Here is a 57671-nt window from a genome sequence, read left to right on the forward strand (position 1 = left end):
TCATCGCATACACGACTCGTTTGCTTAATTATTAATCACGCAAACGTTTTCCTGACTGCATTCCCGTGATATGATCACCTTAATTCAATTTCCCCATCTTAGGGTCATGTTTTTTTCACTACAGGAAAGCACCAAATGACTGCCCAAGTTTCTGCTCAATCTGCGGCAAAAATCGCCATTGTTATGGGTTCGAAAAGTGATTGGACGACAATGCAGCACGCTGCTGATGTATTAAATGAACTCCAAATTCCTTTTCATGTCGAAATCGTCTCTGCGCACCGTACCCCGGATAAATTATTTTCCTTTGCTGAAAATGCGAAAAAAAATGGGGTTGATGTGATTATTGCAGGCGCTGGTGGTGCCGCTCATCTACCGGGTATGTTAGCTGCAAAAACCTTAGTACCTGTCTTTGGTGTACCAGTACAAAGCGCTGCTCTCAGTGGTGTCGACAGCCTATACTCCATCGTTCAAATGCCTAAAGGTATCCCTGTCGGCACACTAGCAATCGGTAAAGCAGGTGCAGCAAACGCAGCACTGTTAGCCGCTCAGGTATTAGCAATAAGTGATACTGCTATTTTCAACCGCCTTGCCGCGTGGCGTGAAGCACAAACCAATGATGTGCTAAACAACCCAGACCCGAGGGAAGCATAATGAAACCCGTTTGTGTGCTTGGTAATGGCCAACTAGGTCGCATGCTGCGTCAAGCGGGTGAGCCATTAGGTATCGCCGTTTTTCCTGTTGGGCTTGATGCAGAGCCGGAAGCCGTTCCTTATCAGCAAAGCGTCATCACCGCTGAAATTGAACGCTGGCCAGAAACACCTTTGACAAAAGAATTAGCTCGCCATAATGCCTTTATTAACCGTGATATTTTTCCACGTTTAGCGGATAGGTTCCCACAAAAAAGTTTATTTGATAGTTTGCAACTTTCCACTGCACCTTGGGCATTATTAGAATCCCCTGAACAATGGCCTGAATTATTTGCAACTTTAGGCGATTTCCTCATTGTAAAACGCAGAACTGGCGGCTACGACGGGCGTGGTCAATGGCGTGTTCGCCCTGGTGATGAAAAAGACTTACCCGCTGAAATTTACGGTGAATGTATCGTTGAACAAGGCATCCCTTTTGACGCGGAAGTGTCTGTCATTGGGGCCCGAAATGCAGAGGGGAAATCCGTTTTTTACCCAATTACTCATAATTTGCACCAAGAAGGTATTTTGCGAACGAGTGTAGCCTTCCCTAAGTCAACTAACCCGCAACAGGAACAAGCTCAAGCCATGCTCAGCGCGGTCATGGATGAGTTAGGTTATATTGGTGTGATGGCAATGGAATGCTTTGTCGTGGGCAATAACCTACTGATTAACGAAATTGCGCCTCGAGTACATAATAGCGGCCATTGGACACAAAATGGCGCATCCATTAGCCAATTTGAGTTACATCTACGTGCCATTTTAAACCTGCCAATGCCATCACCTGAAGTGTATAGCCCTGCTGTTATGGTCAATTTAATTGGTACGGATGTAAATATAAACTGGTTAAATTTCCCCCTAGTTCACCTTCACTGGTATGAAAAAGAGGTGCGCCCTGCTCGGAAAGTGGGCCATTTAAACCTTTCTCATCGCGACTGCAATCAATTGTCTGCAACACTTGCTGCTTTAGTTCCACTTTTACCAAATGAGTACAAAAGTGGCATTGAGTGGGCAAATGCAAAATTAGACTGGTACTCTCACCAATAAATAGGGAAAATAGCCCTATTCGATGCCCGAACCTATTTTCGGGCATTATGCTATTTACGCCGTCATCCAGAAAACAAATATCCTGATTTAAGGTGTGCGGCATTACTGGAGTCAATATGTCCTCGCAGCCTTTTAGTCCGTTTTATCAGTGGTGCATTCTTGTTCTATTAGGGCTGGTTTATTTTTTAGCCACTGCAACCACCTTTACATCTCTTGGTGTGGTTTTGCCTGAGATGATAAGTGAGCTCAAATGGAGTTGGAGTGAGGCTGGATTTGGTTTTACGCTACTGGGCTTAACTTGCGGGCTTGCGAGTTTTCTCCCTTCTCTACTGATCCGTAAAGTCGGTGTACGGGCCACTTTATTGCTAGGTACTAGTGTCTTTGTTGCGGGTTTTTATAGCCTTTATTCCACGCAAGCCATCAGCACCTATTTTTTAGGCACCGCATTAATTGGTATTGGTTTCACTTTACTCGCCACAGTTCCTGGGACTTACGTACTTTCACGGCTATTTGAAAAGCAATCCCTTGCCTTTGGGTTATATTTCACCATCGGGGGTTTGGGAGGCGTTGCAGGCCCTTGGATTTACTTTTACGCCTCAAACCAGTTAGGCTCTTGGCGTATGCATTGGGTTCTATGCGCCGTTTATCTGAGCATTGTCACGTTAATCACTATTTTTATGCTGCGTGAAGGTAAACAAGAACAAGAACACGCAAAAAAAGTGATGCAAAAACAAGTGAGTGATGCGAGTAAACCCATTTATCGCACTCCAGAAGTATGGACAGTCGGCAGAGCACTACGTACATGGCAGTTTTACTTAATTGCTGCAACTTATACCTCATTTTTATGGTGTGGTATTACCGTTAATAGCTTTGCTGTTGCCCATATTGAAGAGCGTGGTTTTGGCTTGACCGTGGCGGTTTCATTGTTAAGCACAATGGCATTTGTTAATGCATTCTCAAGGCTTATTGGTGGAGCCGCTGGGGAATGGCTAGAACCAAAGAAACTATTAATTGGTAGCCTAATTACCATGGTATTAGGTGTTATCTTCCTCAGTATTGCCACCTCATGGCTATGGCTAATCTTGTTTGTGTTATGCGTTGGCATTGGCTACGGCATGACTTTTTTGGCATCAAGTGTTTTGCTTTCAAATTATTTTGGCCGAGGCCCATACCTAGAACTATTCTCTGTGGTGAATTTAATTTCAACCGTTGCTTGTTTAGCGCCTTTTATTGCTGGTGCAATAAAAGATTTCACAGGGAGTTTCACCCCTGCATTTTTGATTATTGCTGCGCCTGTTGTCGTGATTTTAGGTCTTACCTTGATGATGAAGCCCCCTGCACTCAATCACAAATAAAAAATCCCGAGTGCTTAGCTCGGGAAAAATTAAAACCAAAGGGAAAACAAGTTTAAGACCAGATATTGGATCAAAACATACCGCTTATTTGTGCCATCGGAAAAATCAAAATGTGGCGCAAAATCAATTACGGTTTTAACAGCTCAGGAGCTTTTAATAAGATAAATTCGTTATCATCCGCTTTATTTGGTTCACGACTGGATGAGAACGGGTAGTTATTATCATTGCCAACAATAATGTGTTCACTATCAACTACATCAACGTTCTCTATGGTAAAGAATGGGAAGGTAAACACCCCGTCATTTAAGGGTTTTCTTGCCATATTGTTCGGGTCTTTGATATTCATTAAATCAATATAAGCCTGCTTATTTACTGGTTTGCCTATATTGTTATCTGAAAATTCAATACGATAAACACGCTTGAATTTAGCTAAATTACTAAAACAATTTTCAGTATTACTGCTTCCCGCCGTGCAGGCTTTATCTGCTGTACCTTCACCATTATCACGCTCAATGATTAGGCCGTGAGTATCATCAATAAGATTAAAATCACCAATGGCGTTTTGGTTATCTTCAAAGACATATAACCAACTTCTGCCAGTCCAATCTTGTTTTTTTACATCAAATTCAAGAATACGTGCTGCATGTTTGCCATCAACATTTTCATAATCTTGTTTGTCATCAAGCCAAATCGCCCCTTCTAGCATTGGATAGAGCTTAGAACCGTCTGGCGATGATGCCATACCTTCAAAACCTTTCGAACGGTTGACTTGGAAAGTGACTTTATCTGTGGGTTTACCTGGTGTGGTGATTTGGTAGTGGTCAGGAGAAACGACTTTCTTTCCATCTACTTGCGTTTCAAATAAGGCTAATACCTTACCATCCAAATCCATTTTGATTAAGTAAGGACCAAACTCATCACCAACCCATAAAGCACCATCCGCAAATTGAAAGCTTTCAGGATCAAAATCACTGCCTGTTAAATAGCGTTCTTTAGTACTTTCATTCGTAATATGAAAAGGGATAATTTTATCGGGATCATGGAAGAAAACCGTTTTTAATGGTGTCGTATTACCCGTTTGAAAATCAATGTCATATTGAGTGACATACAACATAGAGTCAGGAGAGTTTACTTTGTTGCCAAATCCATTATCAGTTAAAACCCAGTAAGTACCATCCGCCATGCGTTTGATACCCGAGTGCCCTTGACGTGGTTGGCCTTTAATTGGAATGTGCATTCCCGTTGGGCGATCTGCAGATTTACCTTCCACTTTCCCTAAACTATCTACACGAGCGCCTGTGGTAAATTTACCACTCACTTGCATGTCTGAAGGTGCATTTTCAGGTGTAGCGACAGTGGAATTAACCGGAAGAATGGAGTGACCCGCTAATGTAGCTGGCACTTCTTGTTGAGCAAACCCAGTGATGCTAAATGAAATTAAACTAGCCAATAAAGATAACGAGCCCAGTTTACGTTTAATAGAATAGTTATTCTGCATTGTTATGTTTCCATTTTAAGGCTATCAATAATTGATGGCGGAATCATAACGTTGATGAATGAAGCTTTTATGAAGGATTGGAGACAGTTATTTTACTGAAAAACAGGTTGTTTTTAGAATATTCAATAAATAGGGGTATCAAGGTATTCCCCTAATACCACATACTCTAAATAATTCGAGTTGCAGCTAGGCGACAAGTGAAGATAGACCGATGAGCATACAAAAGTCTATGATCCGGCTATCTGAACGCAGTCAACACCCATACGGCTTGAAATATAACGAGTATATACTCTAAATAATTCGAGTTACAGCTAGGCGACAAGCGAAGATAGACCGATGTGCATACATAAGTCTATGATCCGTCTATCTGAACGCAGTCAACAACGCTGCAACTCGAAGTATGACGAGTATTTAACTATTAGGTAAACGACGGTGCTGATTACCCGTCCCTAATAAACGCAGTCCTAACCACCCACCGCAAATAGACAATAAAATTGCCGCGCACAAAGGCAATAATACCCACATACGCCATTCAGGTTGCCATGGGAAATCAAACACTTTACTTTGCAACAGCCACAATGCAATTTCTGCTCCAAAAGCTGCGGCAAGCCCAGCCATTAAGCCAAGTAATGCAAATTCGCTCCATAGCGTTCTACGCATTAATTTTTTGCTAGCGCCTAATGTTCGATATACCACAAGCTCCCGCTCTCGCTGGCTCATCCCCACTTGAATTTGAGCCAATAATAGCAATAACCCACAGAAAATAACCAGTACCACCATAACTTCAAGAGCTTGGCTAACTTGCTGAAGAATTTGCTGAATTTGGGTAATAATTGCGCCAGTATCGAGCACATTAATTGTCGGGTAATGACGGCTAAGTTGCGTCAATAGCTGCCCATCACCGTCATAGTGGAAGCTGCTCAGCCAGGTGGCCGGCATTTGAGAAAGACTTTCTTCAGAGAAAATAAAATAGAAGTTCGGTCGCAGGCTCTCCCAATCAACCGTACGAATACTACTGACTGTTGCACTAAAGACCTGAGCCCCTGCGTTAAATGTTAGTTTATCGCCTAATTTCAATCCGAGCTCTTTGACAACCGTTTGTTCGATCGAAACTTCTCCCGCTTTCGGTGGCCATGTCCCTTCGTCAACCACATTAGCTGGCGCTAAATCAGATTGCCAAGTTAAGCTCAATTCACGTCGCACCGTATTATTATTTGGATCACGTTGATCTGCCCATTCAATCGCTGACTGGTCATTAATATCGGTTAAGCGCGCTAACACCACAGGGTTGAACTCTGTTGGCTTGACATCAAACTCAGCCAATAACTTGGTAACAGGTTCAAGCTGTGACTGGTTCATATTAATTAAGAAATAGTTCGGGCTATCTGCGGGTAACTGTTGCTGCCAGCGATCAAGCAAATCACCACGTACTAAAATTAGCAGCGCCAATAACATAAATGATAGCGAAAATGCACTCATTTGTGTGATGGTTTGTAACGGCTGGCGCAATAGGCGACTAACGGATAAACGCAAACTTAATTGACGAAACTTAATATGACGTAGCCCCCATAAGCCTACCCAACCAATCAGCGCAAGTAGAATGGCCACCACGACAATACCCGCTAAAATTGACCATAACAGAGGGTTTACGCCAGCAAAAATAAATAACCCACCAACCACAATTAAAATAACAATTGGCAGATAATAATACAGCGGCCAAACGGGTGATTTGGCATCTTCACGTAATACCCTTGAAGGCTGGGTTGCCATCAGTTGGTAATAAGGGCGACTGCCAACAATAATAGCAATAATGAATAATGTACCGATTGCCCAAACCCAAGGCATTAAACTCGCAGGTGGCAATTCCTTCGGCAACATAGCCCCTAAGATTTGCATTAAAATGCCTTCAAAAGCCAAACCTAATAATGAGCCGAGTAAAGCCGCAGCGATTAAAATCACTAACCACTGCCCAATAATCCACTGACGTAATGCGCTACGCCCTGCTCCTAGAGTTTTTAATACTGCGATTAGTTGATGACGGCTGCGGCAATAATGCGTCATTGAAACCACGACCGCAGCAATGGCTAGCAACAGTGTTAATAACACTGATAGCAATAAAAATTGTTGAGCACGTTGAAACGTTTTCCCTACTGCGCCGTTATCTTCGCTTAATGTATACCAACGTTGATCATTTCGCAGATCTTGCTCATATTTTTGTTGAAATGCATCAATCAGCTGACGATCACCGGCAAACATGTCGCGATACGTTAATCGGCTGCCTACTTGAATAGCCCCCGTTAGTGGCGCATCTTCAATCGCTATTAATACTCTTGGAGCAATCTGGAACGGGTTAAATCCGCTGTCGGGCTCTTGGATTAATTTACCCGAGACTTTTAGCGTTGCATCTCCGATATCAATGTTATCCCCTACATTGAGGTTCAATAATTCTAATAGCCGCGGAGCGACTAATATTTCCCCTTTTGTCGGGCTTAACCCAGCGGGTTCAGTGATAAGCTCGCCATATAATGGATATGCCTTATCTGCAGCTTTCACTAACACCAATTGTGGCCGAGCGTCTTCATCTTCTGTCGCATAAGCCATGGTAGAAAATGATATTTGTTGGCTGAGCGCTAAGCCCTCTTTTTGGGCTTCTTGTAACCATATAGGGTCGCTTGGATGAGAAGAGCGTAAAACTAAATCCCCCGCTAACAACTCACGGCTTTGGTAGCTCATGCTATTTTCAATGCGATCGCTAATTCGCCCTAAAGCCAATACACAGGCAACTGCAAGAGTAAGCGCAAGCCAAACAATCAATAACGAGGGTGTTTTCCATTCACGCCAAAACCAACGCCAAATCATGCTTCTTCCCTCAACTGCCCATCAACCAAACGCAAACGACGTTGGCAACGCGCAGCTAGCTCGTTATCGTGAGTAACCAAAATCAAGGTTGTTCCATGCTCTTTGTTCATCGCAAATAATAAATCTGCAATTTTATCCCCTGTATGACGATCGAGGTTACCCGTTGGTTCATCAGCAAATAAAATCTGAGGGCGGCCATTAAAAGCTCGAGCAAGTGCAACGCGTTGTTGTTCCCCCCCTGACAACTGTGGTGGCATGTGTTTTAAGCGATCTTTTAAGCCTAAATCAGTCAGTAAACTCGCCGCGTGTTGATAACTTTCAGACTCAGATTCGCCACGTAGCAAAGAAGGAAGTTGCACATTTTCAATGGCATTTAAGGTTGGGATTAACATAAAAGATTGGAACACAAAACCGACACTTTGTGCCCGTAAACGTGCCCGTTGCTCTTCATCCATTTTAGTGAGGTCTTGGCCTAATAAATTAACCGTTCCACTGGAGCCGTCATCCAACCCCGCGATAATCCCTAACAAGGTTGATTTCCCCGAACCAGACTCCCCAATTAAAGCAATTGTTTGCCCGGACTCGACAATTAGCTCAACACCTTGCAATATAGTCAGTTCATGTTCACCTTGGCCAACACGTTTAATGAGATGATGAACTTCAAGAATATTATTCGCCGACATATATTGGTATTTCTCCTGTTACTGACTGCAAGTGGGCACGCACTTGCGTCAACTAAGCTATTAATCTTAGGTGATAGCCTAAGTGCAGGCTACCGTCTACCGGCTGAGCAGGCTTGGGCCTCTTTGCTTGCCGAACGTTGGCAGAAACTTTCCCCACCCGTTGCTATTATTAACGGTAGTATTAGTGGGAATACCTCTGCGCAGGGGTTAGAACGCCTTTCCATGTTACTCGAACAAAACAAACCTAACTGGGTATTGATTGAGTTAGGTGCAAATGACGGCTTACAAGGTCTCCCAGTAGAACAACTTGAAGCTAATTTACAACAGATTATTAAGCAAATCGTGCAATCCGGTGCGAAACCGCTCTTAATGCAAATTCGTATTCCACCTAACTATGGAAAACGTTATACGACAAGTTTCGAAAAAGTCTATCCGAAATTGGCGCAAAGTAATCAAATTCCATTACTGCCATTTTATATGGAAACCGTGATAACTAAGCCTGAATGGATACAACAAGACGGTATTCACCCGACGGTTGAAGCCCAGCCATCCATTGCTGATTTTATGGAAAAACAACTTTCTGAACATATTTTACCGTCTAGTCAATAAAACAGACGTTAAACAAGGGGATTAAAACGCTCTTTTATACCCGAAATAGATTCAGTTGCATGAAACCAAGGTAAAGTTATGCAAACATCAGCACGAAACAAAAAATCAGTCCTAGTCACAGGTGCTTCAAGCGGTATTGGCTTTTGTGCTGCACAAACACTTCGCCAGCGTGGCTACCATGTTATTGTTGCCTGCCGTAAAGAAAGTGATATTTTGCGCCTGAAAGAACAGGGTTATGACACCGTCTCCCTTGACCTCGATGATAAAGATAGCATAGAAACAGCGGCTCAAACGGTGCTAACACTCTGTAATCATCGCCTTTACGGGTTATTCAACAACGCCGGTTTTGGGGTGTATGGGCCATTAAATAGCGTCAGCCGCGAGCAACTCGAAGCACAATTTTCCACTAATTTTTTTGGTGTTCACCAGTTAACTTTTTTGCTATTACCCGCCATGAGCGCGCACCATGAAGGCCGAATTATCCAAACCAGTTCGGTAATGGGGGTGATTTCAACCCCCGGCCGTGGCGCTTATGCAGCCAGTAAATACGCACTGGAAGCATGGTCTGATGCCTTACGCCTAGAGTTGGCAGGAACGGGGGTAAAAGTAAGCTTAATTGAGCCCGGCCCTATTCATACAGCATTTACTCAAAATGTTGAACAAACTCAAAAAGATAAGCCTGTTAAAAACCCAGGTATTGCCTCACGTTTTACCTTAACACCGGAACATGTGGTAGAAAAATTGATCCATGCGTTAGAAAGCCCGCGCCCAAAAGTACGCTATTCTGTCACGTTATTAACTGTCGCTGTGCGTATCTTAAAGCGTATTTTACCTGACAAAATAATGGATAAAATACTGGCAAATCAGGGGGAAAAAGCTTGAAAAAAGCAAAATCAGCCCCATTTTATTACCATCGCCCAAAAATTCTATTGATAACAAATTCAAAAGAGACTTCTTATGTTTGCTAACGCTCAGATAATTGATATTAACGAAACCAACCTACACCAAGTCATTGAACAATCAATGAACTTACCTGTCATGTTTTACTTTTGGTCACCGCGTAGCCCTCATTGCCAAGATTTCGGTACTATGTTGGAAAAAATTGCCAACGACTACGCAGGGTCATTTATTTTAGCTAAAGTTAATTGTGATGAAGAACAAATGATCGCCAGTCAGTTTGGCTTAAAAGCGATCCCTACCCTGTATGTGTTGCAAAATGGTCGTCCTGTTGATGGCTTTGAAGGGCCACAACCCGAAGAGGTCGTACTGGAAATTTTATCTCGCGTGCTGCCAAGCCCAGAAGAAATGAAAGCAGCACAAGCCGCTGAATTAATAGCAGAAGGTAAAACACAAGAAGCGCTACCATTGTTAAAAGAAGCGCATCAGCTGAACCCAAAAAATAGCGAAATCACATTATTGTTGGCAGAAACCCAAATCGGTTTAAATCTTGTTGATGACGCACAAGCTACCTTAGAAGCAGTCCCATTACAGGATAAAGACAGCCGCTACCAAGGTTTAATCGCACAAATTGAATTATTAAAACAAGCTGCGGACACCCCTGAAATTCAGCAATTGCAAGATGAATTCAATCAAGATCCGCAAAATACAACGTTAGCTGTTCAATTAGCCCTAAAACTGCATGAAGTGAACCGCAACGAAGAAGCGCTGGAAATGTTATTCGGCTTTTTACGTACCGACTTGGGTGCAGGTGACGGCGCAGTGAGAAAAACTATGATGGACATTATGTCTGCCATGGGAACCGGTGATGCCATTGCCAGTAAATACCGTCGCCAAGTATATTCATTACTTTACTAATTAAGGGTTAAATATGGACTTGTTCGCCTTTGGTGCAATACCGATTATCATTTTTGTCGCTGTCGTTATTGTTTTTACCTGTGTTAAAACAGTACCGCAAGGCTTTCAATGGACAGTTGAGCGCTTCGGTCGCTATACCCGTACGTTACAACCAGGCTTGCATATTATTGTGCCATTTATGGACAAAATTGGCCGTCGTATCAATATGATGGAACAAGTCCTTGATATCCCATCCCAAGAAGTTATTTCTCGCGATAATGCCAACGTCACTATTGATGCGGTCTGCTTTATTCAAGTCGTTGACCCAGTACGTGCGGCCTATGAAGTCAGCAACCTTGAGCTTTCCGTACTAAATTTAACCATGACGAATATTCGTACCGTATTAGGTTCCATGGAACTAGACGAAATGTTGTCGCAACGTGATTCCATTAATAGCCGTTTATTACACGTGGTGGATGAGGCAACTAACCCTTGGGGTGTCAAAATTACCCGTATCGAAATTCGTGATGTGAAGCCACCAAAAGAATTAATTAGTGCGATGAATGCGCAGATGAAAGCTGAACGTACCAAACGGGCTGATATTCTTGAGGCTGAAGGTATCCGCCAAGCAGCAATTTTAAAAGCTGAAGGTGAAAAACAGTCACAAATTCTCAAAGCTGAAGGTGAACGCCAATCCGCATTTTTACAAGCCGAAGCACGCGAAAGAGCTGCGGAAGCGGAAGCAAAAGCAACACAAATGGTATCTGAAGCGATTGCCGCTGGTGATATGCAGGCGATTAACTACTTTGTGGCGCAAAAATACACCGATGCACTGACCAGTATTGGTTCTGCCGAAAACAGCAAAGTCATCATGATGCCATTAGAAGCCAGTAACTTAATGGGCGCAATTGGTGGAATTACTGAGCTAATCGGTGAAAGCAAGAAAACCGGTGCCATAAAAAAACAGGTAAAAGAATGATAGAGCTTATCAGTGCTCAACCCGCATGGTTTTGGCTGTGTCTTGGTGGGCTATTGCTGATTGGTGAACTTCTTGGTACCGCAGGCTATCTTTTATGGTCGGGTATTGCTGCGGTGCTTGTTGGGGTTATCGTTTGGGCTCTGCCATTCATCGGTTGGGAGTGGCAAGGGATCTTGTTTGCCATTTTTACCGTTGTCTCTGCTGTGTTATGGCGCAACTGGTTGAGGAACAAGCAAAAAAATAAGGCAGATAACGTCAATCAAATCAGTCATCAACTGATTGGTGTGAAAGGCCGTTTGTTGTCAGATACCGAAGAAGGCTTTAGCCGAGTACGCCTTGCAGATGGTAGTTGGCGCGTGTATAGCGACACGCCATTAAGCGCCAACACAGAAGTGGTGGTCATCGCAGTAGACGGTATCACCTTGCAGGTTAAACCTTCTCATGATGACAACACCCACGTGCCAAGTGGTCAATAATCGGGCAATCTGCGCCATCATCCCCAGGGCATACGTCCACGAGCTCTTGTAATGTATCTCGAATGGCAGACAATTTAACGATTGTCTGCTCTATTTCATTTATCTTAGCTATCGTTGTCGTCTTTACATCAGCACTATGTCGGGTTGGGTTGCGAAATAAACCTAATAGTTCGCCACATTCATCCAAGGTAAAACCCACATCTTTTGCCTGTTTTAGCAACACGAGTTCGTTTAGATGGCACTCCTGATAATAACGGTAGCTATTTTCCCCTCTTTCAGGTGGTGTAATTAGCCCTTTGTCTTCATAAAAACGAATAGCTTTTGCAGTTAGCCCCGTTTTTTTGGCAATTTCACTAATATTCATAATTCCTCTTGACCTTAACCTTGCTGGAAGGTGTAACCTTTGTTCATTGTCGAATTATAGACCTAATTGTAGATAAAGTTATAGACCCAATACATCAAACGGGTTTTGGAGGCTGCAAAATGAGTAACATGATTATTTTAAAATTACAGGGGCTAAGCTGCATGCACTGTGTCGGCTCAGTCACTAAAGCGCTCGAAGGGCGCGGTGATGTCACTAACTTAAAAGTCACTATCGATTATGCCGTAATGGAAAGTGATGCCAATGTGGCTGACTTAATTAAAACCATCGTTGACGCAGGTTATGAAGCTGAAGTGGCTACAACCCCTGATATCGAGTTACAGCTTTCTGGCCTCAATTGTATGAAATGTGCGGGTAAAACACAAAAAGCACTCGAAGAGGTTGATGGCGTTGCAGCTGCCGTTGTCGATACCACCAGCGCCAAAGTATACGGCTCTGCTGATGCACAAGCGTTAATCGCCGCTGTTCAACAAGCGGGTTACAACGCAGAACTAGCTCAAACAAAAGCGATCACTTTAGCCCTTTCGGGTCTAAGTTGCATGAAATGTGCCGCTAAAACACAGCAAGCGCTAGAAGCAGTTGATGGTGTTGAAAGTGCAACTGTCGATACCCAAACCGCTGTTGTCCAAGGTACGGCATCCGCAGAATCCCTAATTGCTGCGGTTCAAGCCGCTGGCTACCAAGCAACTGTGGGTGAATCTCACCCAAAAACTGAGCCGCTGAGTACCACAACTGAACAGCCGGAAGCTGATTCAGCGGCAATCTGTGAGATCCCGGCACAAGAGTCTGATTTAGGTGAACAACCTGAAATTAGCCCAATGGATGACAGTGTGCAGTTACTGCTTGATGGCATGACCTGTGCCAGTTGTGTCAACAAAGTCCAAAAAGCCTTAAATAGCGTACCAGGCGTTGAAAATGCACGTGTCAACTTAGCTGAGCGCAGTGCTTTAGTCACCGGAACTGCTGAGCCGAATGATTTAATCGCCGCGGTTGTTAAAGCAGGTTATGGCGCGGAAATCATTCAAGATGAAGCTAAACGCCGAGAGCGCCAACAGGAGGTCGCGCAAGCCAATATGCGCCGCTTCCGCTGGCAATCAGCATTAGCACTTGCCCTTGGTATCCCTGTGATGGTGTGGGGGATGATGGGCGATAACATGGTGCTGACTGAGCAAAACCATACCATTTGGCTCACCATTGGTGTATTAACCCTTGCGGTCATGGTATTTGCAGGTGGGCACTTTTATCGAAATGCATGGCAAAGCCTAAAAAATGGCAGTGCGACCATGGACACCTTAGTCGCGCTAGGAACAGGGGCGGCTTGGCTCTATTCTATTGTAGTCAATATTTGGCCTGAATGGTTCCCAGACCAAGCCAGACACCTTTATTATGAAGCCAGTGCCATGATCATCGGTCTTATTAACCTAGGTCATGCCTTAGAACAACGAGCTCGCCAACGCTCATCCAAAGCCCTTGAACGCTTGCTAGACCTGACGCCGCCAACGGCCCGTGTTGTCACAGAACAAGGTGAAGTGGATATGCCGCTGGAGCAAGTCAAAAAAGGAATGGTTTTACGCTTAGCAACGGGTGACCGTGTCCCTGTTGATGGTGAAATTATCGAAGGCGAGGTTTGGTTAGACGAAGCCATGCTAACGGGTGAACCGATCCCTCAGCAAAAAAGCAAAGGGGATCAAGTCCATGCGGGAACTGTTGTACAAGATGGTACCGTACTATTTCGTGCCGCTGCTGTCGGCAGCCAAACGACTTTAGCGCGCATTATTCACCTTGTTCGCCAAGCACAAAGTAGTAAACCACAAATTGGCCAGCTTGCTGACCGTATTTCTGCTGTGTTTGTACCGGTCGTTGTGGCTATTGCCTTAATTTCAGGTGCAATTTGGTTCTTTATTGGGCCTGCACCACAAATTACTTACGCACTCGTTATTACCACAACGGTATTAATCATTGCGTGTCCTTGTGCGCTAGGCCTTGCAACGCCAATGTCGATTATTTCTGGCGTGGGCCGAGCGGCTGAGTTTGGCGTATTAGTGCGTGATGCGGATGCATTACAGCAAGCAAGTGAGTTAGACACCATTGTCTTTGATAAAACAGGTACATTGACTGAAGGTATGCCACAAGTTACGGATATCCATGTATTTAATGGGTTCGAACAAGACACCGCCTTACAGTTTGCCGCTTCATTAGAAAATGGTTCTAATCACCCACTGGCTCGCGCTGTTTTAAATCGCGCAAAAGGCTTAACACTGCCCGCTAATCAGCAGTTTAGAACCTTAGCAGGGTTAGGTATTAGTGCAATAATTGATGGAAAAACTATTTTATTAGGTAACCAAAAACTGTTAGCACAAAATAATGTTGATACCCGTGATATTGAAGAAACACTACACCAACAAGCCACTCAAGGTGTCACTCCCGTCTTACTGGCTGTTGATGGTAAAGTTGCCGCGCTGTTATCTATCCGTGACCCATTACGTGAAGACAGCATAAGTGCGCTGGCGCGGTTGCACAAACAAGGTTTCAGTTTAGTCATGTTAACCGGGGATAACCCAGTAACAGCTAACGCGATAGCCAAAGAAGCGGGTATTGATGAAGTGATTGCAGGCGTTATGCCAGACGGTAAATCCGCCGCAATTGAAGCCTTGCAAGCCAAAGGGCACAAAGTTGCAATGGTGGGTGATGGCATCAATGATGCCCCTGCTCTAGCCCGAGCTGACGTTGGTATTGCGATGGGTGGCGGCAGTGATATCGCGATTGAAACTGCATCCATTACCCTAATGCGCCAAAGCTTACATGGTGTTGCCGATGCGGTGTCTATTTCAAAAGGAACACTGCGTAATATGAAGCAAAACCTATTTGGTGCCTTTATTTATAATACGTTAGGTATCCCGATTGCCGCTGGTATTTTGTACCCAATAACGGGAACATTACTAAACCCTGTCGTTGCAGGTGCAGCAATGGCATTATCATCGATTACAGTAGTCAGTAACGCAAACCGTTTACTACGCTTTAAACCTGAAAAATAATAGCTTAAAGTGGGAGGAACTGATGTTCTTCCCACTTTTTAATGATTGATATTGTTCATCTCTAAACCTTCTCTCTACAACACTTCATTTTCATACTAATACTAAGTAAAAATTGTATTATCTTATATGTCATTAATATCAAGCTAAGTCTATACTAGTAAATAGTTAGTTATTTCATATTTGGAGAGCAAAATGCTTAATATTGATCGTGAAAAACTTGCCAAACTTGCGGGTGAAGAGTTTAAAAAACAACGTACATTTTTGGTGATATTATCCATTTTATTATTAGCGGGCGGAATTTTTTGTATCATCAACCCAATGATATCGGGTATCGCTGTCAGTACCGTACTGGGTGTGCTCCTGATTATTGGTGGCGTTGGCGCGATTGTGAGCATTCTAAGTACCGTGATCTATACCGGTTGGTCCCGACTGTTTGGTTTTATCATTGGTCTTATTTATATTATTGTCGGCTACTCTTTCATTAAAGACCCGTTGCAGAGCCTAGTCGCGTTGGCTATTTTAGTGGCGGCTTTATTTATCATCGGTGGGGTTATTCGGTTATATGTCGGCTTCCAACAAATTAGCTCAGCCGGCGGCTGGTTACAAATCATCATCGGGCTGTTAGATTTCTTCATTGCTTATTTACTCATCGGTAATGGCCCAATTACATCAATTACTTTACTGACAACCCTAATTGGCATCGAAATGGTGTTTAGTTCCTTTAGTTTATTCACGTTGCTCAGTGTATTTAAAGGTATTAGTAAAAATAATTAATCCTATCATGCCCCTTAATAGGGGCATTTTTTTACATTATTTCACCTCCACGATGACACCAATCGGCTAAAAAATGCGTAATCGACGATGAGCATTCGCAAATTGCGGTAAGATTGTTTACCCTAAGAAAATGAGAAATAACGCAGGAACGAAATCGTGGGTAACTTGTTTGAAAATTTAAAGAATTGGCTTCATACAGAAACTGCTCCGGTTTACCCTTACCCTGCTGTTGATATTCGGCTATCAAAAAAACTGAAATTGCACATTGTGGGTAGCATTCACATGGGAACAGAAACGATGTTTCCTTTGTCTGCCACATTATTAGACAAACTTAATCTCGCAGATGCCTTGATTGTTGAGGCGGATATCACTGAAACCCACTCTCCATTTCCTAGCGATGATATCGCTGAGCTTCTTCCTGTTGAACAGCGGCTAACTCGCGATGAATATCACCTTTTTCAACAATATTGTATAGAGCTCCGCCAATCCCCCGAGCGTTTTGATACCTTACCCTCATGGCAAATTGCCCTGATTTTGCAAGCGACCCAAGCCCAAGAACTCGGGCTAAGAGGCCACTATGGCATTGACTACCAACTTATCCGTAATGCGCAATCACAACTCAAACCAATTATTGAACTAGAGGGCACTGCCTCTCAAGTTGAATTGCTGCTTTCTTTGCCTAATAATGGGTTAGCGTTATTACAAGACTCGCTGAACCACTGGCGTGCAAACGCGCGCTCGCTACAAACGATGATAGGCTGGTGGTTAGACTACCAACCCAATAATCGTACCGCTTTACCTAATACCTTTAGCGAAGACATTTATCAGGTATTGATGAAGCAACGAAATGCGAATTGGAACGAGCAGCTTAGATCACTCCCTGATGGTAACTATGTGGTCGCCGTTGGTGCGTTACACCTGTTTGGTGAAAATAGTCTGGTAGAATATTTGCGAAACTAAGTTATAAATAGAAGGCTCAAAATGACCCCAGCCGTAAAATTACTCGAAAAACAAAAAATTTCCTTCACATTACACCCCTACGATCACGACCCAAATGAAAGTAACTTTGGTGATGAAGCAGTACGAAAACTTGGGTTAGATGCCAAGCAAGTGTTTAAAACCTTATTAGTCGCACTCAATGGCGATCAAAAAACATTAGCCGTGGCCGTAACACCTGTTTCAGGGCAACTAGATTTAAAACTGGTTGCTAAAGTGTTTAAAGTCAAAAAAGTTGAAATGGCAGACCCACAAATCGCTCAAAAAACAACGGGGTATTTGCTTGGGGGCATTAGTCCATTAGGTCAAAAAAAGCGCTTACCAACAGTCATTGACGACCAAGCTCAGCAATATGCCAGTATGTTCGTTTCAGGTGGAAAACGTGGTTTAGATATTGAACTTGCTCCTAACGATCTCGCCAAAGTACTGAATGCAACCTTCGCTGAAATACGTAAATGATATTAAACCCGTAACAGTCGCAGCGACGATTAAATGGTTATCGTCTCAAGAAGGTGGTAGGCAACAGCCGCCAGCAATTGGGACTTATTATGCTGTTGCTCGTTTCAGCCTCAAACCCGATGAATCTTGGAGTGTGATATTCCAGCTAGCGTTTCATTTACGCAATAGCCATCATCAACAAATAAGCCGAGGAACTGTGCGCTTTCTTGTTGAACATACACCTCATGAATATTTATTAAATTATCATTCATTTGATATTTATGAAGGCCCTCATTTAGTCGCTCATGTTTTTTGCTCTAAATAATGACGATAAAAAGCCCCACCGCGAGCGGTGAGGCTTTCAAGGTAATAATGATTTAATTATTTATTATTATAAATAATCTCACCTTTTGGTTCATAATCTGCCGCTTTCAGCGGGGAATGTTTTTCAATATACCCTTTGAGCACTTCCGCATCGACAAAGCCGGTATTAACGTAGTTAGGATGGTTGTCAATTTTCGGGTAACCGTCACCACCAATCGCATTGAAATTCAACGTTGCCATACGATAAGTTTTGGCTGGGTCAACAGGCTTACCATCAATTTTGACATCACTAATCGTGCCATCTTTATTCAGCGTTAAGTTCACGTTGTAGAACTGGCCATACGCACCTGCATCCGGTTTCATATTCGCAACTGCGGTCAGGTATGGGATAACTTCATCCCCTTTGAAATCGACATAAACTAACTCATTAGCAAACGGCTGAACCTTGAGCACATCTTTATAAGTGATATCGCCACTTTCGATAGAGTCACGAACACCGCCGCCGCTCATAATCGCAAAATCAGCCCCTGCGCGTTCTTTTTGTGCGGCTAACAGAAGGTGCCCCATATTTGTTTGCACAAAACGCACTTTACTGCGATCACCTTCAAGTTTACCTTCAACTGAGCCCACTTTAACACTCAATTGCTTGTCACCTTTTTCTTGATAAGGTGTCAATAATTTCATCATGTCAGGGTTATGAGCAATTTCTTGCGTATAATAAACACGCTCGCTAGTCCCATCTTCTTTTGTCACTTTTTTCTTCAAGTTAATTGGGATTAACTGGTAGTGTTTCAGCGTAAACTTGCCATTTTTAAATTCAAAATCTGCACGACCAACATATTTACCCCATTCATGGGCTTGCACAATCCAAGTTCCATTTTGGTTATCTGGCGCACACGGTGTACCTGGTACATAATCCTCTTGTTTGTAGTTTTTCTTTTCTTGAGACATACAAACAGGGTCTTGTGAGTGACCACCCACTATCATATCTAAATAGCCAGCAGGTAAGCTGCGCGCCATTTCTACATCGCCCGGAGCATTTGAACCATGATTACCATCATCATAGTGCCCCATATGAGTTGCTGCGATGATAATGTCTGGTTTTTCTGTTGCGCGAAGCTCTTCAACCACTTTTTTGGCTTCGTCCGCAGGCACACGGAATTCGACATCAGGGAAATTGGCAGGGTTACCGATACGCACTGTGTCGTCGGTTGTCAGCCCCATAACAGCAATTTTCACACCTTGTTTATCAAAGATTTGGTAAGGTTTGAAAAGGCGTTTACCTGTGCTGCTTTGATAAATATTGGCAGATAAAAACGGAAAAGTTGCCCATTTTTCTTGCTGACGCAACGTCTCAAGTGGGTTATCAAACTCGTGGTTCCCTAATGCCATTGCATCGTAACCGACTAAGTTCATTCCTTTAAAATCGGGTTCTGCATCTTGTAAATCAGACTCTGGTACACCGGTATTAATATCACCACCAGAGAGCAGTAAAACACTGCCGCCTTGTTTAGCGACTTCGTCACGAATTTCATCAACTACCGTTTTTTGCGCCGCTAAACCATATTCACCATGGTCGTTATGCCAGAAGTGGCCGTGATGGTCATTGGTATGCAAAATGGTAATATTGTATGTTTTGTCTTTTTCCCACGCATTTGCCATAGTTGCGGGTATTAACGCTAACGATACCGTTAATGCGCATGCCTTAAATGCAAACTTCATACATTTCTCCCTGCTGGTATAGGAATTTTTATACAGTCATATTAGATTATAGTTTGTCACTACCTGCTGTCTTATAGCATAAAAATATGAGCAGGATTTGATACCTATTGCAGAATAAGAAATTCGTTTCATAAAAATGAGATCGCCATCAAATAATTTACGAACACTAGTTATTCACGTGATTTATTTATTTATTTAAATAAATTGTATTTCAGTTATATTGATAACAATTATGTAACACATAAAGTTGATAATGACATGAGTGAGCAAACCACAACACCTAACAACCCAAGCCCGTCAAAGCCATTAAATAAAACAGGGAAAACGGTCTTTAGTATCCTAACCGCGATCAGTGTCTCTCATTTACTTAATGATATGATCCAGTCACTAATCTTAGCGATTTATCCTTTATTACAATCTGATTTTTCACTGAGTTTTGCCCAAATCGGGATGATAACTCTTACTTATCAGATTACTGCATCACTGTTACAACCAATTATTGGCTACTATACGGACAAACATCCACAACCTTATTCCTTGCCAATAGGAATGAGCTTCACGCTAACGGGGCTAATCTTGTTAGCGATGGCAGAAACTTTCCCGACCATATTACTTGCAGCCGCATTGGTTGGAACCGGTTCTTCTGTCTTCCATCCTGAATCTTCTCGTGTGGCGCGTATGGCTTCAGGCGGTCGTCATGGTCTGGCGCAATCCTTTTTCCAAGTCGGTGGTAACTTAGGTGCCTCCCTTGGGCCACTACTTGCAGCACTGATTATTGAACCATACGGAAAAGGCAACATTGGTTGGTTCTCGCTTGCAGCCCTGCTTGCGATTGTTATTTTATTGCAAGTTAGCAGCTGGTACAAACAACAACACCGCGCTGCAAGTAAGAAACCACTCAATTCAGGGAATGTTAAAGTCTTACCACGAAAGACAATTATTGGCTCTTTGGCGGTACTGTTAATTCTGATTTTTTCAAAATACTTTTATTTGGCGAGCATCAGCAGCTATTACACCTTTTATTTGATCGATAAGTTCGGTGTTTCTGTGCAAAATGCGCAAATTCATTTGTTTGTTTTCTTATTTGCCGTAGCCGCTGGTACTATGATTGGCGGGCCAATAGGCGACAAAATAGGGCGTAAATACGTTATTTGGTTCTCAATCCTTGGAGTTGCACCATTTACCTTAATTTTACCCTATGCATCCCTCTATTGGACTGGGGTACTTACCGTCATCATTGGTATGATTTTAGCCTCTGCCTTTTCGGCTATTTTAGTCTACGCACAAGAGCTGATCCCCGGTAAAACCGGCATGGTATCAGGGTTGTTCTTTGGATTAGCATTCGGTATGGGAGGTGTTGGTGCGGCAGTTTTAGGCCATATCGCAGACCAGACCAGTATTGAACAAGTTTATCATTATTGTGCTTTCTTACCATTACTTGGGATTTTTACAGTATTGCTACCAAATATTGGTAACAAATAGATTTATTTTCTTATTTTACCCATACTTACCTAAAAATAAGTATGGGTCTTTCCTTCCATAATCTCGATAAATTTCAGATAAAAATCTCACAAACATAAAGCTTGTAACGATTTAGCTCCTTTAACCTGCATTTTTTTTAAAAACATTTCATTTTTTTAAGGAAATTTATCTCAAAAAAAGTTAGAATATAAAAACATGCAATTTGCATTTTAAAATGAAGGCCTCATTTTAAAAGTCAACGGCATGTACCCACCTTTCTATTTTTATACTAACCAGAGGAGACTAAATGGAGCATTCAACGCCCTTAATCACAACCATTGTTGGTGGTCTCGCCCTTGCATATTTGTTAGGTATGATCGCACAGCGATTAAAAATTTCCCCTTTAGTTGGCTATCTTGCAGCCGGTGTCCTAGCAGGCCCATTTACCCCTGGGTTTGTTGCTGATGCAGCACTGGCACCTGAACTTGCTGAAATCGGTGTTATCTTACTGATGTTTGGGGTAGGCCTACATTTCTCATTAAAAGATTTACTTGCTGTTAAAGCCATCGCCATTCCCGGAGCTATTGCTCAAATCGCAGTAGCAACCTTACTGGGCCTTGGCCTGTCGATGTTATTTGGCTGGGGAATATTTACAGGCGTTGTATTTGGCCTATGTTTATCAACTGCCAGTACCGTCGTATTACTTCGTGCATTAGAAGAACGTCAATTGATTGAAAGTCAGCGTGGGCAAATTGCTATAGGCTGGCTGATTGTTGAAGACTTAGCGATGGTCTTAACACTCGTTCTACTGCCTGCGGCGGCAGCTATCATGAACACGGATGATGCCAGCTTCAGTGAGCTCGCATTAGGCCTTGCATGGACAATTGGTAAAGTTGTTCTATTCATATTTATTATGATTGTCGTGGGCCGTAAAGTAATCCCATGGATTTTATCGCGTACCGCATCAACAGGTTCTCGTGAGCTATTCACTCTTGCTGTTCTCGCACTCGCATTAGGCATTGCCTATGCTGCTGTGGCTATTTTTGATGCTTCATTTGCCCTTGGTGCGTTCTTCGCAGGAATGGTATTAAATGAGTCTGAACTCAGCCATCGCGCCGCACAAGACACTCTGCCACTACGTGATGCCTTTGCCGTACTGTTCTTTGTATCAGTTGGGATGCTGTTCGACCCAGTCGTATTAATTGAGCAGCCTCTGGGAATTTTAGCCGTTCTCGCCATTATCATTATTGGTAAATCCGCAGCTGCCTTGGTACTTGTTAGGATGTTTGGCCATTCACGACGAACCGCATTAACTATTTCAGTTAGTCTTGCGCAAATTGGTGAATTTGCCTTTATCTTAGCCGGAATGGGGTTAACCCTAGGTGTCATGGATAAAGACGCGCAAAACTTGGTGTTAGCGGGTGCAATTGTCTCTATTATGCTGAACCCTGTGTTATTTAGCTTATTAGATAAGTACCTTGAGAAAACCGAAACTATCGAAGAGCAACTGCTGGAAGAGACTCTGGAAGAGGAAACCCAAGTTCCTGTCGATATCTGCGGCCACGCCATCATCGTTGGTTACGGCCGAGTAGGTGGCATGCTTGCAGACAAACTGCGTAGAAGGGAAATTCCGGTTGTCGTTGTTGAAGATACCCGCTCTCGGTTTGAAGAACTTGCTGAAAATGGCTTTAGCGCAATCTTAGGTAATGGCGCCAATAGAGAAATTATTAGCCTTGCCCGTATTGAATGCGCCAAAACATTGCTCTTAACTATCCCTAATGGTTATGAAGCCGGTGAAATTGTCGCAACCGCGAAAGAAATGAACCCAGATGTCACTGTGATTGTTCGTGCCCATTATGATGATGAAGTCAGCTTTATTAAAGAACGAGGAGCAGACCATATCATTATAGGTGAACATGAAATTGCAAAATCCATGGCGACACTCATGTGCAATGATGTGGAAGAGTTCGGTTGTTCTATCGATGATATGATTGATGGTGACAATGATAAAAAAGGTGAAGGCAAAAGTTTAGATGATTATCTAAAACCCGCTCATTAACCTCTATTTCCATTAATAAAAAAAGGAAGCCATTGCTTCCTTTTTTATTACATTGAAATTTATACGCTTATTATTTCTATCCACTCTAGATAGTTTATCTTCGGTTTTTACTTTCCCTCATCGTTCACTCTAAATAGTGAGCGATAAACTCATCCCCAGTCCAAACTGGCAGCCCTTGGTCTTTAAAAAACTGAATTTCAGCTGCAACACCACCGCTTTTTTCCCAGCCAGGTAATGTCAGCACAATTAAACCATCACACCGCTTTAGAAATTCCATATCAATAGAAGACCATGCGACTTTTTGTCCTTGTGAGGCTAAGTATTGGTTAATTGGATGGGTCATTGTGATTTGGCTATAGGTAGCGATACCTTTAAGCGCCAGTTCTGCTGCAAATTTAGTGCATTCAGCAAAGCGCATTTCTACAACATTGCTATCGGGGTCTGAATAAGGGCAAGCAATAAAATAAAGGCTCATAATCTTTCCTAGGTGTTGTTAATTTTCGATGAACATTTTTTAGTTAAAGCAACCCCATGAAAAATAATTAATTATTTTCCACAGGGAGTGTTTAATTTATAGAATTAAAACTTATTCAACGTCCGCAACAATAATTTTCGTTTTAGGATGTTTTTTACTTTCAGGTAATTTAAATTCTTTGCTGGTTGTCACTAAATAATCAATATTGTCCCAACTTGTCACAAAATTAATCGCATGTTTATTCGCTTTCGTGCCATCCGCTAACACCATTAATTTATCGCTGTTTTCCATCATCTTTTGTGCGATTGCCGCTTCGTCGACGTGCTGATCCATCACGCCATGCAATGCGTGTATCGCCCCTGCCCCAATGACTGCATAATCAGCAAAAAACTCAGCAATATTTTTTAGTGCAATAGCCCCTAAGCACGCATTTTGCGCTGCGTTAAATTGCCCTCCAATCAAAATCGTTTCGATAGTTGAGTTTTCTTGTAACGTATTTGCCAATAACGGCGAATTTGTAATAACGGTTAAGTTATCAATCAATTTGATTCTTTGGCTAAATTCAAAGGTGGTTGTGCCAAAATCAATAAACAATGTGTCTCCAGGTTTAATCAGCTCAGCCGCTTTCGCCGCAATCGCTTTTTTCTCATCAACCGCGGCTTGTGCTCTTTCCGTAAAATTACGCTCAAATTTTGATTGAATATTGACAGCCCCACCATGGACTTTTTTCAGTAACTTCTGTGTTTCAAGCTTACTAAGGTCACGACGGATGGTTTCTTGCGCGACATTAAAATGTTTAGCAAGCTCCTGTACGTAAACCTGCCCTTGAGTAGAAAGCAGCTCAATGATGGTTTGATGACGTACTTTTGAGGAACGTCCCTCACACATAGTTTAATCCTTCTTAACCATTTAACTTTCCAGCACTATACAACAGTGATACTAATTTCAGTAGCTTCCTGCTGTATTTTTGTTAAATCAATGTTTTTCAGTAAAATACGTCGTGTTGGTAAACAGCGATGGCGTTTTTCATATAACAGGGTATCCCCTGCCATAACACGAATAGTTCCGTTCACTGGCTGTTCAACTTTGATATTAAAATCAATTTGTCGCACTGATAAATTATCCATATCAATACACGCTGGAACACTAAAACAAATTTTCTCATTAACTTGTACAGGAATACGCTGGGTAACTTTGACATGTTGTTGGTGATGATTTGCTAATAAATCGTCTGCAATATATCCGCCAGTTATAAGACCTTCTTGGTAACATTGGTCACCCATATCGGCTGGATGCAACATATTGCCAGCGGCATAGTAGCGAGTATCAGAGCAACGCCCATATTGGTCTGTTACCGGTTTTCCTGTCGCCGCATCAAAGCTCAAATGGCTTTTACGGATTAGCGTATTTTCACCCACAAATTGCCCCGTAAAAATGACCGAATCACACATGATTTTGTGGCTTTTACCTTCTGTTTCAACAACCACATATTCCACGCGATCTAAGCCACCAATTTCAGTAATTTTACTATTTAAATAAACGGGGGTTCCCATCGCTTTAGCAAATAAAGTCGCGGGTTTAAAAGCTAAAATCCGATCACCACTTTCAATCATCGCTTGGGCTTTAACGCCTGCATTTTTTAGTGTCCATAGTGCAGAAAAACTCACTAATTCACTGCCTACAATCACGGGATTACGGCAAGGCTTCTTGCCATTTAAATAAACAAATTGCTGTAATGCCCCTGCGGTTAAAATTCCTTGTGGCCGCAAGCCTGAAACTAAGCGCGGATGGCGAGGTGTTTCTCTTACCCCTGTCGCTATCAAAACCCGTTTAGCTTGCATTTCAACAAGACCTTCTGGTGTTGAAACGGTTAATTTCCCATTAGGTTGTAACGCAGTCACCGTGCTACGAGTAAAAATCGGTGTGTTTCCCAGTTGATTGACAATTTTTTCAGCAAATTGGTTGCCTTTCATAGGCCGTTTAAAAGCTAAAATGCCAAAAGTTGGGTGCTGGCAGTGGCGTGGAACGCCACCAGCATGGGCTTCACGCTCAATGATGGCGATATTTTGTATACCACGACGACGTAGTGCCTGTGCCGCAGCGACACCTGTAGGGCCCGAGCCAATGATAATAACATCATAATTTACACTCATTTTACGGCCTCCACTGCCAATGTGTGGTCGAAGCGACCATTAATAATTTCAGCCACCTGACTACTACAATAAAACCCATTACAACGCCCCATCATCACTCGCGTTCTGCGGCGTAAAGCCCCTAAACACTCTGGAGGAATATCCGAATCAAATGCGGCTTCAATCTCCCGCTGGGTCACTAATTCACAATGGCAGACAATACCGCCATTGCTTTTGCATTGGTAATCCCGTTGATGATATTCAGAAATCATTGGCATAGTTGGCCAAATCAGTACTTCTGGTGGTGATAGCTCAAAAAGCGGTGTGAAATTCTCTTGGTACAATTTACCAAGATAGCTTGCCACCCCTAAGGCTGAAGTTAAACCTGTGGAACGAATTCCCCCTGCACATATCCACTGTTTTTCTGGATAGTCATTAATGCGGTAATATTTTTCTTCTGTAGCAGGGCGTAACCCCGCATAGGTTGCGGTCACACTGTAATTGTGCAATGAAGGTAACATGCGAGAACCTTGGGCAATTAAGTCCTCAAGCACTTCTTGTTTTACCTCTGCTTTCCAGCGGTCATCTTGTTCTTCCGCTGTAGGGCCAAGCAAGAGGTTGCCGAAGATGGTTTTCGATAGCAATACACCTTTTGTGATAGCAGTCGGCACTGGTAGGATAATCGCATTGATATCCGCTGCTGCCGCTTTGTCATAAACAAGAAATTGCCCTTTACGTGGCTTTATTTGGAACGGTGATGGGTGGCAAATTGATTCGACAATATCCCCATTAATTCCTGCACAGTTAATGACTAAACGGGCAGAAAACTCACCTTTTGATGTGGTTAAATGCCATAGTCCATCATGGAGTGTTCCACCATTAACCTCACAATGAAAGTGGTACTCAGCCCCATGCTTCACTGCTTGGGTTAAATACGAAAGTGGCGTACTCCATGGGTCAATAACCGCTTCACCTGGCACAGAAACAGCTGCAAGTGCCCCTGGTGCTAAATGGGGTTCTCTGCGATATAGCTCTTCTTTATCAATAATTGCCACATCTAATACGTTGTTAGTATGTGCTTGTTCTACTATCGCCGGTAATTTACTGAGTTGCTCATCATTCCATGCAACCACTAATGCCCCCGTTTCAAGAAGAGGTAAATTCATTTTTTCTCTGATTGCAATGAATTCACGATACCCTTCTTGCATGCACTCAAGTTCTAGACTCCCTGGTGTGGCGTCAAAACCTGTGTGTAATAGCGCACTATTTGCCTTACTTGCTCCCGAAAGGATGTCACCTCCACGTTCAAGTAACAACGTGTTGGCACCCATCAGCGTGAATTTACGTGTCACAGCACAGCCAATGACACCACCGCCGATGACAATGACATCCCAAATTTTTTTATTATTAATATCCATGGCTGAGATCCTTAACTTAAAACTTGCACACATAAAACCACATAATTCCCACAATCACAATAATTAAAACAACACAAAGCACAGCAACAACCAAAAACTTACTCACATTGTTACTTTATTGTGATTTTTGTCACATTAGTGAAACTTACTGTGAGTTTTTTGTGGATTTTATTTCCGATTAAACGATAGTAAGCAAAAAAACAGACCTATTTACAACATTTATAACACTGGGAATACTGTGATGCTCAATCAACGTTATGCGGCTATCGATCAGGGAACAACGGGAACCCGGGTCGTTGTCTTTGAAGAAGGCGGCCATTACCACTCCCCTATGAGTATTCCTCATAAACAAATCACGCTGAATAGTGGTTGGGTTGAACATGACCCAGAGGAAATACTGGCAAACATCATTAAATGCTTACATAGCTGCGAAGTCGTTGATGCTATTGGGCTTTGTCACCAAGGTGAAAGCATTGTCGCATGGGATGCGGATAGCAAGCGCCCTTTATACAACGCAATTGTTTGGCAAGACTTACGGACAGAAAAAACCATCTCAATGCTCAAGGAAGCAGGGTTAGAGCCGCTGGTACAGTCTAAATCAGGCTTACCTCTCGACCCTTATTTTTCCGCCAGCAAAATGGGCTGGATTATTAACAATGTTGTCGGTGCGAAAACATTAGCGGATAAAAATAAATTACGCATCGGTACGATGGATGCTTTTTTTCTCGACCGGTTATGTGGCGTATTCGTCACCGACTATAACTCGGCATCTCGAACTTCATTACTCAATATTCATACGCTAGAGTGGGATCAAGAACTATGTGACATTTTTGGTGTTCCCATCCATTGCTTGCCGCCTATTAAAGATAACATTGGTGACTTTGGCGCTATCAACCTCGATGGGCACCTCACCCCAGTCACCGCCATTATCGTTGACCAATTTGCTGGCACATTCGGCCATGGCTGCCGTGAAAAAGGTGATGCCAAAATCACCTTCGGTACCGGCGCGTTCTTGCAAGCACTAACTGGCACTGATATTCCACAAACTCATGACAGCGGTTTATTGCCCACACTCTGTTGGAAGTTTCCCAATCAACCTCCTGTATTTGGTTTAGATGGCGGCGTCTACAACGCAGCATCTGCCATCAATTGGGCTCGTAAAATCGGTTTATTTGACTCATTCGATGAACTCGGGGATTTCAGAGCTGAATCCGCTATTAAACGCGGCCTAGCCTTTGTCCCTGCATTATCCGGTTTAGGATGTCCATATTGGGATCGCAGTGCTGCAGGCCTTTGGGCGGGTCTTTCATTAGATACCGACAAAAAAGACATGATGCAATCGGTTTTGGAAGGCATAGCCGCACGTTCCGCTGAAGTTATTTTTGCAATGGAAAAAATTTCACCACTAGGCCAGTCAATCTCAGTCGATGGAGGGCTCTCTTCAAATCAATATTTTAAGCAATTTTTAGCCAATTTATTACAAAAAAACATTGAAGCACCAGCAAACCGTGAAGTAACTGCACTAGGCGCCGCCTTGTTAGCTCGCAAAGGTCTCGGGATCACTCATGAAATGGCGGTAAGACGCAATGCAACTGTGACACATCCTGATGGAACGAATATGCAAGGTGTGATGGAACAATATCGCGACATCATTGCCCGTTCTCGCCAATTAAGACACTAAAATAATAAAAGGAAACCCTACCATGGCTGAATTCGGAAATTACATTATTTATTTAATTATGTGTGGCGCCATTATTGGTGCTGTCGCATCCATTGTTAGACCCGCCAGCGAGCTTGGAAAAGAGTTTGTTAATGGGATCTTTTCTATTGGTCCCGTATTTCTCGCTCAAGCCGGGATCATGGCTGCTGTTCCGCTACTCTCGCAATTAATCTCTTACATTCTTGGACCCGTCTTTTCCTCTGTCGGCTCAGACGTTTCTATTGCAGCCTTATCGATTATTGCCGTTGATATGGGCGGCTACCAACTTGCCGATGCACTAACGACTAATCGAGATATGTGGATCACCGCAATGTTGATCGGTTATACCTCTGGAGCCACTATTGTTTACCTGATCCCTGTAGGGTTAACAATGTTAAATCGTAAAGATCATAAATACCTTGCACTTGGTGCGATGGCAGGGTTGATCTCCATACCATTTGGTGTATTGGCTTCGCTGCTGTTAATTACCTTCAATAATATTCCTGTAAGGGACATTATTTCTACGAACTCACCAGCGGCACATCAATTAACCTTAGATTTCTTTACCATGTTGCAATACCTGATGCCGTTGTTTGTATTCTGTTTTTTATTAGCCGCAGGGCTAAAATATCGCCCGATGTTAATGGTAACGGGCTTCCTGATTTTTGGTAAAATTATGGATGCATTCGTCAAATTAGTCTTAGCATTTTCCATTGTTGAACACTTTACTGGTGTATTCACCAAAGTTTTCGGCGCATGGGGCTTTGACCCACTGTTTGCTGACCAAAATGAACTATTCCGTGCCATCGAAATTGCGGGTTATATCGGTATCATGTTAGCGGGCACATTCCCCATTTGTTATCTGTTCCAACGCTACTGCAAGCCTTTAGTCCGTGCATTAAGTAACCGTTTAAAACTGAGTGATACAGGTTCTTTAGGTTTTATTATGGTTATGGCAAACATTATCGCTACTTATCACTTATTCAAAGAAATGCGAGCGAGGGATAAGGTATTATGTGTGGCATTTGGTGTTTGCGCACAAGCGACCATCGGTGATCATCTTGCCTTCACGGCCAACTTCCAACCTACTCTCGTTTTACCTATTTTACTGGGCAAACTAGTAGGCGGCTTCTTAGCGGTATTTATTGCGATTAAAATCTCAGTACCACAGGCGATGCGTTATGAAGCTGAAGATGCAAAAGCAGCTGAAATAGTTAAAGAAGAAAGTGAGCTCACTGTTGCTAAACAACATTAATTAGCATTAACCATACTTATATATTTAAAAATAATTAGCTGTATGCCAAATATGAATACTCATAAAGTAGCATACAGCTTTTATTTATTAGTCTGAAATTAACTCAAACTCTCATCCATTATTAATATTACACTCACCATATGGATATCTATATTAGTCATCATTAAGCATTACATTATTTATAGATATATAATTTGAAGGTAAAAAAATCACCTTAATTAATAAGATTTAGCGACAACAATTCATCAGAATAATTGTTCGAAAAAAAGCACCTTAATAACAATTATATTGAAGTGCCTTAAAATTGACATCATTAATTCAAATGAGAATTATTTCGCTTTAACGTTCCCAATAAGACTCTTCTAAACTATCTTCTTTTTCAGGTAAGCCACGACTCAAACGAGGTGAATGCTGAGTTAATACTTGATAACTCACACGGTTAGCATATTTGCATACTTGAGCTAAAGAGGAATATGTTAAGTATTGGCGTTCATGTTTACTGGAATTCGGTACATTTGAACGATGGTAAGAATTGGCAGTAATATCGTGAAGTAATGCCGATAACGCCCCATCTCCCGCCCCATTCGTGTTCATTATTTTTTCAGGCCCGCCCATATAAGGCTCAATATGAGAGAAAATACGTAATGGAACTTGGCAATCTTGTTGGCGCATTGCTCGGCTAAATTCATATAAGTTAAATTCTGCAATCGCACCCGGTAATAGTGGGTGCTGCGTCGAACGTTTATAAGCGTCTTCGGTGTAGCCGGCCATATATAGGCCTGATGGGCCCGCTGTACATAAAACTAAATCGACCCAGTCTAATGCCATATTAGAGGCGAGTAATGGGTCACTCAGCCCTGTCAGTTCCTGCGCTTCGTCCTCATTCATTGCAACGACTGAAATATGTTCCGCTAAGAAATCACGCCAGAATTGAGGGTCTTGAGCGATGACAAATTTTGTTCCAAGCGTCAACACAACGGGAACATTGTGCTTTTTCGCATACGCAATAGCCTGCATAGTCGCATCAGGCATGGTTTCTCCGGGTTTACAACGGACTAAATAAGCGGTTAAAACCAATGCAGAAGCCCCCGCAATAATATCCTCTGGAATACTATTTGGGTGCAAGCGATTCATATGGCCAGGGCTGATAGCAAAAGTTCGCTCGCCATTTTCAGTGATCAAGGTAAAACAGCGCCCAATAGGCCCATCCACACCTTGTAGAAAATTTAAATCCATGCGGCTTGAGGTATGGCACAGGTAGCGATATGCATAGCTACCAATTTGGATGTTATTACACATTGTGCCCAATAAAACAGACCTGTCATCCGCTAATACCGAATAATTGTGCAAGGTATTGCCAATCGTTCCACCTGCAAATTCATGAGTAATCAATGCATTATCTGTGAGCTCTTTATACAAAGCTTCGGCGGCATCATCTTCAATAACCAGTGAATGCCCCTTACTCAACTGGTAGCGCTGAATAAAGTCGTCATCCACTTTCGCTTCAATATCGACTAATGTTTGGTCGATACCAACGATATAGGACTTACAATTCTCATCATCTGCCAAGGTTTCTTTTAAAGGCTGTAATAAAGGATCTCTGAGACTAACAGGAAAATAGTGTTTTGATTTGCGCTGACCGGGGAATTTCATAATTAGAAGATTAACAATGGAACATCGCCCTATTCTAACACGATAAAATAAAGCCAGCACCTGCAAAGAAGGCACTGGCTTCATTGTTTGTCATTTGGCGGTAATTTTACTGATTTTGATATTTATAATCGCGATAAAGCTCCCGACTTAACACAAATGCACAGCTCAAAATTAAACCTAATATGGCGCTCAACGCAACAATTAACGCTGATTTAGGCGAATCTTTATGCAATGGTAAGTCTGGCGTTAAAATAAATTTAACTGGCGTAAAATCTAACTCTTTACTGGTTAACTCTTGTAAATCATCAATATAAATCTTACGGTTTTGTAGGTTTTCGCTCATCAATGCTAAATCACGATTTTGAGTTTCAATCAGTAATTTTTTCTCTAAAGCTTCAGTCCCTAACGCAATAGGGTAATCAGGGTCATCATTGATAGCAACAGATTCGCTGGCGATCGGTTTTTCAATTCCAGCGGCTTTTGCAATATCAACAGCTCGTTTAAGCCTTTCAACCTTAACATCGTATTCAGTTTGAATTTTGCTGACTTCGCGTTTTAGTGACTCACTGGCATAAATAAGTTTCTCTGAAATCATATTATCGATTTCAACTTTTAGCTGTTGCCTTACTTTCGATGCACTATAACGAATATAGCCTTCAAGTAAATCTTGGGCTTCAGTTGGCAACGGAGCAGTGAAGCTTAAAACAATATCATTTGAAGTACTGTTTTTTTCTTTTGACAGATCTTGAATTTTAATATCATTCGAAATGATTGAATTTACTAGCCTTTGCTGAGCGATAACATCATCTTTTGGGTCAATTTTCTCTGCAAGGTTATGATAATACTCAGTACTTCTCACATAACTTTCTTGATTAACTTTCGAACGATATTGGTCAATAAACGCAGTAAAAACACGTTGAGCACTTAGATCAACAGGAACATCTAATACATCCAATTGCGCTTTAAATGCATTAACTTCTTTGAGCTCTTCAGATGCGGGGGGAATAACAATAGCAGTACTGCTCCATTTTTGAGGTAATAGTTTAACAACACCAACACTCACCGCAATACAAACAATCGTAAATATAAGAATCAAAAATTTATGTTTTAACAAAATGGAAAACAAGGCCATTAAATCAATCTCATCGTTTTGTTGTATATGAAATTGATGAGCAGAAGACGGCTTCTGCTCTATATTACCTTGTGGGGGCTGCTTATTGCTCATATTAATTCCAAAAGACATAACAATTATTCAATCATTTATAATTTCAGATAAGTGATTATAGTCCATAATGAGCCTATTGATATATCGATAAGCAAACTTTTCTTCATTAATTTGCTGAATTAGTTATTTTAGTACATCTTGAATTATTGAATTAATCATATGAATGCTATTTGGATTATCATTTAAAGCCGGTATGTAATTATATTTATCACCACCACTACTCATAAAAAATTCTTTATTTTGTTCGCTAATTTCTTCTAATGTTTCTAGGCAATCAACTGAAAACCCTGGACAAATGACCTGAACGGATTTTACGCCTTGGGAGGGTAATTCATGCATAGTTTTATCCATGTAAGGCATCAACCAAGGCTCACGTCCAAAACGTGACTGATAGGTGAGCATGACTTTATCGCTTGGGTAATTCAACGCCTCACGGAGTGCCTCTGCCGTTTTTTCGCACTCTTGCTGGTAAATATCACCTGTATCGCAATAACGCTGTGGAATGCCATGGAACGACAATATTAGCCTATCGGGTTCACCATGCAGGGCAAAGCTTGCTTCTATCGAGGCCACTAAAGCTTGAATATAAGCAGGATGTGTCGCATAGCTACGAATGAATTGCACGCTTGGAATGGTACGTCTACTTTCAAACGCTCGGGTTAATGCATCATAAACCGCTGCAGTTGTCGTGCAGGAATACTGTGGATACAGTGGAAGAACCACTAAGTCGGTAACACCTTGGTCTAGCAAACTATCTACCGCACTTTTAATTGAAGGCGAACCATAGCTCATACCTATCTCTACAGCAATATTAGGCAATAACTCTGCTAACTTTTGTTTTTGACGCAAAGAATAAACCAGTAATGGTGAGCCACCTTCTAACCAAATAGACTTATATAACTTCGCCACTTTAGAAGAGCGAAGAGGTAAAATCGCCCCATGTAAAATCGGCTTCCAAATCAAGCGCGGTACATCAATAACGCGTTTATCACTAAGAAATTCGGCTAAATAGCGTTTCACTGCTGAGGTTGTTGGGGCATCAGGGGTTCCTAAGTTTGCTAACAAAATGCCGTATTTTTTTTCTGACATGAAACAACTCCTAATTGATAATTATTCCCAACTTTAGCACAGTTAATTAACGATTTTTGTCACCAAGTGGTATAAAAAAGAAAGGCAGCGATCATCGCTGCCTCCATATAATACCTTATACTTAAAATAATTCGAATTGCAGTTACAATTACTGCAACACAAAGCATAGTTAGTACAAATATTAACCTAAAATTTTCGCCAGTTCTTCACTAACTTCAGACACTTTACGTGTACCATCTAATTTGAAGTACTTGGTGTTCCCTTGTTTAGCTTCATTTTGGTAATACGCAATTAAAGGTGCAGTTAATGCATGATATTCAACCAGACGCTTACGTACGGTGTCTTCTTGGTCATCTTTACGGATGGTTAGTTCTTCACCTGTTACATCGTCTTTGCCTTCAACCTTTGGTGGGTTAAAGTTGATGTGATAAACACGGCCTGATGGTGCATGTACACGACGGCCAATAATACGCTCAACAATGATTTCGTCTGGTACATCAAACTCCAGTACATTATCAACAGTGATGCCCGCTTCTTTCATCGCATCCGCTTGTGGGATTGTACGAGGGAACCCATCCAACAAGAAGCCATTGCGGCAGTCATCTTGTTTGATACGCTCTTTAACTAATGCGATAACTAATTCATCAGTAACTAATTTACCGTTATCCATCAGCTCTTTAGCTTGTAAGCCGAGTTCGCTCCCTGATTTAACAGCGGCACGTAACATGTCACCTGTTGAAATTTGAGGGATCCCAAACTTTTCCATAATAAATTGAGCTTGAGTGCCCTTACCAGCGCCTGGAGCGCCAAGCAGAATGATACGCATTGCGTAAACCCCTTGCTATTTAGATTTTTATAATTTGAAAAGAAAACAAGCTACCATACCATTAGCATGCTGCTTTACTCAAGAACACACGTAAACGATTTCGCATTTATCTTTTTTCGCAAAAGAAAAAAACCACGCTAAAGCACAAGCAAAAGCGTGGTTTATGCTCAATATCGAAAATATCAAATTAAATTACTTTAAAAGTAATTCATTGATTTTACGTATAAATAGGTTTGGATCTTCCAATGTGCCACGTTCGGCTAACAATGCTTGATCCAACAAGACATCCACCCAATCAGCAAACACGGATTCATCTGACACTTCTGCAGCTTTTTTCACCAATGGATGCGTTGGGTTCAATTCGAAGTTATATTTTACTTCTGGTGCGGCTTGCCCGGCTGCTGCAAACAGTTTCGCCATTTGTGTACTCATTTCATCCACGTCTGTTGTGACAATGGCAGGCGTATCCGTTAAGCGATGCGTGAGTTTAACGTCTTTAACGCGCTCACCAAGGAATGACTTAACACGTTCAACAAATGGCTCTAATTGCTTATCCGCTTCCTCTTGTTCCGCTTTGTTTTCATCCGCTAGCTTATCTAATGACTCGTCTGCTTTACTTACGGATTGGAACTGTTTACCGTCGAATTCAGACAGATAGTTCATCATCCATTCGTCAATACGGTCAGATAACAGCAAGACTTCAATACCTTTTTTACGGAATAACTCAAGGTGTGGGCTACCTTTTGCCGCTGCATAGCTGTCTGCAGTGATATAGTAAATTTTATCTTGGCCTTCAACCATGCGGCTAACATACTCTTCTAGAGAGACGTTCTGTACACTGCTATCGGTATGAGTCGTCGCAAAACGCAGAAGTTTAGCAATAGTTTCGCTATTTGCCATATCCTCTGCAGGACCTTCTTTCATCACTAAACCAAATTGTTGCCAGAAAGTTTGGTATTTTTCTGCATCAGACTTGGCCAGTTTTTCCAACATTTGCAGAACACGTTTGGTTAATGCGCTGCGTAAACTACGAGTTAATGCGCTATCTTGCAGTATTTCCCGCGAAACGTTCAACGGTAAATCATTGGAATCCAGCACCCCACGAATAAAGCGCAGGTAATTCGGCATGAACTGTTCCGCGTCATCCATAATAAATACGCGTTGAACATAGAGTTTCAAACCATGCTGTTGGTCACGATTCCATAGATCAAACGGGGCTTTAGACGGCACATACAGCAAGCTAGTATATTCTTGCTTACCTTCTACGCGGTTATGTGTCCATGTCAGCGGGTCTGCATAGTCATGGGAGATATGTTTATAGAATTCTGCGTATTCTTCGTCTGAAATTTCAGATTTACTGCGAGTCCATAATGCTTTCGCTTGGTTAATTTTTTCCCAAGTTACCGTACCGTCTTCTTCATTTTTTTCTTCGATTTCAACGGGTAAAGCAATATGATCAGAATATTTGCTAATCACTGAGCGTAGGCGCCAGCTATCGAGATATTCTTTTTCATCATCACGTAAATGCAAGGTAATTTCAGTGCCGCGCTCCGCTTTTTCAATATCAGCGATGGTATATTCACCTTCACCAGCAGATTCCCAGAACACACCTTCATCGGCAGGAGCACCCGCCGCACGACTACGTACCGTCACTTTATCGGCCACTATAAATGCGGAATAGAAGCCGACACCAAATTGACCAATCATTTGGCTGTCTTTGACTTGGTCGCTACCTAATGACTCTAAAAATGCTTTCGTGCCTGATTTTGCGATAGTTCCAAGGTTTTCAATCACCTCTTCACGACTCATACCGATACCGTTATCACTGATGGTCAATGTACCTTGGTCTTTATCGGCACTAATACGCACACGCAACTCACCATCGTTTTCATACAATTCTGGTTTAGATAATGCTCGAAAACGCAGTTTATCTGCTGCATCTGATGCGTTGGAGATCAATTCACGTAAGAAAATCTCTTTATTCGAATAAAGAGAGTGGATCATTAATTGGAGGAGTTGTTTAACTTCTGATTGGAAACCACGCGTTTCCTGTCCTTTCATACTCATTAATCGCCTCTATTTCATCAATCTAATTGGATAGGTTTGACTTATCGATGCAGATTAGTTGGGGGCGAAAAACAGAAATTCAAGCGAAAGGGATAAAAAATTTAGCAGACCAAACTCAAAAGCCAATGATTAGAAAGAAAATAATAACAACCGCAATCATTTTAAAGGTAGTTAATGAAAGGAATAATTTTACTCATCTCCAATCATATCCTCTAAATAATTTGTGCTGTAGTTAGGCGTCAAATACGTTAATCCCTAGGAGCATACTAGTATGAGAACCAAGTCACCGAGCCCAGCCCCCTACGGCTCAAATTAGTAACTGAATTCTGTAGGGGGATTTTAGAAAAACGAAATCAATATCATCCTCTAAATAATTTGTGCTGTAGCTAGGCGTCAAATACGTTAATCCCTAGGAGCATACACCAGTATGTGACTAGGGTTAACGCATGAAGACAACAACGCTACAGTGCAAAGTATGACGAGGATATCAAAGTTTAAGGCGGCCGGAGAGCGAATGAGACAACGTCGTACTATCGACTAACTCTAACTCCCCACCCACTGGCACACCGTGCGCAATTCGGCTCGCCGCCACCCCATATTGAGCACACATTTGCCCAATATAGTTTGCCGTCGCTTCTCCTTCAACCGTTGGATTGGTTGCTAAAATCACTTCAGTGATAGTCTCGGACGCCAAACGCTCTTCGAGTCTATCAAGGCCGATATCCATTGGGCCGATTCCATCAAGTGGGGACAAATGCCCCATAAGGACAAAATAACGCCCGGAAAATTGCCCGGTTTGTTCTATTGCATAGATATCTGCTGGACTTTCAACAATACAAATCAAACCATTTTGTTGACGACGTGGGTTATCGCAAATATTACAGATATCTTGTTCTGTAAATGTTCTGCAATCACGGCAATGACCTATTTCAGACATGGCTCGAGTGAGCGATTGCGCTAAACGCATTCCCCCACTTCGGTCACGCTGTAAAAGATGAAAAGCCATTCGCTGCGCTGACTTGGGGCCAACCCCCGGGAGACAGCGCAGAGCTTCCATCAACGATTCAAGAAGCGGACTTGTTTGCATTAGAATGGCATCTTAAAGCCTGGTGGTAATTGCATACCACTAGAAACACTCGCCATTTTTTCTTTTTGAGTTTCTTCGATACGACGTGCAGCATCATTAAATGCCGCTGCAATCAAATCTTCTAACATTTCTTTGTCGTCTTCGAGCAAGCTAGGGTCAATCTCAACACGGCGGCAGTTATGTGAGCCATTAATCGTCACTTTAACTAACCCTGCACCAGATTCGCCTGTAGCTTCTAGTTGAGCGATTTCTTCCTGAACTTTTTGCATTTTATCTTGCATTTGTTGGGCCTGTTTCATCAGGTTACCCAATCCACCTTTACCAAACATAGTTATCTCTCACAACTGAGGCTACAGCTTAATAATGAGACTGTAGCGTTAAACGGGGCGAATACTCTCTTCATCTAATTGCGCATCAAACATTGAGCGCAGTTTTTGAATCGTTTTATCCGCAATAATAGACTGGCGCGCTTGTGCCAGTTTTTCTTCATAAATCGCCTGTCGCCATTCTAACGGGGTTTTCACCTCGCTATTATCATCATGAACGATTTTCAGTTCAACAGTACGACCATATTGTTCACTCAGAGCTTCTTCCAACACTTTGTGGGCCGATGGTTTATCGAGGTGCTTCTGAGCTGAGCGCAAATGTAAAATAATTTGCGAATCACTTAATTCTTCTATATATGAATTCAAAGCTAATTGTTCAACCAGTTTGGGAATATTTAATTTTGCGATTTTCCCTGACCAGCTATCCCGAATTCGCCCTTCTTCAATAATTTTAACGGCTAATTCAGGCGTTTTTTCATATTCCAACGCCTCTTTGATTCCGCTTGGCGTTGTTACCGCTTCTTTTGGAGCCATCGACTCTTCATTTTGCGGTTTCCACTGGTACTGCTTTGGTTTTTGTGGTTTTGCTGCCTGAGCCGCTCTATTTTCCACATTTTGTTGATGTTTGCTGGTCACGGCGGCCAGCCTTTCCAGTGCTGATGCCGCCGGCTTAGCCCTTTCAGGCATCACCGGTTTAGCCTTTTTTGGGCTAGGATCCTCACTTTGGGGAGATTGTAACGCCTGCCTCGCCTTCAATAACTGTAATGTTGGGCTATTGTCTGGCAGATTTTCCGCTCGCACTTGTGTCGGAGGCACCCTTTGCGACATATTTGATGCCGCAGACGGTGCTGATTGAACAGCGGCTTGCGGGATAACCTGTGGCGGAGCTTCAATTTCAGCAATCACATTTTTAGGATGAAAAGCTAATGCACGTAATAGTGCCATTTCAACCCCCATACGCCGCTCAGGGGCATAGGGAAGTTCTTTTCTTCCGACTAATAACGTTTGGTAAAACAATTGGAGATCTGCAGGGGAAATTACCCTTGCAACCTGCCGTAACCGCCCCTCTGTCGAAGATGGGTCTGTTTCTTGCTCAGCTGGAAGCAGTTGGATCATTGCGATACGGTGTAATTGCGACAGAATTTCCACCAGCAAGTTTTCCCAATCTGCACCGCGACTAGCAGCTTGCTCTACCTGTTCCATCACCGCCATGCTATCGGCACGTACTAGTGCTTCAATAATGGCTAATGGCTGTTCGTCATCAAGAGTTCCTAGCATTTGGCTAACGATATCAGCCGTGACTTTCCCTTGCCCCATCGCAATGGCTTGGTCAGTTAAGCTTAATGCATCACGCAAACTGCCATCCGCTGCTCTTGCTATCAACTGACGAGCACGTTGATCATGTTCAATATTTTCTGCATTCAGGATGAGTTCAAGTTGCTCACTGATTTGCGTGACATCTAACGCTTTTAGATGGAACTGCAAGCAGCGGGACAAAATGGTCACAGGGAGTTTTTGCGGATCAGTCGTCGCCAACAAAAACTTCACATGTTCAGGTGGTTCTTCAAGCGTTTTTAATAACGCATTAAAACTATGACGAGACAACATGTGTACTTCGTCAATTAAATAAACTTTGAAGCGCCCACGTGCTGGCGCGTATTGGACATTGTCTAATAATTCACGAGTGTCTTCGACTTTAGTACGAGAGGCTGCGTCAATTTCAATTAAATCGACAAATCGCCCTTGCTCTATTTCAAGGCAGTTGGCACATTGCCCACAAGGCGATGCAGTTATCCCTGTTTCGCAATTAAGGCCTTTGGCAAACAGGCGAGCAATCGTCGTTTTTCCTACGCCACGTGTACCGGAGAAAAGATAGGCATGATGAAGCCGCTGATGCGTTAGCCCATTAGCGAGTGCAGTCAAAACGTGCTGTTGACCAACAACGTCTGAAAATTTTTTGGGGCGCCACTTACGGGCAAGTACCTGATAGCTCATGGATTCCACTGTCATTTAACATGGTACGTGAATATATATAATCATAGTACCATGCTACCACAGCCTCAACCTATACAGCGAGGCTGTGATAAAAATAGAGGGAAAATAAAGATTAGTGGCCTGGGAACTCAACAAGGCTATATGAAGAAACACCTTCTTTTTGTAGACGCTCAACACCGCCAAGATCAGGTAAGCTGATGATAAACGCAGCTTCAACAACATTAGCACCAAGCTGTTTGATCATTTTCACCGTTGCTTCCACTGTACCACCTGTCGCGAGTAGATCATCAACAACTAAGACGTTATCGTCAGGGTTGATGCTGTCTTTATGGATTTCAAGTGTATCCGTACCATATTCAAGGTCGTAAGTCATACTTAATACTTCACGTGGTAATTTCCCTTTTTTACGTACAGGGACAAAACCTACGCCTAAACGTAATGCGACTGGAGCACCGAATAGAAAACCACGTGCTTCAGTTCCTACAATTTTAGTGACGCCTTTATTTTGATAATGTTCGACTAACATATCAATTGTTGCTTGGTATGCAGCAGGGTTATTTAATAAAGTGGTAATGTCACGAAAAATCACACCTTCGATTGGATAATCTTGGATAGATGCGATACTTTCTTTAATCAATTGCAGTTGTTGCTCTTTAGCGGTCATAATAAAAGCCATGTAGTAAACACGAAAGTGTAGAATCTATGTAAAGTACCATAAAAATGCAATAAGAAGCCGTCAATTTGGCATCAGTTTTGTTGCTGAATATCAATATTCCGCTATTTTTGACACTTAATGAGAACAAAAAATGAAAATCCCCGCTCTTTTAGATGCGTTAAAAAAGCAGATTGATGAATTGAAAACTCGAGTGGACCCCATAAAAGACCTTGAGTTTTCACATTCACGCTTCGACATGCAATTGTTTAGCCGCAAATCCACCCGTCTAGGGGATTGCCAAAATGAATTACAGACCTTGTATCAGCAATTGTGCCACAGCGTAACGTTAAACCACAGCGAGCAGGTCAATTTCCTAACGGAGAAAATAGTCCACCAAATACAAGCCATTTCTCGGGAGATTTCTACACAAGCTTTACGTGAGAAAGAATCCAGTTTTACTAAGAAAAAGGAACAGATTGATTTATATGAACGTTTATCACAACACCAAGACTATGAACGACGCTTACAAGCGATGGTGAGTGAAAAAGAGCTTCATTTAAGTGAGCTAACTGACCACCGTCTTCAACACCAGTGCCAAAAAGAACTCGCTGTACTTGCAGGGCGTTTGTACCGTTGCCGCCAAGCACTTTTGCGTATTGAGAAAGCCATTGAACATCAAGAAAATCAATATTTTGATTAAATATTGGAAGGAATCAGTATGAGTTCACTCAAAGATGCTCCACAAGAAATCCAACTTGCTGTTGATTTAATCTACTTATTAGAAACCTCTGAGATAGACACCGATGTGGTTCTCAAAGCACTTGAAATTGTGAAAAATGATTATATGTCAAAACAAGTGCAAGCAGCACAAGCTACCTGCACCAAAGAAACTTAACGGGTCTAGTGCGTTTCACCATCACTATCTTTAGGTCTTCGCTTCACTTCTTGCACTTCATCACCTTTATTATTATGCAAATGAACCTCTAACTGGTTGAATGCAATATCAATGTCATTTTCTCGACATAATTTGTCTATCGCGCGGTTCACTTCATCACTTGTCACGCCACGGTCACCAATTTGCCGCACATAAAAACGTAATTCATGGTCTAACGTACTGGCGCCAAAACTGGTGAAATAAACATTGGGAGCGGGTTCGGTCATCACCTTGTTATTGCTGGTTGCAGCCGATAATAAAACCCGCTTCACTTTATCCAGATCTGAACCATAAGCCACGCCGATCGCAATCGTGATGCGCGTGACGGTGTCTGATAGCGACCAGTTGATCAACCGCTCAGTCACAAAAGCTTTATTCGGAATGATCACTTCTTTACGATCAAAATCGACAATAGTGGTTGCCCGGATACGAATTTTACTTACCGTTCCTGAGTAGGTGCCAATCGTAACAGTGTCTCCAATACGGATCGGCCGTTCGAATAGTAAAATGATCCCTGAGACAAAGTTGGCAAAAATTTCCTGTAAGCCAAACCCTAACCCGACGGTTAAAGCAGCGGCTAACCATTGCAATTTGTTCCATGTCACGCCAATCATCCCTAACGAGGCAATCGCGCCAATCCCCACGATAATATAAGTTAATATTGTCGTAATAGCATAAGTAGAACCCTGACGGAGTTTTAACCGTGATAACACCAATACTTCCAGTAACCCAGGGAGATTTCGAGTCATCACCCAAGACACAATGATGATCACAAGAGCCAATATTAAATTCGCTAAGGTTACGAATTGTAAAATATTTCCCCCTTCTGCCGATGTGGCGGTGTAGCTCCACAAGTTCACGCTATCTAAGAAAGAGAAAATGGTGATAAAGTCAGACCAAATTGCATAAAACGCTAACGCAAAGATAATAAACAACACCATCGTTGTCAGGCGTAGCGATTGCTGGCTAATCAACTCGATGGTCATGGGTGGCTCTTTAATGGGTTCGTTTTCAACATCTTCTTGCTTCAACATCGCACGACGTTCTATAGCACGTTGATATGCCAACTTACGAGCCACCAGTGTTAGTCCCCTTAAGCAAGCATTGTAAGTGATATACCACAGGAGTAGAAGATAGAGGCTATCTAACCAACGATTGGCCAAACGCAATGTGGTGTAGTAATACCCCGCCATCATTAAGCCCACTAAAATTAATGGCGAAAATGTCAGTAATGTCATGACAATACTGCGCGTTAAGTGACTACCTTTCTCTTGCCAAACCTGTTTACAAAATGGGATTGTAAAAATACACAACAGTATAAGAGAAACTAGCACAATTAATTGGCCAATCACGTCCTCAGACACTTTCAGTGGGTTGCTAACGCCATAAGTGGAAAAGAAAATAAGTGGCACCAGAGGAATCGATAGCCTAATCATTCTACGTCGTGTTTGAGATATTTTCTCTTTTTCAATACCAAAATGTTTTTGTGCAATACCTTGGGGTTTCAACACACGAAACGTCAGCTCAAATAACGCCCAAAATATCGCTAACTGTTGGCTGAACTGCCAGAAAAATGGGCCTTGTACATTCCCTGTTTTCAAAAACCAGTAACCAAATGCGAGTAAAAACAGTGAAATAGGCAATGTTTGCATTAATGTCAGCAGAATCGCAAATGGCGTACTTAGTACGCTATCATTGCGCAAACTTGAAAGCCGTTGGTCAATATCTTGCAATCGGTTATTAATTTTACGATTAAACCAAATAAACAGTAGCGCGACCAAAACAAGTGGAATAACCACTAACAGTGAATTACTCACGCCCCGTTTAATGCTGCGGTTTGATAAACTAAAATCAAAGCTATTAATTTGTGTCGCTGCGGCTTCAGGAAAAGCTTTCACCCATTCCAAATCAATCGGTTTATTACTATTCACCCAAAATATTTGCTGTGCCAAGGTATTTTCAAGCGACCCCACTACACTCAATAATTGGTTTTGATCCAGTTGTAGGTTGATTGCTTGCGAAATTTGCCCGCCAAGCTGCTGGTTAAGTTCATCTAATAACCCACGACGAACTTCCAATAGTTTCAATAACGTGGATTTATCTTCCGTTGATAATAATGTGCTATTGGTAAGCTCATCCCCAGTTTTTATCTCAAATTGCTGTTCCAACTTCGTAATATAATCATTAGGTTGGTAAAGTTCATCACGTTGTTGGTTAACATCAAATTGTTCAAGCCGCAAATCGGCGATCGTTGTGGGTAAATTTTTCGTTAGAATATCAGGTGGTAAGTCAATTTGTTGTTGAAACAAAATTCGTGAAAGCAATAAGCTACCGCGTAATACATTAATTTGTTCTTTTAAATTTCGTTCTGACTGTGTCGCTCTTTCAAGCCAGGTTTTTACACGGATACCATTTTGAACCAATTTATTGCTATTTTCTGTCACTGTAATTAACCGGTCGCTCAGCGCATTATTAATCGCAATTTCTTTTTGAATAAGGGGATTTTGTTGAGCTTTGATATCGGTTTCAGAAGTACTTAATGCTTCACGCACCGTTGATTGGGAGTCATTTAGGCGGCGATGACTAATAGCATTTTGTACTTGCTGAATATGATGTTCCAATTGTTCAATATATGCTGCGGTATAATCACGGTGTTTTTGCAGTACATCTTGTAATTGAGTGTTAGCCTCTAGAATACGTTTTTGATATTCATTTTGCTGCTGTAATAAGTACTGTTCAACTTGCAGCATTGTGATTTGAGTCGGCCTTAAATTCACAGATTCATTTAATGAACTATTTAGCTCATTACGAATTTCCTGCAATCGTCTCGCATTTTCCAACATCATCGCTTGTGCCCTTTCAGGCTGCGTTTGTAAGCCAATTAATTGGCTACTATAGGTTGCGAGGTCATTTTGTTCTGTTTGCAGATTTTCTAAGTAAGAGGTTTGTAATGCTTTTAATTGTGAAAGAGAGCTATCTTGTATTTTTCGTAGGAAATTTTCGGTGAGTTGTTCATTTTCATTTTTTATTTGCAACAAACCTTGTGCAGCTTGTTTTGATTCTTCACTCGCGCTACTGAGTTTTTTTTGCAGATCAGCCGTTCGTTGTTCGAGTTTATCCAGTTCGTCATAAAAATCTGAGGTTTTTTCCAGATCGGCGAGAACAAGTTTATCTTCCTCACTGAGTGAGTTTTTTTTATTCAATGCATTGAGTGCACTTTTAATTTCATTCTTATCAGGTAAGTTATTTGACGTTAGTGCCGTAATTGAGCTGGAAAAAGATGCGATGAAAAAGAACAGTATGATTGATACTAACTGCTGCCACTTCCATTGTTGTTTCATCATAATGGCATTCCTTTATACGAATAATACGTTGCTTAATTAAACAAAGTGCCGATAACAGCCTATCAGCACCTAATTTTACCTAACCAAACACATTTTACGTAGAATATTAGAAAGTTAATACTTTATCAGCCGTTAATGTCCAGCTTGCAAGCTCGACCAATGTACCAACTTCAACACCATCAGCAAGGGTTAATTCACTCACACCACGGGCATCTGTACAAGTTTTGCATAATTTAACGGGAACATTTTGTGCCGTTAAAATCTCTAACATTTGTTGAAGGTTGTAGCCTTCTTTAGGCTTTTGAGCCGCTAAACCTGCTGTCACTGCATCTGACATCAGAAAAATTTTTAAATCTAACTGTGGCTCTTGCTCTTTTAACGTTATCGCTAATCGCAATGAGTTGAACAATGTTTCACTGCCGTAAGGTGCTCCATTGGCAATAATCAAGATAGAGGTCATGTCGGACTCCACTTATTCAGTTTGAATGGGTTTTAACCGGATCGCGGTATTACATTTTAGTGTTTCTAATAGTGTATCAACCAATGTAATTGTATGTTGATTAATATTAAAATTTTCTGATTGGAGTAGCCAGTTTTCTAACAAACCAGACATTAATGAACGGATCATAATCGCGGCACACTCCACATCAAGGTCTGCTGGAAGCTGCCCCGCATCAATACAGGCAGTCAAGTTATCCACAATTCGGCATTGGCTTGCGACGTAATTAGCGCGTTTAAAATCAACTAACTCTGCCATTTCGCCAACTAATTCGCACTTCAAAAAGAAAATTTCCATCAAAGCGCGGTTTTTAGGGCTTTCAATAAAATCAGTCAAAATATAAACTAATAATTCTCTTAGTATTGAAAGTGGATCGTTGGTATATTTAGAACGATAATATTCTTCGGCTTGTACTATTTGGTTATCACCAAATTCACAAGCTTGATAAAAGAGATCAACTTTGTTTTTGAAATGCCAATATATTGCACCTCGGGTAACCCCCGCTGCTTTTGCAATATCGGCTAATGATGTGGCAGAAACTCCTCGTTCAGAGAATGTTTTGATGGCAGCATCTAATATTTCCTGACGGGTTTCTTCAGCCTGTTGTTTAGTTTTTCGTGCCATTGTGACCCGTTTCTCTCGAAAGCTGATTTACATACATTCGTGTATGTTTGTACTATAGCACAGTGATAAATCATATTGTTTACCATTTTTCTTATTTTTGTTTTGAACTCATATTGATTAATTGAGGTTAACTTATGCGAAAAAACAGAGGGGTGTTACCTCTGGCTCTGTTAGTTCTTTCAGGTGGCTTGGCTCTATCCGGTTGTAACGATGAACAACAAGGTGGCGGAGAACGCCCGGCGCCTGAAGTAGGAATTGTTACGCTTAAAGCCGAACCTCTGACGCTCAAAACCGAGTTACCAGGCCGAACATCCGCATTTCGTGTTGCCGAGGTTCGCCCTCAGGTTAGTGGCATCATATTGAAGCGCAACTATAAAGAAGGTAGCGACGTAGAAGCAGGGACATCTTTATACCAAATTGACCCGGCACCATTCCAAGCAACCTATGACAGCGCAAAAGCGGAGCTAGCAAAAGCACAAGCTAATGCGAATCTGGCTGCATTAACGGTGAAGCGTTATAAACCATTGTTAGGGACTAATTACATTAGTCGTCAGGAATACGACCAAGCAACGTCAACCTATGCGCAAGCACTCGCTGCCGTCAAAGCGGCTGAAGCGGCGGTTGAAACTGCACGTATCAACCTGAATTATACCAAAGTGACTGCACCGATTAGCGGCCGTACTGGCAAATCGAATGTGACTGAAGGGGCTTTAGTATCAACAGGGCAAACCACTGAATTAATGCGTGTTCAGCAACTTGATCCTATCTATGTTGACGTAACACAATCAAGTGACGATTTCTTACGCCTCAAAAATGAGATAGCGAAAGGCGCTGTACAGCGGGAATCAGGAAAAGCACCTGTCAGCTTGATCAACAACAACGGTCAAGAATACGCACAAAAAGGTGTTCTGGAATTCTCTGATGTCACTGTTGATGAAACAACAGGGTCTATCACGATGAGAGCCATGTTCCCTAACCCGAACAAAGAATTACTTCCAGGTATGTTTGTTCGTGCTGTATTAGAAGATGGTGTTATTGATAATGCGATTCTAGTTCCGCAACAAGGTTTATCTCGTACGGCTCAAGGAACTTCTCAAGTCATGGTTGTTGACGCTGAGAATAAAGTTGAAGTCAGAAAAGTTAAAGCAGGACAAGCAGTTGGCAACAAATGGCTGGTAACTGAAGGTCTAAAAGCAGGTGATCGTGTCATTGTCATCGGCTTACAAAAAATCAAACCAGGAATTGTTGTGAATCCTAAGGAAGCAAACTTAGAAACGCAATCCATAGACAATCAGGCAAAACCTGAAGAAAAGTCTAAATAAGGGAGCGGCTGATTAATGCCTAAGTTTTTTATAGAAAGACCAATTTTTGCGTGGGTAATTGCTATTATCACCATGCTTGCTGGTCTGTTGGCAATTATCCAGTTACCTGTTTCGCAGTACCCGACCATCGCGCCACCGGCTGTTTCTATTTCAGCTAACTATCCGGGAGCGGATGCTGAGACGGTACAAAATACAGTAACGCAGGTTATCGAACAGAACATGAACGGTATCGATAACTTGGTATATATGTCATCGAGCAGTGATTCATCAGGTTCTGCTAGCATTACGCTGACATTTGAAGCAGGAACTGATGGTGATATCGCGCAAGTACAAGTGCAAAACAAATTGCAACTGGCGATGCCATTGTTGCCACAAGAAGTTCAGCAACAAGGTATTAGTGTCGATAAATCAACTAGTTCATTCTTAATGGTTGCGGGTTTCGTTTCTAACGATGGCTCAATGGGGCAATATGATATTGCCGACTATGTAGGGTCAAATATTAAAGACCCACTTAGCCGAGTTAACGGTGTAGGTGAAACTCAACTGTTCGGTACCCAATATGCAATGCGTATTTGGCTAAAACCAGAGCAACTTGTTAAGTACAACATGACCACCACAGATGTCATTAATGCGATCAAGGTTCAAAATAACCAAGTCGCAGCAGGACAACTCGGTGGTTCACCATCTGTAGCAAATCAGCGTTTAAACGTTTCTATCATTGCGCAGACACGGTTAAATAGCCCTGAAGAATTTAGCAATATTTTATTACGTGTAAACCAAGATGGTTCACAAGTACGTATTAAGGATGTTGCTGAGGTCCAATTAGGTGCTGAAAACTATAGTACGATTGCCCGCTTTAATGGTAAGCCAGCAGCAGGTATCGGTATTAAACTGGCAACGGGAGCGAACGCATTAGATACGTCTAATAACGTTCGTGCCGCGCTTGAGGAAATGAAACCTTTCTTCCCTCAAGGGTTAGAGATTGTTTATCCGTACGATACAACCCCATTCGTTAAAATTTCAATTAACGAAGTGGTTAAAACGTTAGTAGAAGCAATCATGCTGGTTGTTGTTGTAATGTATTTGTTCCTACAAAACATCCGTGCAACACTGATACCAACGATTGCAGTACCTGTCGTATTGTTAGGTACCTTTGCTATCTTGTCGGCATTTGGTTATTCCATAAACACGTTGACCATGTTTGCGATGGTACTCGCCATCGGGCTTCTCGTCGATGACGCCATCGTTGTTGTTGAGAACGTTGAGCGTGTTATGCAAGAAGAAGGCTTATCACCAAAAGAAGCGACCAAAAAATCAATGGGTCAAATCCAAGGTGCGTTAGTCGGTATTGCAATGGTGCTGTCTGCGGTATTTATCCCTATGGCCTTCTTTGGGGGTTCTACAGGGGCAATTTACCGTCAGTTCTCAATTACCATTGTATCCTCCATGATCTTATCAGTACTGGTTGCGATGATCTTAACGCCAGCACTGTGCGCCACCATGTTGAAGCCAATTGAAAAAGGCAGCCATGGTAGCCAGAAAGGGTTCTTTGGGTGGTTTAACCGTACATTTGAAAAACAAGCACACCACTACACCGACAGTGTAAGCCGTATGCTTAACGGTACTGGTCGTTATCTCGTCATTTACCTGCTGTTAGTGGTTGGTATGGCGTTCATGTTCGTTCGCTTACCGTCTTCCTTCTTACCGGCGGAAGACCAGGGGGTATTCTTGTCAATGATCCAATTACCACCGGGATCAACGCAAGAACAAACCCAAGCGGTACTAGATGAAGTGAATAACTACTACCATACCGAAGAAGCTAAAAACGTTGAATCGGTCTTTACCGTTGGGGGCTTTAGCTTCGCAGGTCAAGGACAAAATATGGGTCTTGCCTTCGTCGTTCTGAAAAATTGGAGCGAACGTAAAGGCGATGAAAACCACGTTGATGCGATTGTACAGCGTGCGAATATCGCACTGTCAAAAAAACAAGAAGCATTGATTTACGCCTTTAACCTACCCGCAATTGTTGAGTTAGGTACCGCAGACGGGTTTGACTTTGAGTTAGTTGATAAAGGTAACTTGGGGCATGATAAACTAATGCAAGCCCGTAACCAGTTGCTTGGATTGGCGGCTCAGCACCCAGAAATGCTTCAAGGTGTTCGCCCAAATGGTCAGGATGATACCTCGCAATACCGTATTTATATTGACCAACAAAAAGCACAGGCTCAAGGTGTCGCTATCAGTGATATCAACGCAACATTGAGTTCTATGTTTGGTGGAAGCTACGTGAATGACTTTATCGACCGTGGTCGTGTGAAGAAAGTTTACGTACAAGGTGACGCAGAAAGCCGTATGTTACCTTCTGACATCAGTAACCTGTATGTTCGTAATAACCAAGGTAAAATGGTTCCGTTCTCTGCATTTATGGACGAATCCAAAGATCCTTGGAAGTATGGTTCACCACGTTTAGAACGTTATAACGGTGTCCCTGCGATGAATATTCAAGGCCAAGCAGCTCCGGGACAAAGTACGGGTGATGCGATGCTGTTAATGGAAAAACTCACCACTGAAAACCTGCCTGAAGGAATTGGTTACGAGTGGACGGGTATGTCTTATCAAGAACGTTTAGCAGGTAACCAAGCCCCTGCACTGTATGCGATTTCTTTGATAGTGGTATTCCTGTGTCTGGCTGCTCTATATGAAAGCTGGTCTGTTCCATTCTCAGTTATGTTAGTGGTTCCATTAGGTATTATTGGTGCGTTATTGTTCACCAGTGTTCGTGGTTTAGACAACGACGTTTACTTTAAAGTGGGCCTCTTAACCACCATTGGGCTATCGGCGAAAAACGCAATATTGATTGTTGAATTCGCCAAAGACTTGATGGAAAAAGAAGGCAAAGGGTTAGTCGAAGCAACACTGAATGCAGTTAAAATGCGTTTACGACCAATTCTGATGACATCTCTAGCATTTATGTTAGGTGTTATCCCACTGGTATTTAGTAATGGTGCAGGTTCTGCATCCCAGAACTCAGTAGGTACTGGTGTTCTTGGGGGTATGTTCGCAGCAACCTCGCTGGCTATCTTCTTCGTTCCTGTATTCTTCGTGGTGATCCGTCGCCGTTTCTCGAAGAAATCAGAGGACATTGAACACAGTCACCCACCAACAGCTCAATAAACGCTGATGAATGACAAAAAGAGCCACTAAATGTGGCTCTTTTTTTATCTAAATGCTGATTCCTATAATGCGCTCTAATACATCATCCCAGTGGACAAAAATAAAAAATCAAGCCAAATTAATTTGGCTTGATAAGCCAATTGGTATAAGTTCAGTTCGTTCATTTTTTCCGTCTAGCATAATATCTACATTTAATTGTTCTATGTGACGCATAAAATTTATTCTGTCCGTTAATAAATCTATAATATCGGTAGAGTCTGACTGTCGTTTTGCTCTTTCATTAAAATATGTCGATAAATACATTAATCCGTAATTTTCCTTTAGCTTGTTAACTAGATTATCGAGTACTATATAATCATGCTCCTGCGCTATTTTAATCATCAAGTGGCGATAAGACTCAGATTTTGAACCATAGACTTCACGTAATATTAACGATGTGTCATTATGGATATCTGTAATAATGAGATCATTACCTTGCCGGTTAATGAACATCTTTCTCCAATTGTCAACTGACGGTATAATAATATCATCTACAGCATTATCTTTTGCGTTATTATCAATAATAATGGCACGATAAGCTTTCCAAGCATCTACACTAAATTCATATGTATCCCCCCCTTCTCCACCACTTAATATTAATGTATCAACATGAGCTATTTTAGATGGATTAATGATATCTGCCTCATGCGTTCCTTTAATTACAAATGAAGCGCCTATCTTGTTCGATTCTTTTGTTCCATTGTCAGGCTGATAAAGTATTTCGTTCTTATCCGTTAGCATCATGAAGCCATTATCAATTTTCTTAATATTTTTAAATATTAACTCTGGGTATATTTTAATGCTATCAGCTATATTATTATTTGAACTCATATAGGTATTAATAACACCGAATGAATGTCGCATAGTATCAATATTAACAACTTGCTGACTATATAATTTACCGGTATTTCTATCAAATATAAACCCGTTTTGATTATCTGAATCAAATCCTAAAAATTGTAGCTCATGTTCTGATAACAAAGAGTGAGCAATAATAAATTTGCGATCAAAGTACCATGCAGGAATGATACTCTCATCTGAGCGCCTTAATCCCAATAAAGCAATTGCCTGTTTTGTTCCATTATAGTTGTCGTCAAGCTTTGATAACCAATTAGATGAATCTAATGTTTTTAACCAATGCTCATTAAATGCGACTATATCTATACTACCATCCGCATTAACTTGCTGTATCTTTCCTGACTTTCTTATAACAATAATATTTCCATTCCAATTAAAAACAGTGTTTATTTGTGTAATCGGGATTGAGTGTCCGTATATTTCTTGTGTGATAACCTTTGTTGTTGGATTGTTGATATCAAATACATCTTGCCCCAAGCCTTCTTGACGATATAATCTATCTTTTTCTTTACTATAGAAAAAAAACACTTCCGTTTCACTGTCGTCAATTAAACTACCAACAAGTGTTAAATCAGCAGGGTTTTCAACAACCTTTGTATATTTATTTACACCAAGGTTAACCTTAATTAAAGTATTTGTGTCACGACGTAGCCAATAACGACGATTGATACCATTTTCATCTTTACCATCAATAGTTACTATCTTTGCAAGATTTAACGTAGAAAAATCTAACTTATCAGATTCTACTTCGCTAAGATTTTGACTGTAACGATCATTAGGTACATTATAATACATTTTTAAAATATGGTATCCCGAACTATTTATTTTTGTTGGTGAATTCGCTAAATATTCTAACAGCTTACTACTATTAAAAATATTAACGAGTTCAGATTTTTTTCCATCTATTTTATATTTAGTGAAAATTTCGTCATTATTATCATGATGAGTTAAACTAAAATAAATATTTTCATGCTCCCTCCATAGCTTATGTACTTTAAACGGTGATGATTTCTCATCAGCTAAATAATAATTATTATCGAGTTGACCACCATTATTAATATTGCTCCGCCAAATAATATTTTCTTCCTGAGAAAAGAAATAGGCATACTCTGCATCAATAGTTCCGAGTGTAGGCGAATGATAGATTTTATTTATTGAATTAGTAAAAAGCATTCTTTTTGTTGCGACCTCATAAAAAGCTCTCCCAACATTTTTCTTACCATATATATAATCATCAACTACAATAAAGTTACCGTGCAATTGGTGTTTATCAGCCAATTCATTTAGGTGCTGTTCAATTGACTGGCCTTTATTACTCCACTGTCGACCATCCTCTCTGATAACTTGAATGAGTTTATTTTTAAAATCTACCTCACGAACTTCATGCTCTGAATTAACTAAAATAACTTGATCAGATAAGGCACTTGGATCAATATTTATATTTAAACTGCCAATTCTTAGATAACCATCATTAACTTCTACTGTAGGATCACCGCCATCAATCAAACTTGTATCAATAACCCATTTTGAATTATGCTTAAAATTTGAATCATTTATTAATGTAATATTAACACCATGGTTAATACTAATAATATATTCACCACCCGCTCCGCTAAGGTTATAAGATAGTTTCCCATACCATTCATTGGATATTTTAGGCACGGCAATATGTGCTTTATTTATGGGTAAAATAATATTTGTTTTGGTACTGACATATTCATGATAAATTCTAGTTATAATATACTCACCAGGAAAAGAATAAAAATCATAATCAAATTTATCTGTTTCTTCTAATCTCCGCAAAACATTAAAACCATAATCATAACGAGTCAATGCACCTGGAAATAGATTAAAAGAATAATTAATATATGACTTTGGCACCCCTGGTAAAATAACGGTATCTGTCTCTTGAAATGGAATGTCATGCTTGCTCTGATAACCAAGTCCTTCTCGAATATTAATGGCTTGTTTTTTATCAACCACCGAATAGGGAAGATACGCTGCCCAAGCAATATAATCTTTGCGCCCACTACCATTTCCACTGCGATGGGGCTGTGTACGGTAGAGATACTGGCTATCAAAGTTAATTTTTTTTGAGCGTAAGTCAATACGATCAAATACAGCCAAAGGACGTGGAACTAAGATCCGTTTACCACTTTTATTATCTATTTGATAATCAAATCCATTCCCACTATACGCATCATCTAAATGTTGGAAGTAGACCCCAACTTCTTTCGCATGCTCGCCAATTTCAGCATATGCACGTGCTAGTCCCACAATTCCAATTCCGAGGCCACCAACAATCACACCCACACCACCAAATACAGCAGCTGCCTCTGTAGCTCCGACAATACCTGCACCAATTGTTGCACCACTTAATAGTAAACTTGCTGAATCGAATGCCAGCTGAGTTCCAAATACAGCCTTTTGTGGATCATTTTCTGCATGTGTTAATTCATAAATATCAAACCCAACCATTGCACCTTGAAAAACAGTACCGATCCCTTCATTAGCTACCCGGGCAAATGATGATGAAAAAGTCTTCATCGCAGAGTGGGTAATTCCCGCCTCCTCACACCAAAGCGTTTTAACTAACTTTACAACCTTTGTCACATCATTTACTGCACCATGCGCCATCATACTATAAGTGACATAAGCATGAATTTTTAATGCTTCCGCTAAATTTGATGACATGCCACTGCTTATGTTTTGTCTATTTTTATTCGCAGCCCACTGAATTAATGCGTGAACGGCCATTCCCATGTTCATTCCATCAACATGTTCCGCATTACCTATGCCACCTCGGCGCCGTAATTCAGAATGGTGAAATTCGTAGCTTTGTTCAAATGTATTTATATTTTCATTAAAGTACTCTTTAAATTCCATCAAAGTACTATCTGTTGTTTCAATCCAGCGCTCTCGAAATGCGATGTCTTTATTAATAAATTGAATGCGGTATTTTCCCTCCTCAGTCATTTCTATACTAGAAAAATTAGGTAACCATGTTTCATCTAATTGATACTGTTCAGATATCTCATTAAATACTCTCTCAATTTTGTCCCCCCATCGTTCAGCGGTCAAAATTGTTAACGATGCTTTTATATTTAACTCTTTAGTGATTCGTATTTGATTTTCAATAAATTTAATCGTATTTTTACGCCTTTCAGCAACAAGATTCAAATCATCTGTATTAGATAAATCTGATACGACTAATCCCCCGCCCACTGCCACATTTCTCATCCCGTCAACATCAATAGAAATTAATTCAAAAATAGGTTTCGAATCAGAGCCTAAAGCAACATATAATTTAGCCATTTTTTTATTTATCATAAACTTATTTAGAGCTGAAAAAAGTTTATGACTACTTTCAAATGTGAATATACCGAAATTAGGATCGTAAAAATAATAGGTTACACTATCTTCATATACAATTTTCCCCAACATCATCGCATGCTTTTGGCTATTTAAGGCATACATTTTCGTTGCATTCCCCTCAGTTAATCTAGCCTCAATAGCATTTAAATCTAGGTTACCTTGAGAACTCGAAGACTGTACCGCTTCAATATTTGAATGAAGCCTTATTAATGATTTTTTTAATAGAATTGAGCTGTTATCTGTTGGTGATGCGGCAGCTAAAAAGAGTTTGTCGAGTAGTACATTACTACCATTTGGCCCATTCTCCTCTAATGCAACAGCCATAGCTCTAACAAGCGGATAACAGCGACCATCTGACATATCTCCCATTAAAGGTAAATAAAAATCTTGGGGGGATAGCCTAGAATTTATACTGCCCTCTCTCTTAAATAATTCATTTATTTCCCTCGTATTTTCTAAAATTTGATGACGACCTTCGTTATCTATCGTATTTTGAATATGCCTATACAATGCGCCACGTTCTGTCACGCTCAATTCAGGATTTAAATATAGAGCCATCATCTCTGATGATGTCATTTCTTGATTAAAGCCTCGAATATCAGTTTTATTATAGTTATCATAACCTTCATTAAATTTATCATTAGCAATATTACGATCTCGCATCACCGCCAATTTATATTCTTTATTTAGCGCTATATTCGTAACACCGTTACCAAGTTCTTCATTTACGACTTGAACAACAGAGTCAATTCCAGTCTTATTTTTTATTTGTAGCCATAACCAGCTTCTTTCTACAGATAATGACTCAGTTAATATCGATAAATGTTTTTGAGAATAGTAATCTTTAATAATTTTTTTATTTCCAGAATTGATATTAATTTATCGATCCTTATATTTTCGTCATTACTTCGTATTGACTTACTCTTTAGATTGTTTAATTCAACTTTAAAATCATCAATTTGTTTAATTAATTGATTGATTTTATCATAAATTTTCTTTTTAACCTTGCCATTTAAATCAACCCATGATTTTATTGCTGAGTTCTCCAGCGAACCCCCCCCATCAATATATTCACCTTCTGAAACCTGGTCCGTATTTATACCAAATTCCTTTGCTATTTCTTTTAATTTATTTTGTGATGCATGGCGATATCGATTGAATTTTTCTAATTGTTTCTCGGAAAATTGATTATCAACATAATAACCTATCATAGAACTTTCGTTGTTACGTAGCTTAGGAATAGGTGTTCCATTGATCAATTCATATTCTTGCTTTTGTAATAATAACCGCCAATGGCCATCCTTAAAATACATATACGCCATCGCAAGGCCTTCATCAGAGCCTGGAACTTGGTAGTCCATATAATCAAATGCCATTACAACATTATCATACAATATAGAACTATTCACACGGCCATCATGATAAACACGATAGGTTGTTTCATTCAGCTTAGTAACAATAACGGAGCACCCTGTTAAAGAGCCCGTGAATAAAAAACTATCCTCAGCAGCCTGAATAGGTATATCAACATAAGCAGGCGTTGCACTGGACTGATTAGCCCCGTTATAACCTAAAAAATAAGCATGGAATGCTAATGAAGGCGAGATGCTTGAAGGCTCATATCTATATTCAACCGCATAACTATTCGGACCAATTTTAACTAAGTGTGCACGTCCATAAGGTGGTATTTTACCCATTGTTGTCATGCTATCCCCACTAATCGCATGCAAGCGGGTAAACGATAATGTGTCTGCAAGAAAGTTCTTAACATCAGGACTTGCTGGACTATTTTTAAGTGGCATACTGCCAAATAATCCAGATTTTAAACGACTATCACGCAGTACTTGTGCAACTAAATTAGAGTTAACTGTATCATAGCCCATCTCTTGCACTGTTCTCAGTAAAATTTGTTTTATTTGGCGAATTATTAATAATGATTCTGTATTAATAATTAGAAAATTATTATTTTTTTTAATTTCATCCATTTTATAAATGGAATTTTTTAATAAACAACTATTATTAAACATATAATTAAATCCTTTTATTTACCTATGTTATATAAGAGCATCTCCACATATCAAGAATTACATTTTATAAAAAATAATTCCATTAACAATCATTAAACAAATAATAAAATAAATATAATAGCTATCATTATCTTTTACAGGGATTATATAAGCAATAAGAATACAACTTTCTAAACTTAATATCTTAGCCGATAGAACTGGGGGAAAATACCAAGCTATTAGGCCGGTTCATTTCATTTGAGAGCTATCAATATCAGTGTCAAGACAGTTTTCTTTAGCTTCAAAATACCATTGATATCAAGGTGCTGGTACAAACAATGAATTTTTCATTACGTGGCGACGGTTATTTTGTAATATGTAGCACAGATAAAATACAGATAGGGGAAAATCAATTTA

Annotated in this window: 44 protein-coding genes; 21 read left to right on the forward strand and 23 right to left on the reverse strand. The window is 41.2% G+C overall.

The window, feature by feature from the left end:
• Positions 1-135: 135 nt before the first annotated feature.
• From purE to PR767_RS06025, 3 genes are all read left to right on the forward strand, one after another.
• The gene (gene purE / locus PR767_RS06015) at positions 136-651 is read left to right on the forward strand and encodes a 5-(carboxyamino)imidazole ribonucleotide mutase (protein WP_004913545.1); all 516 of its coding nucleotides are present in this window, start codon (positions 136-138) and stop codon (positions 649-651) included.
• Positions 651-1733 carry a 5-(carboxyamino)imidazole ribonucleotide synthase gene (gene purK, locus PR767_RS06020; protein ID WP_109912076.1) on the forward strand — a complete coding sequence of 361 codons (1083 nt, stop codon included), beginning with the start codon at positions 651-653 and terminating at the stop codon, positions 1731-1733. Before purE ends, purK begins: the two co-directional genes overlap by 1 nt.
• A gap of 116 nt (positions 1734-1849) precedes the next feature.
• Positions 1850-3088 carry an MFS transporter gene (locus PR767_RS06025; protein ID WP_004913552.1) on the forward strand — a complete coding sequence of 413 codons (1239 nt, stop codon included), beginning with the start codon at positions 1850-1852 and terminating at the stop codon, positions 3086-3088.
• Between the two features lie 127 nt (positions 3089-3215).
• Here the strand turns inward: PR767_RS06025 and PR767_RS06030 are convergent, their stop codons facing one another.
• From PR767_RS06030 to ybbA, 3 genes are all read right to left on the reverse strand, one after another.
• A complete protein-coding gene (locus PR767_RS06030; RefSeq protein ID WP_272520013.1) occupies positions 3216-4586 on the reverse strand; it encodes an esterase-like activity of phytase family protein in 1371 nt (456 codons plus the stop codon).
• Between the two features lie 411 nt (positions 4587-4997).
• The gene (ybbP, locus tag PR767_RS06035; RefSeq protein WP_272520014.1) at positions 4998-7445 is read right to left on the reverse strand and encodes a putative ABC transporter permease subunit YbbP; all 2448 of its coding nucleotides are present in this window, start codon (positions 7443-7445) and stop codon (positions 4998-5000) included.
• Complete coding sequence (ybbA, locus tag PR767_RS06040) at positions 7442-8128, reverse strand: putative ABC transporter ATP-binding protein YbbA (RefSeq protein ID WP_004913560.1); 687 nt, start codon at positions 8126-8128, stop codon at positions 7442-7444. Before ybbA ends, ybbP begins: the two co-directional genes overlap by 4 nt.
• Between ybbA and tesA the strand changes: the two genes are divergently transcribed.
• From tesA to PR767_RS06065, 5 genes are all read left to right on the forward strand, one after another.
• Positions 8096-8737, forward strand: coding sequence for a multifunctional acyl-CoA thioesterase I/protease I/lysophospholipase L1 (gene tesA / locus PR767_RS06045; RefSeq protein ID WP_042851644.1), 642 nt, complete (start codon positions 8096-8098; stop codon positions 8735-8737). The two genes, ybbA and tesA, sit on opposite strands and share 33 nt — an antisense overlap.
• A gap of 78 nt (positions 8738-8815) precedes the next feature.
• Positions 8816-9619 carry an SDR family oxidoreductase gene (locus PR767_RS06050; RefSeq protein ID WP_109912072.1) on the forward strand — a complete coding sequence of 268 codons (804 nt, stop codon included), beginning with the start codon at positions 8816-8818 and terminating at the stop codon, positions 9617-9619.
• Between the two features lie 75 nt (positions 9620-9694).
• Entirely contained in the window at positions 9695-10552 is an 858-nt protein-coding gene (locus PR767_RS06055; protein WP_004913567.1) for a co-chaperone YbbN, read from the forward strand.
• A gap of 13 nt (positions 10553-10565) precedes the next feature.
• On the forward strand, positions 10566-11510 hold the full coding sequence (locus PR767_RS06060) for an SPFH domain-containing protein (protein WP_109912071.1): 945 nt from the start codon (positions 10566-10568) through the stop codon (positions 11508-11510).
• Complete coding sequence (locus PR767_RS06065; RefSeq protein WP_004913573.1) at positions 11507-11986, forward strand: NfeD family protein; 480 nt, start codon at positions 11507-11509, stop codon at positions 11984-11986. Before PR767_RS06060 ends, PR767_RS06065 begins: the two co-directional genes overlap by 4 nt.
• Here PR767_RS06065 and cueR read toward each other — a convergent pair.
• The gene (cueR, locus tag PR767_RS06070; RefSeq protein ID WP_004913575.1) at positions 11940-12350 is read right to left on the reverse strand and encodes a Cu(I)-responsive transcriptional regulator; all 411 of its coding nucleotides are present in this window, start codon (positions 12348-12350) and stop codon (positions 11940-11942) included. The two genes, PR767_RS06065 and cueR, sit on opposite strands and share 47 nt — an antisense overlap.
• Before the next feature lie 119 nt (positions 12351-12469).
• On the opposite strand from cueR, the gene copA reads away from it, so the two are divergent.
• The 5 genes from copA to PR767_RS06095 all read left to right on the forward strand — a co-directional run bounded on the left by copA (position 12470) and on the right by PR767_RS06095 (position 17936).
• Positions 12470-15403, forward strand: a complete 2934-nt coding sequence (gene copA / locus PR767_RS06075; RefSeq protein ID WP_272520015.1) for a copper-exporting P-type ATPase CopA — start codon at positions 12470-12472, stop codon at positions 15401-15403.
• Between the two features lie 192 nt (positions 15404-15595).
• Positions 15596-16177: an HdeD family acid-resistance protein gene (locus tag PR767_RS06080; protein WP_004913580.1), complete on the forward strand. Its 582-nt coding sequence runs from the start codon at positions 15596-15598 to the stop codon at positions 16175-16177.
• A gap of 156 nt (positions 16178-16333) precedes the next feature.
• A complete protein-coding gene (locus PR767_RS06085; RefSeq protein WP_123382360.1) occupies positions 16334-17137 on the forward strand; it encodes a TraB/GumN family protein in 804 nt (267 codons plus the stop codon).
• A gap of 21 nt (positions 17138-17158) precedes the next feature.
• Positions 17159-17632, forward strand: a complete 474-nt coding sequence (gene ybaK, locus PR767_RS06090; protein WP_004913586.1) for a Cys-tRNA(Pro)/Cys-tRNA(Cys) deacylase YbaK — start codon at positions 17159-17161, stop codon at positions 17630-17632.
• Positions 17604-17936: a hypothetical protein gene (locus tag PR767_RS06095; protein ID WP_272520016.1), complete on the forward strand. Its 333-nt coding sequence runs from the start codon at positions 17604-17606 to the stop codon at positions 17934-17936. The genes ybaK and PR767_RS06095 overlap by 29 nt, the downstream gene beginning before the upstream one ends.
• 56 nt (positions 17937-17992) lie before the next feature.
• On the opposite strand, the gene ushA is transcribed toward PR767_RS06095, so the two are convergent.
• On the reverse strand, positions 17993-19657 hold the full coding sequence (gene ushA, locus PR767_RS06100; RefSeq protein WP_004913593.1) for a bifunctional UDP-sugar hydrolase/5'-nucleotidase UshA: 1665 nt from the start codon (positions 19655-19657) through the stop codon (positions 17993-17995).
• 258 nt (positions 19658-19915) lie between these two features.
• Between ushA and PR767_RS06105 the strand changes: the two genes are divergently transcribed.
• Both PR767_RS06105 and ybaL read left to right on the forward strand, forming a co-directional pair.
• Positions 19916-21139, forward strand: coding sequence for an MFS transporter (locus tag PR767_RS06105; RefSeq protein ID WP_004913594.1), 1224 nt, complete (start codon positions 19916-19918; stop codon positions 21137-21139).
• 286 nt (positions 21140-21425) lie between these two features.
• A complete protein-coding gene (ybaL, locus tag PR767_RS06110) occupies positions 21426-23177 on the forward strand; it encodes a YbaL family putative K(+) efflux transporter (RefSeq protein ID WP_004913598.1) in 1752 nt (583 codons plus the stop codon).
• A gap of 124 nt (positions 23178-23301) precedes the next feature.
• Here the strand turns inward: ybaL and PR767_RS06115 are convergent, their stop codons facing one another.
• From PR767_RS06115 to PR767_RS06130, 4 genes are all read right to left on the reverse strand, one after another.
• Positions 23302-23652, reverse strand: a complete 351-nt coding sequence (locus tag PR767_RS06115) for a DUF1937 family protein (protein WP_004913600.1) — start codon at positions 23650-23652, stop codon at positions 23302-23304.
• Between the two features lie 111 nt (positions 23653-23763).
• The gene (locus PR767_RS06120; protein ID WP_004913603.1) at positions 23764-24540 is read right to left on the reverse strand and encodes a DeoR/GlpR family DNA-binding transcription regulator; all 777 of its coding nucleotides are present in this window, start codon (positions 24538-24540) and stop codon (positions 23764-23766) included.
• Between the two features lie 35 nt (positions 24541-24575).
• Positions 24576-25805 carry an NAD(P)/FAD-dependent oxidoreductase gene (locus tag PR767_RS06125; RefSeq protein WP_272520017.1) on the reverse strand — a complete coding sequence of 410 codons (1230 nt, stop codon included), beginning with the start codon at positions 25803-25805 and terminating at the stop codon, positions 24576-24578.
• On the reverse strand, positions 25802-27202 hold the full coding sequence (locus PR767_RS06130; RefSeq protein WP_109912066.1) for an NAD(P)/FAD-dependent oxidoreductase: 1401 nt from the start codon (positions 27200-27202) through the stop codon (positions 25802-25804). The genes PR767_RS06125 and PR767_RS06130 overlap by 4 nt, the downstream gene beginning before the upstream one ends.
• A 241-nt stretch (positions 27203-27443) precedes the next feature.
• On the opposite strand from PR767_RS06130, the gene PR767_RS06135 reads away from it, so the two are divergent.
• Both PR767_RS06135 and eutH read left to right on the forward strand, forming a co-directional pair.
• Positions 27444-28883, forward strand: coding sequence for an FGGY family carbohydrate kinase (locus tag PR767_RS06135; protein WP_110732206.1), 1440 nt, complete (start codon positions 27444-27446; stop codon positions 28881-28883).
• A 22-nt stretch (positions 28884-28905) separates the two neighbouring features.
• A complete protein-coding gene (gene eutH / locus PR767_RS06140; RefSeq protein WP_110732207.1) occupies positions 28906-30156 on the forward strand; it encodes an ethanolamine utilization protein EutH in 1251 nt (416 codons plus the stop codon).
• Between the two features lie 339 nt (positions 30157-30495).
• Here eutH and PR767_RS06145 read toward each other — a convergent pair whose 3' ends face one another.
• The 9 genes from PR767_RS06145 to apt form a co-directional block, all read right to left on the reverse strand.
• Entirely contained in the window at positions 30496-31809 is a 1314-nt protein-coding gene (locus PR767_RS06145) for an inosine/guanosine kinase (RefSeq protein ID WP_272520024.1), read from the reverse strand.
• Between the two features lie 106 nt (positions 31810-31915).
• On the reverse strand, positions 31916-33034 hold the full coding sequence (wzz(fepE), locus tag PR767_RS06150) for an LPS O-antigen length regulator Wzz(fepE) (RefSeq protein ID WP_004913617.1): 1119 nt from the start codon (positions 33032-33034) through the stop codon (positions 31916-31918).
• Positions 33035-33157: 123 nt separating this feature from the next.
• Positions 33158-34123 carry a ferrochelatase gene (hemH, locus tag PR767_RS06155; RefSeq protein ID WP_004913620.1) on the reverse strand — a complete coding sequence of 322 codons (966 nt, stop codon included), beginning with the start codon at positions 34121-34123 and terminating at the stop codon, positions 33158-33160.
• 181 nt (positions 34124-34304) lie between these two features.
• Positions 34305-34949 carry an adenylate kinase gene (adk, locus tag PR767_RS06160; RefSeq protein WP_004913624.1) on the reverse strand — a complete coding sequence of 215 codons (645 nt, stop codon included), beginning with the start codon at positions 34947-34949 and terminating at the stop codon, positions 34305-34307.
• Positions 34950-35141: 192 nt separating this feature from the next.
• Positions 35142-37010 carry a molecular chaperone HtpG gene (gene htpG / locus PR767_RS06165; protein WP_196718841.1) on the reverse strand — a complete coding sequence of 623 codons (1869 nt, stop codon included), beginning with the start codon at positions 37008-37010 and terminating at the stop codon, positions 35142-35144.
• Positions 37011-37503: 493 nt separating this feature from the next.
• Complete coding sequence (recR, locus tag PR767_RS06170; RefSeq protein ID WP_004913633.1) at positions 37504-38103, reverse strand: recombination mediator RecR; 600 nt, start codon at positions 38101-38103, stop codon at positions 37504-37506.
• A complete protein-coding gene (locus PR767_RS06175; protein WP_004260403.1) occupies positions 38103-38432 on the reverse strand; it encodes a YbaB/EbfC family nucleoid-associated protein in 330 nt (109 codons plus the stop codon). The genes recR and PR767_RS06175 overlap by 1 nt, the downstream gene beginning before the upstream one ends.
• Before the next feature lie 48 nt (positions 38433-38480).
• Positions 38481-40424 (reverse strand): DNA polymerase III subunit gamma/tau, encoded by a 1944-nt coding sequence (dnaX, locus tag PR767_RS06180; protein WP_272520018.1) that lies wholly within the window; start codon positions 40422-40424, stop codon positions 38481-38483.
• 112 nt (positions 40425-40536) lie between these two features.
• Positions 40537-41088, reverse strand: coding sequence for an adenine phosphoribosyltransferase (apt, locus tag PR767_RS06185; protein WP_004913642.1), 552 nt, complete (start codon positions 41086-41088; stop codon positions 40537-40539).
• Positions 41089-41230: 142 nt separating this feature from the next.
• Here apt and priC point away from each other — a divergent pair, with 142 nt between their 5' ends.
• On the forward strand, positions 41231-41779 hold the full coding sequence (gene priC, locus PR767_RS06190; RefSeq protein ID WP_109912058.1) for a primosomal replication protein PriC: 549 nt from the start codon (positions 41231-41233) through the stop codon (positions 41777-41779).
• 18 nt (positions 41780-41797) lie between these two features.
• A complete protein-coding gene (gene rsmS, locus PR767_RS06195) occupies positions 41798-41974 on the forward strand; it encodes a pleiotropic regulatory protein RsmS (protein WP_004913648.1) in 177 nt (58 codons plus the stop codon).
• Positions 41975-41979: 5 nt separating this feature from the next.
• On the opposite strand, the gene mscK is transcribed toward rsmS, so the two are convergent.
• From mscK to acrR, 3 genes are all read right to left on the reverse strand, one after another.
• Entirely contained in the window at positions 41980-45357 is a 3378-nt protein-coding gene (gene mscK, locus PR767_RS06200) for a mechanosensitive channel MscK (RefSeq protein ID WP_272520019.1), read from the reverse strand.
• A 106-nt stretch (positions 45358-45463) separates the two neighbouring features.
• The gene (locus tag PR767_RS06205) at positions 45464-45817 is read right to left on the reverse strand and encodes a DsrE/DsrF/TusD sulfur relay family protein (RefSeq protein WP_004913652.1); all 354 of its coding nucleotides are present in this window, start codon (positions 45815-45817) and stop codon (positions 45464-45466) included.
• A 12-nt stretch (positions 45818-45829) separates the two neighbouring features.
• On the reverse strand, positions 45830-46480 hold the full coding sequence (gene acrR / locus PR767_RS06210) for a multidrug efflux transporter transcriptional repressor AcrR (RefSeq protein WP_004260429.1): 651 nt from the start codon (positions 46478-46480) through the stop codon (positions 45830-45832).
• A 134-nt stretch (positions 46481-46614) separates the two neighbouring features.
• On the opposite strand from acrR, the gene PR767_RS06215 reads away from it, so the two are divergent.
• Together PR767_RS06215 and PR767_RS06220 are read left to right on the forward strand one after the other, a co-directional pair.
• Complete coding sequence (locus PR767_RS06215; RefSeq protein ID WP_004913654.1) at positions 46615-47802, forward strand: efflux RND transporter periplasmic adaptor subunit; 1188 nt, start codon at positions 46615-46617, stop codon at positions 47800-47802.
• Positions 47803-47817: 15 nt separating this feature from the next.
• Positions 47818-50976 (forward strand): efflux RND transporter permease subunit, encoded by a 3159-nt coding sequence (locus PR767_RS06220; protein WP_109912056.1) that lies wholly within the window; start codon positions 47818-47820, stop codon positions 50974-50976.
• A gap of 108 nt (positions 50977-51084) precedes the next feature.
• On the opposite strand, the gene PR767_RS06225 is transcribed toward PR767_RS06220, so the two are convergent.
• Both PR767_RS06225 and PR767_RS06230 read right to left on the reverse strand, forming a co-directional pair.
• The gene (locus PR767_RS06225; protein WP_272520020.1) at positions 51085-55911 is read right to left on the reverse strand and encodes a TcdA/TcdB pore-forming domain-containing protein; all 4827 of its coding nucleotides are present in this window, start codon (positions 55909-55911) and stop codon (positions 51085-51087) included.
• 146 nt (positions 55912-56057) lie between these two features.
• Positions 56058-57275, reverse strand: coding sequence for a hypothetical protein (locus PR767_RS06230; RefSeq protein ID WP_272520021.1), 1218 nt, complete (start codon positions 57273-57275; stop codon positions 56058-56060).
• Positions 57276-57671 lie beyond the last annotated feature (396 nt).

Source organism: Providencia sp. PROV223 (assembly GCF_028479245.1).
Taxonomy (GTDB): domain Bacteria; phylum Pseudomonadota; class Gammaproteobacteria; order Enterobacterales; family Enterobacteriaceae; genus Providencia; species Providencia rettgeri.

Excerpts from the sequence above, each read along its gene's own strand:
- purE (WP_004913545.1), top strand. The coding sequence starts at position 136 with ATGACTGCCCAAGTTTCTGCTCAATCTGCGGCAAAAATCGCCATTGTT.
- purK (WP_109912076.1), top strand. The coding sequence starts at position 651 with ATGAAACCCGTTTGTGTGCTTGGTAATGGCCAACTAGGTCGCATGCTG.
- PR767_RS06025 (WP_004913552.1), top strand. The coding sequence starts at position 1,850 with ATGTCCTCGCAGCCTTTTAGTCCGTTTTATCAGTGGTGCATTCTTGTT.
- PR767_RS06030 (WP_272520013.1), bottom strand. The coding sequence starts at position 4,586 with ATGCAGAATAACTATTCTATTAAACGTAAACTGGGCTCGTTATCTTTA.
- ybbP (WP_272520014.1), bottom strand. The coding sequence starts at position 7,445 with ATGATTTGGCGTTGGTTTTGGCGTGAATGGAAAACACCCTCGTTATTG.
- tesA (WP_042851644.1), top strand. The coding sequence starts at position 8,096 with ATGATGAACTTCAAGAATATTATTCGCCGACATATATTGGTATTTCTC.
- ybbA (WP_004913560.1), bottom strand. The coding sequence starts at position 8,128 with ATGTCGGCGAATAATATTCTTGAAGTTCATCATCTCATTAAACGTGTT.
- PR767_RS06050 (WP_109912072.1), top strand. The coding sequence starts at position 8,816 with ATGCAAACATCAGCACGAAACAAAAAATCAGTCCTAGTCACAGGTGCT.
- PR767_RS06055 (WP_004913567.1), top strand. The coding sequence starts at position 9,695 with ATGTTTGCTAACGCTCAGATAATTGATATTAACGAAACCAACCTACAC.
- PR767_RS06060 (WP_109912071.1), top strand. The coding sequence starts at position 10,566 with ATGGACTTGTTCGCCTTTGGTGCAATACCGATTATCATTTTTGTCGCT.
- PR767_RS06065 (WP_004913573.1), top strand. The coding sequence starts at position 11,507 with ATGATAGAGCTTATCAGTGCTCAACCCGCATGGTTTTGGCTGTGTCTT.
- cueR (WP_004913575.1), bottom strand. The coding sequence starts at position 12,350 with ATGAATATTAGTGAAATTGCCAAAAAAACGGGGCTAACTGCAAAAGCT.
- copA (WP_272520015.1), top strand. The coding sequence starts at position 12,470 with ATGAGTAACATGATTATTTTAAAATTACAGGGGCTAAGCTGCATGCAC.
- PR767_RS06080 (WP_004913580.1), top strand. The coding sequence starts at position 15,596 with ATGCTTAATATTGATCGTGAAAAACTTGCCAAACTTGCGGGTGAAGAG.
- ybaK (WP_004913586.1), top strand. The coding sequence starts at position 17,159 with ATGACCCCAGCCGTAAAATTACTCGAAAAACAAAAAATTTCCTTCACA.
- PR767_RS06095 (WP_272520016.1), top strand. The coding sequence starts at position 17,604 with ATGCAACCTTCGCTGAAATACGTAAATGATATTAAACCCGTAACAGTC.
- ushA (WP_004913593.1), bottom strand. The coding sequence starts at position 19,657 with ATGAAGTTTGCATTTAAGGCATGCGCATTAACGGTATCGTTAGCGTTA.
- PR767_RS06105 (WP_004913594.1), top strand. The coding sequence starts at position 19,916 with ATGAGTGAGCAAACCACAACACCTAACAACCCAAGCCCGTCAAAGCCA.
- ybaL (WP_004913598.1), top strand. The coding sequence starts at position 21,426 with ATGGAGCATTCAACGCCCTTAATCACAACCATTGTTGGTGGTCTCGCC.
- PR767_RS06115 (WP_004913600.1), bottom strand. The coding sequence starts at position 23,652 with ATGAGCCTTTATTTTATTGCTTGCCCTTATTCAGACCCCGATAGCAAT.
- PR767_RS06120 (WP_004913603.1), bottom strand. The coding sequence starts at position 24,540 with ATGTGTGAGGGACGTTCCTCAAAAGTACGTCATCAAACCATCATTGAG.
- PR767_RS06125 (WP_272520017.1), bottom strand. The coding sequence starts at position 25,805 with ATGAGTGTAAATTATGATGTTATTATCATTGGCTCGGGCCCTACAGGT.
- PR767_RS06130 (WP_109912066.1), bottom strand. The coding sequence starts at position 27,202 with ATGGATATTAATAATAAAAAAATTTGGGATGTCATTGTCATCGGCGGT.
- PR767_RS06135 (WP_110732206.1), top strand. The coding sequence starts at position 27,444 with ATGCTCAATCAACGTTATGCGGCTATCGATCAGGGAACAACGGGAACC.
- eutH (WP_110732207.1), top strand. The coding sequence starts at position 28,906 with ATGGCTGAATTCGGAAATTACATTATTTATTTAATTATGTGTGGCGCC.
- PR767_RS06145 (WP_272520024.1), bottom strand. The coding sequence starts at position 31,809 with ATGAAATTCCCCGGTCAGCGCAAATCAAAACACTATTTTCCTGTTAGT.
- hemH (WP_004913620.1), bottom strand. The coding sequence starts at position 34,123 with ATGTCAGAAAAAAAATACGGCATTTTGTTAGCAAACTTAGGAACCCCT.
- adk (WP_004913624.1), bottom strand. The coding sequence starts at position 34,949 with ATGCGTATCATTCTGCTTGGCGCTCCAGGCGCTGGTAAGGGCACTCAA.
- htpG (WP_196718841.1), bottom strand. The coding sequence starts at position 37,010 with ATGAAAGGACAGGAAACGCGTGGTTTCCAATCAGAAGTTAAACAACTC.
- recR (WP_004913633.1), bottom strand. The coding sequence starts at position 38,103 with ATGCAAACAAGTCCGCTTCTTGAATCGTTGATGGAAGCTCTGCGCTGT.
- PR767_RS06175 (WP_004260403.1), bottom strand. The coding sequence starts at position 38,432 with ATGTTTGGTAAAGGTGGATTGGGTAACCTGATGAAACAGGCCCAACAA.
- dnaX (WP_272520018.1), bottom strand. The coding sequence starts at position 40,424 with ATGAGCTATCAGGTACTTGCCCGTAAGTGGCGCCCCAAAAAATTTTCA.
- apt (WP_004913642.1), bottom strand. The coding sequence starts at position 41,088 with ATGACCGCTAAAGAGCAACAACTGCAATTGATTAAAGAAAGTATCGCA.
- priC (WP_109912058.1), top strand. The coding sequence starts at position 41,231 with ATGAAAATCCCCGCTCTTTTAGATGCGTTAAAAAAGCAGATTGATGAA.
- rsmS (WP_004913648.1), top strand. The coding sequence starts at position 41,798 with ATGAGTTCACTCAAAGATGCTCCACAAGAAATCCAACTTGCTGTTGAT.
- mscK (WP_272520019.1), bottom strand. The coding sequence starts at position 45,357 with ATGATGAAACAACAATGGAAGTGGCAGCAGTTAGTATCAATCATACTG.
- PR767_RS06205 (WP_004913652.1), bottom strand. The coding sequence starts at position 45,817 with ATGACCTCTATCTTGATTATTGCCAATGGAGCACCTTACGGCAGTGAA.
- acrR (WP_004260429.1), bottom strand. The coding sequence starts at position 46,480 with ATGGCACGAAAAACTAAACAACAGGCTGAAGAAACCCGTCAGGAAATA.
- PR767_RS06215 (WP_004913654.1), top strand. The coding sequence starts at position 46,615 with ATGCGAAAAAACAGAGGGGTGTTACCTCTGGCTCTGTTAGTTCTTTCA.
- PR767_RS06220 (WP_109912056.1), top strand. The coding sequence starts at position 47,818 with ATGCCTAAGTTTTTTATAGAAAGACCAATTTTTGCGTGGGTAATTGCT.
- PR767_RS06225 (WP_272520020.1), bottom strand. The coding sequence starts at position 55,911 with ATGCGAGATCGTAATATTGCTAATGATAAATTTAATGAAGGTTATGAT.
- PR767_RS06230 (WP_272520021.1), bottom strand. The coding sequence starts at position 57,275 with ATGTTTAATAATAGTTGTTTATTAAAAAATTCCATTTATAAAATGGAT.